This is a genomic window from Neobacillus drentensis (assembly GCF_036962765.1).
Lineage (GTDB): Bacteria > Bacillota > Bacilli > Bacillales > Cytobacillaceae > Neobacillus > Neobacillus drentensis_C.
This window is the reverse complement of sequence record NZ_JBALOS010000062.1, coordinates 835-49,376: the sequence shown is the minus strand read 5'-3', so window position 1 is coordinate 49,376 and position 48,542 is coordinate 835. Positions and strand designations below refer to the sequence as shown.

Annotated in this window: 51 protein-coding genes, 1 tRNA gene and 1 other annotated feature; of the genes, 15 read left to right on the top strand and 37 right to left on the bottom strand. The window is 37.5% G+C overall.

The annotated features are described in order from the left end of the window. Nucleotides 1–35: 35 nt before the first annotated feature. The gene (locus tag V7137_RS10015; protein ID WP_335697946.1) at nucleotides 36–1,205 is read right to left on the bottom strand and encodes a D-alanyl-D-alanine carboxypeptidase family protein; all 1,170 of its coding nucleotides are present in this window, start codon (nucleotides 1,203–1,205) and stop codon (nucleotides 36–38) included. A 142-nt stretch (nucleotides 1,206–1,347) separates the two neighbouring features. After that, a complete protein-coding gene (mprF, locus tag V7137_RS10010; RefSeq protein ID WP_335697945.1) occupies nucleotides 1,348–3,876 on the bottom strand; it encodes a bifunctional lysylphosphatidylglycerol flippase/synthetase MprF in 2,529 nt (842 codons plus the stop codon). Between the two features lie 296 nt (nucleotides 3,877–4,172). Between mprF and V7137_RS10005 the strand changes: the two genes are divergently transcribed. From V7137_RS10005 to yidC, 4 genes are all read left to right on the top strand, one after another. Continuing rightward, nucleotides 4,173–4,625 carry a cupredoxin domain-containing protein gene (locus V7137_RS10005; RefSeq protein WP_335697944.1) on the top strand — a complete coding sequence of 151 codons (453 nt, stop codon included), beginning with the start codon at nucleotides 4,173–4,175 and terminating at the stop codon, nucleotides 4,623–4,625. Nucleotides 4,626–4,937: 312 nt separating this feature from the next. Beyond that, a complete protein-coding gene (pflB, locus tag V7137_RS10000; protein WP_335697943.1) occupies nucleotides 4,938–7,163 on the top strand; it encodes a formate C-acetyltransferase in 2,226 nt (741 codons plus the stop codon). 58 nt (nucleotides 7,164–7,221) lie between these two features. Further along, on the top strand, nucleotides 7,222–7,971 hold the full coding sequence (gene pflA / locus V7137_RS09995) for a pyruvate formate-lyase-activating protein (protein ID WP_335697942.1): 750 nt from the start codon (nucleotides 7,222–7,224) through the stop codon (nucleotides 7,969–7,971). A gap of 503 nt (nucleotides 7,972–8,474) precedes the next feature. After that, nucleotides 8,475–9,281 carry a membrane protein insertase YidC gene (gene yidC / locus V7137_RS09990; protein WP_335697941.1) on the top strand — a complete coding sequence of 269 codons (807 nt, stop codon included), beginning with the start codon at nucleotides 8,475–8,477 and terminating at the stop codon, nucleotides 9,279–9,281. A gap of 35 nt (nucleotides 9,282–9,316) precedes the next feature. On the opposite strand, the gene V7137_RS09985 is transcribed toward yidC, so the two are convergent. Continuing rightward, on the bottom strand, nucleotides 9,317–9,670 hold the full coding sequence (locus V7137_RS09985; RefSeq protein ID WP_335697940.1) for a fluoride efflux transporter FluC: 354 nt from the start codon (nucleotides 9,668–9,670) through the stop codon (nucleotides 9,317–9,319). Continuing rightward, nucleotides 9,667–10,059: a fluoride efflux transporter CrcB gene (crcB, locus tag V7137_RS09980; RefSeq protein ID WP_335697939.1), complete on the bottom strand. Its 393-nt coding sequence runs from the start codon at nucleotides 10,057–10,059 to the stop codon at nucleotides 9,667–9,669. Before crcB ends, V7137_RS09985 begins: the two co-directional genes overlap by 4 nt. Nucleotides 10,060–10,190: 131 nt before the next feature. On the opposite strand from crcB, the gene V7137_RS09975 reads away from it, so the two are divergent. Continuing rightward, a complete protein-coding gene (locus V7137_RS09975) occupies nucleotides 10,191–10,766 on the top strand; it encodes a YhcN/YlaJ family sporulation lipoprotein (protein ID WP_335697938.1) in 576 nt (191 codons plus the stop codon). 45 nt (nucleotides 10,767–10,811) lie between these two features. Here the strand turns inward: V7137_RS09975 and V7137_RS09970 are convergent, their stop codons facing one another. Beyond that, nucleotides 10,812–11,402, bottom strand: coding sequence for a GNAT family N-acetyltransferase (locus tag V7137_RS09970; RefSeq protein ID WP_335697937.1), 591 nt, complete (start codon nucleotides 11,400–11,402; stop codon nucleotides 10,812–10,814). 61 nt (nucleotides 11,403–11,463) lie between these two features. After that, on the bottom strand, nucleotides 11,464–11,667 hold the full coding sequence (locus V7137_RS09965) for a DUF6501 family protein (RefSeq protein ID WP_335697949.1): 204 nt from the start codon (nucleotides 11,665–11,667) through the stop codon (nucleotides 11,464–11,466). 251 nt (nucleotides 11,668–11,918) lie between these two features. Between V7137_RS09965 and sda the strand changes: the two genes are divergently transcribed. After that, entirely contained in the window at nucleotides 11,919–12,053 is a 135-nt protein-coding gene (gene sda / locus V7137_RS09960; protein WP_088088631.1) for a sporulation histidine kinase inhibitor Sda, read from the top strand. Nucleotides 12,054–12,096: 43 nt separating this feature from the next. Here the strand turns inward: sda and mnmH are convergent, their stop codons facing one another. The 8 genes from mnmH to trpE all read right to left on the bottom strand — a co-directional run bounded on the left by mnmH (nucleotide 12,097) and on the right by trpE (nucleotide 19,884). Continuing rightward, nucleotides 12,097–13,182 carry a tRNA 2-selenouridine(34) synthase MnmH gene (gene mnmH / locus V7137_RS09955; RefSeq protein WP_335697936.1) on the bottom strand — a complete coding sequence of 362 codons (1,086 nt, stop codon included), beginning with the start codon at nucleotides 13,180–13,182 and terminating at the stop codon, nucleotides 12,097–12,099. A 305-nt stretch (nucleotides 13,183–13,487) separates the two neighbouring features. Continuing rightward, on the bottom strand, nucleotides 13,488–14,273 hold the full coding sequence (gene trpA / locus V7137_RS09950) for a tryptophan synthase subunit alpha (RefSeq protein ID WP_335697935.1): 786 nt from the start codon (nucleotides 14,271–14,273) through the stop codon (nucleotides 13,488–13,490). Nucleotides 14,274–14,276: 3 nt separating this feature from the next. Next, on the bottom strand, nucleotides 14,277–15,476 hold the full coding sequence (trpB, locus tag V7137_RS09945) for a tryptophan synthase subunit beta (protein ID WP_335697934.1): 1,200 nt from the start codon (nucleotides 15,474–15,476) through the stop codon (nucleotides 14,277–14,279). Nucleotides 15,477–15,481: 5 nt separating this feature from the next. Further along, on the bottom strand, nucleotides 15,482–16,099 hold the full coding sequence (locus V7137_RS09940; protein ID WP_335697933.1) for a phosphoribosylanthranilate isomerase: 618 nt from the start codon (nucleotides 16,097–16,099) through the stop codon (nucleotides 15,482–15,484). Continuing rightward, complete coding sequence (gene trpC, locus V7137_RS09935) at nucleotides 16,096–16,887, bottom strand: indole-3-glycerol phosphate synthase TrpC (RefSeq protein WP_335697932.1); 792 nt, start codon at nucleotides 16,885–16,887, stop codon at nucleotides 16,096–16,098. The genes V7137_RS09940 and trpC overlap by 4 nt, the downstream gene beginning before the upstream one ends. After that, complete coding sequence (gene trpD, locus V7137_RS09930; RefSeq protein ID WP_335697931.1) at nucleotides 16,888–17,916, bottom strand: anthranilate phosphoribosyltransferase; 1,029 nt, start codon at nucleotides 17,914–17,916, stop codon at nucleotides 16,888–16,890. Continuing rightward, nucleotides 17,888–18,499, bottom strand: coding sequence for an anthranilate synthase component II (locus V7137_RS09925; RefSeq protein WP_335697930.1), 612 nt, complete (start codon nucleotides 18,497–18,499; stop codon nucleotides 17,888–17,890). The genes trpD and V7137_RS09925 overlap by 29 nt, the downstream gene beginning before the upstream one ends. Continuing rightward, the gene (gene trpE / locus V7137_RS09920) at nucleotides 18,496–19,884 is read right to left on the bottom strand and encodes an anthranilate synthase component I (protein ID WP_335697929.1); all 1,389 of its coding nucleotides are present in this window, start codon (nucleotides 19,882–19,884) and stop codon (nucleotides 18,496–18,498) included. The genes V7137_RS09925 and trpE overlap by 4 nt, the downstream gene beginning before the upstream one ends. A gap of 51 nt (nucleotides 19,885–19,935) precedes the next feature. Then, nucleotides 19,936–20,185: a binding site (T-box leader), on the bottom strand. Nucleotides 20,186–20,410: 225 nt separating this feature from the next. Here trpE and V7137_RS09915 point away from each other — a divergent pair. Further along, complete coding sequence (locus V7137_RS09915; protein WP_335697928.1) at nucleotides 20,411–21,697, top strand: MFS transporter; 1,287 nt, start codon at nucleotides 20,411–20,413, stop codon at nucleotides 21,695–21,697. A 29-nt stretch (nucleotides 21,698–21,726) separates the two neighbouring features. Here V7137_RS09915 and V7137_RS09910 read toward each other — a convergent pair whose 3' ends face one another. From V7137_RS09910 to V7137_RS09900, 3 genes are read right to left on the bottom strand one after another with little or no spacing between them, the layout of a single operon-like run. Continuing rightward, nucleotides 21,727–23,589 (bottom strand): PTS fructose transporter subunit IIABC, encoded by a 1,863-nt coding sequence (locus V7137_RS09910; protein WP_335697927.1) that lies wholly within the window; start codon nucleotides 23,587–23,589, stop codon nucleotides 21,727–21,729. Nucleotides 23,590–23,602: 13 nt separating this feature from the next. After that, the gene (gene pfkB / locus V7137_RS09905) at nucleotides 23,603–24,517 is read right to left on the bottom strand and encodes a 1-phosphofructokinase (RefSeq protein WP_335697926.1); all 915 of its coding nucleotides are present in this window, start codon (nucleotides 24,515–24,517) and stop codon (nucleotides 23,603–23,605) included. Continuing rightward, nucleotides 24,514–25,266, bottom strand: coding sequence for a DeoR/GlpR family DNA-binding transcription regulator (locus V7137_RS09900; protein ID WP_335697925.1), 753 nt, complete (start codon nucleotides 25,264–25,266; stop codon nucleotides 24,514–24,516). The genes pfkB and V7137_RS09900 overlap by 4 nt, the downstream gene beginning before the upstream one ends. A 302-nt stretch (nucleotides 25,267–25,568) precedes the next feature. Here V7137_RS09900 and V7137_RS09895 point away from each other — a divergent pair. Together V7137_RS09895 and V7137_RS09890 are read left to right on the top strand one after the other, a co-directional pair. After that, nucleotides 25,569–25,660 (top strand) — tRNA-Ser (locus V7137_RS09895). Nucleotides 25,661–25,932: 272 nt separating this feature from the next. After that, complete coding sequence (locus V7137_RS09890) at nucleotides 25,933–26,229, top strand: DUF6509 family protein (RefSeq protein WP_335697948.1); 297 nt, start codon at nucleotides 25,933–25,935, stop codon at nucleotides 26,227–26,229. A gap of 38 nt (nucleotides 26,230–26,267) precedes the next feature. Here V7137_RS09890 and V7137_RS09885 read toward each other — a convergent pair whose 3' ends face one another. From V7137_RS09885 to V7137_RS09870, 4 genes are all read right to left on the bottom strand, one after another. Continuing rightward, nucleotides 26,268–26,471, bottom strand: coding sequence for a cold-shock protein (locus V7137_RS09885; RefSeq protein ID WP_218348632.1), 204 nt, complete (start codon nucleotides 26,469–26,471; stop codon nucleotides 26,268–26,270). A gap of 193 nt (nucleotides 26,472–26,664) precedes the next feature. Continuing rightward, the gene (locus tag V7137_RS09880; RefSeq protein WP_335697924.1) at nucleotides 26,665–26,865 is read right to left on the bottom strand and encodes a cold-shock protein; all 201 of its coding nucleotides are present in this window, start codon (nucleotides 26,863–26,865) and stop codon (nucleotides 26,665–26,667) included. A 299-nt stretch (nucleotides 26,866–27,164) separates the two neighbouring features. Beyond that, nucleotides 27,165–28,127, bottom strand: a complete 963-nt coding sequence (locus V7137_RS09875; RefSeq protein WP_335697923.1) for a nucleoside hydrolase — start codon at nucleotides 28,125–28,127, stop codon at nucleotides 27,165–27,167. A 108-nt stretch (nucleotides 28,128–28,235) separates the two neighbouring features. Next, a complete protein-coding gene (locus V7137_RS09870) occupies nucleotides 28,236–29,066 on the bottom strand; it encodes a Ku protein (protein ID WP_335697922.1) in 831 nt (276 codons plus the stop codon). A gap of 131 nt (nucleotides 29,067–29,197) precedes the next feature. On the opposite strand from V7137_RS09870, the gene V7137_RS09865 reads away from it, so the two are divergent. Further along, nucleotides 29,198–31,042, top strand: coding sequence for a DNA ligase D (locus V7137_RS09865; RefSeq protein WP_335697921.1), 1,845 nt, complete (start codon nucleotides 29,198–29,200; stop codon nucleotides 31,040–31,042). 8 nt (nucleotides 31,043–31,050) lie between these two features. Here the strand turns inward: V7137_RS09865 and dapF are convergent, their stop codons facing one another. From dapF to V7137_RS09850, 3 genes are all read right to left on the bottom strand, one after another. Further along, nucleotides 31,051–32,034 carry a diaminopimelate epimerase gene (gene dapF, locus V7137_RS09860; protein ID WP_335697920.1) on the bottom strand — a complete coding sequence of 328 codons (984 nt, stop codon included), beginning with the start codon at nucleotides 32,032–32,034 and terminating at the stop codon, nucleotides 31,051–31,053. 78 nt (nucleotides 32,035–32,112) lie between these two features. After that, nucleotides 32,113–32,898 carry a hypothetical protein gene (locus V7137_RS09855; protein ID WP_335697919.1) on the bottom strand — a complete coding sequence of 262 codons (786 nt, stop codon included), beginning with the start codon at nucleotides 32,896–32,898 and terminating at the stop codon, nucleotides 32,113–32,115. Nucleotides 32,899–33,009: 111 nt separating this feature from the next. Continuing rightward, complete coding sequence (locus V7137_RS09850; RefSeq protein WP_335697918.1) at nucleotides 33,010–33,864, bottom strand: patatin-like phospholipase family protein; 855 nt, start codon at nucleotides 33,862–33,864, stop codon at nucleotides 33,010–33,012. 231 nt (nucleotides 33,865–34,095) lie between these two features. Here V7137_RS09850 and V7137_RS09845 point away from each other — a divergent pair, with 231 nt between their 5' ends. Next, a complete protein-coding gene (locus V7137_RS09845) occupies nucleotides 34,096–35,223 on the top strand; it encodes an amidohydrolase (RefSeq protein WP_335697917.1) in 1,128 nt (375 codons plus the stop codon). A gap of 307 nt (nucleotides 35,224–35,530) precedes the next feature. Next, on the top strand, nucleotides 35,531–36,091 hold the full coding sequence (locus V7137_RS09840) for a GNAT family N-acetyltransferase (RefSeq protein WP_335697916.1): 561 nt from the start codon (nucleotides 35,531–35,533) through the stop codon (nucleotides 36,089–36,091). A gap of 53 nt (nucleotides 36,092–36,144) precedes the next feature. On the opposite strand, the gene V7137_RS09835 is transcribed toward V7137_RS09840, so the two are convergent. Together V7137_RS09835 and V7137_RS09830 are read right to left on the bottom strand one after the other, a co-directional pair. Further along, complete coding sequence (locus tag V7137_RS09835) at nucleotides 36,145–36,303, bottom strand: hypothetical protein (RefSeq protein ID WP_335697915.1); 159 nt, start codon at nucleotides 36,301–36,303, stop codon at nucleotides 36,145–36,147. A gap of 91 nt (nucleotides 36,304–36,394) precedes the next feature. Beyond that, nucleotides 36,395–37,165 carry an SDR family oxidoreductase gene (locus tag V7137_RS09830; RefSeq protein ID WP_335697914.1) on the bottom strand — a complete coding sequence of 257 codons (771 nt, stop codon included), beginning with the start codon at nucleotides 37,163–37,165 and terminating at the stop codon, nucleotides 36,395–36,397. A gap of 185 nt (nucleotides 37,166–37,350) precedes the next feature. On the opposite strand from V7137_RS09830, the gene V7137_RS09825 reads away from it, so the two are divergent. Further along, nucleotides 37,351–37,833, top strand: coding sequence for an Hsp20/alpha crystallin family protein (locus V7137_RS09825; protein ID WP_335697913.1), 483 nt, complete (start codon nucleotides 37,351–37,353; stop codon nucleotides 37,831–37,833). Between the two features lie 71 nt (nucleotides 37,834–37,904). On the opposite strand, the gene V7137_RS09820 is transcribed toward V7137_RS09825, so the two are convergent. Together V7137_RS09820 and V7137_RS09815 are read right to left on the bottom strand one after the other, a co-directional pair. Then, on the bottom strand, nucleotides 37,905–38,360 hold the full coding sequence (locus tag V7137_RS09820) for a FixH family protein (protein WP_335697912.1): 456 nt from the start codon (nucleotides 38,358–38,360) through the stop codon (nucleotides 37,905–37,907). 18 nt (nucleotides 38,361–38,378) lie between these two features. Then, entirely contained in the window at nucleotides 38,379–38,651 is a 273-nt protein-coding gene (locus V7137_RS09815; RefSeq protein WP_335697911.1) for a hypothetical protein, read from the bottom strand. A 99-nt stretch (nucleotides 38,652–38,750) separates the two neighbouring features. On the opposite strand from V7137_RS09815, the gene V7137_RS09810 reads away from it, so the two are divergent. After that, nucleotides 38,751–38,996: a DNA alkylation repair protein gene (locus V7137_RS09810; protein WP_218348620.1), complete on the top strand. Its 246-nt coding sequence runs from the start codon at nucleotides 38,751–38,753 to the stop codon at nucleotides 38,994–38,996. Between the two features lie 259 nt (nucleotides 38,997–39,255). Here V7137_RS09810 and V7137_RS09805 read toward each other — a convergent pair whose 3' ends face one another. The 6 genes from V7137_RS09805 to deoD form a co-directional block, all read right to left on the bottom strand. Further along, on the bottom strand, nucleotides 39,256–40,077 hold the full coding sequence (locus tag V7137_RS09805) for a hypothetical protein (RefSeq protein WP_335697910.1): 822 nt from the start codon (nucleotides 40,075–40,077) through the stop codon (nucleotides 39,256–39,258). Nucleotides 40,078–40,142: 65 nt separating this feature from the next. Beyond that, nucleotides 40,143–41,069, bottom strand: coding sequence for a CobW family GTP-binding protein (locus V7137_RS09800; protein WP_335697909.1), 927 nt, complete (start codon nucleotides 41,067–41,069; stop codon nucleotides 40,143–40,145). A gap of 80 nt (nucleotides 41,070–41,149) precedes the next feature. Next, nucleotides 41,150–42,658, bottom strand: coding sequence for a S41 family peptidase (locus V7137_RS09795; RefSeq protein WP_335697908.1), 1,509 nt, complete (start codon nucleotides 42,656–42,658; stop codon nucleotides 41,150–41,152). Nucleotides 42,659–42,886: 228 nt separating this feature from the next. Beyond that, nucleotides 42,887–43,093, bottom strand: a complete 207-nt coding sequence (copZ, locus tag V7137_RS09790) for a copper chaperone CopZ (RefSeq protein ID WP_335697907.1) — start codon at nucleotides 43,091–43,093, stop codon at nucleotides 42,887–42,889. A 22-nt stretch (nucleotides 43,094–43,115) separates the two neighbouring features. Next, on the bottom strand, nucleotides 43,116–45,305 hold the full coding sequence (locus V7137_RS09785; RefSeq protein WP_335697906.1) for a heavy metal translocating P-type ATPase: 2,190 nt from the start codon (nucleotides 45,303–45,305) through the stop codon (nucleotides 43,116–43,118). A 223-nt stretch (nucleotides 45,306–45,528) separates the two neighbouring features. Beyond that, entirely contained in the window at nucleotides 45,529–46,233 is a 705-nt protein-coding gene (deoD, locus tag V7137_RS09780; protein ID WP_335697905.1) for a purine-nucleoside phosphorylase, read from the bottom strand. Between the two features lie 154 nt (nucleotides 46,234–46,387). Here deoD and V7137_RS09775 point away from each other — a divergent pair, with 154 nt between their 5' ends. After that, nucleotides 46,388–46,516: a hypothetical protein gene (locus V7137_RS09775; protein ID WP_088088665.1), complete on the top strand. Its 129-nt coding sequence runs from the start codon at nucleotides 46,388–46,390 to the stop codon at nucleotides 46,514–46,516. Between the two features lie 66 nt (nucleotides 46,517–46,582). On the opposite strand, the gene V7137_RS09770 is transcribed toward V7137_RS09775, so the two are convergent. The 3 genes from V7137_RS09770 to V7137_RS09760 form a co-directional block, all read right to left on the bottom strand. After that, nucleotides 46,583–46,891 (bottom strand): YodL domain-containing protein, encoded by a 309-nt coding sequence (locus tag V7137_RS09770; protein WP_335697904.1) that lies wholly within the window; start codon nucleotides 46,889–46,891, stop codon nucleotides 46,583–46,585. 334 nt (nucleotides 46,892–47,225) lie between these two features. Then, nucleotides 47,226–47,996, bottom strand: a complete 771-nt coding sequence (locus tag V7137_RS09765; RefSeq protein ID WP_335697903.1) for a sporulation protein — start codon at nucleotides 47,994–47,996, stop codon at nucleotides 47,226–47,228. Between the two features lie 11 nt (nucleotides 47,997–48,007). Beyond that, nucleotides 48,008–48,542 (bottom strand): protein kinase domain-containing protein (locus V7137_RS09760; RefSeq protein WP_335697902.1); only part of this gene is annotated, 535 nt, incomplete at its 5' end.

Sequence of the window (48,542 nt, the reverse complement as noted above, 5' to 3'; positions counted from 1 at the left end):
CAAAATCAACAATAGGCTTTAACATTGCCTTGTGTTTAAAATTTTCTAATGAATTTCTTTCTAACACCAACAATAATCCCGGCTAAAGCAATAATCATGACCCCATATATGGCGTTTACATGAGTTAAATGCTTATCTTTTTCTCCCTTTTTAACAGCTGATTCACTTTTGACAAATATTTTCTCAGGTGCAGGTTCCTTGTATTTAAGTGGAACTAACTGGAGAACATGTCCATTACTATTATTTTTAATCAATAGTACTCCCTCATTATTTAACACTCTCGTACTCCCTTTTACCGATTCTGTAATTAGAGTATTCGTTGCAGGGAAGTATTCCTTATTGGCTAATTTAAAAATTTGTCCTTGCACTAAGGTTCCATGTTGAAAGTTCTTAAATCCGTAATCAAACAATCGAGCTGTATCATCGTACTTATCTCTTTGTTGGACAGAGTTTAAAACAACTGCAGTTAGCCTTATTTTAGAATTGGCAGCCGTGGTAGAAAGTGTTTGTTTCGCTTCACTGGTATACCCCGTTTTACCTCCTGTTACTCCTGGGTAGGCCAACTCCCCTTTTAGCATGCGATGGTGGGTTAGGATGGTCGTCTTCCATGATTTCCCCTTCCACTTAAGCACTTTTGTCCCAAAGATTTCAGCGAAGACAGGATTCTTGATTGCATAATTAGTTATGAGCCCCATATCCATTGCAGTTGTAAAATGATTCTTATCAAACAAACCATTGGGATTAATAAAATGGGTATGATGAACACCAATCGTTGATTTTAAATAGGCATTCAAATTGACCGAAAACTGTTCGACACTCCCGTCTATGTGTTCTGCAATGGCTACAGCTGCATCGTTACCTGAATTAACCAGCATTCCTTGAATCAATTGCTTTAAAGAAACTTTTTCTCCTTCATCCAAATAAACCCTTGTGCCATCTTGTCTTACCGCATTGGCACTTACCGTAACCATACTATTAAGATTACCCTTTTCTATTGCATATATCGCAGTAGCTATTTTGGTTAAACTGGCAGGGTACATTTTTTTATCTGCATTTTTTGCATAAAGAACTGCACCTGTATCAGAATCTAAAAGAACAGCACCTTTACTTTTTAAGTCTAGTTGTCCATTTCTAGCAGCAAAGGTAGTTAATTGGTTTGAAGAAAGCAGTAGGAAAACGATGATAACGGATACAAATTTTTTCATTATATAACACCCAACTTTTACATTATTTCCTATTTCATATTAACAGATTATATAGCAAAATAATAGTTTCAATTGGAAGTTATCCTCTAGTAACTTTATGGAATAAAAAAACCGGCAGGTATCTCTCCAGCCGGTTTTAGCTCTAGTTTCTTTTTTTCGAGATGAGTAAAGTAATTTGCGCCATAATTAACGGTAATGAAGATTTTCTTCGATAAGCCAAGTATCTAGGTTCCCAAATATTTGTATACTTTTCTTTGAATTTCCGCAAACCCTGAAATTGGTAAAAAAAATGGCCATGAAGGAATATTTGTGCTGCAATTTTTTCGCTTAAAAAAGAGAATCTTGACAGTCCCACATTAGCCAATGGGGCCATTCCCATGTTGAAACGATTATATCCATATTCTTTGGCCCAATCAAATAAACAAAGGAAAAGATAATCCACTGTACCTAATGATACTTCTGGTCTAAATCTTATTAAATCCACAGAAATAGTTTGAAAGTCATCATCCACATGCATGATATTCATAAAGCCAAGTATCTGGTTATTTTCATCTTTAACGATTGCAATGGGTGCTTTATTTAAATAATCTTCCGAAAAGAAACCTAATGAAAAACCTTTCTCTTCTCTCCCTTGAAGCCATTCATTTGATATATCTCTTAATTCTTCCAAGAGCTCACTGGAATGAGGCGGGCTGACTACCTCATAAGAATAGTTTTCATGGACAAATTTATTTCTTAATGCTCGTAACCCTTTCATTTTATTCCCTGATAAGGAGAATTTATCTAAATCCACAAACGCTTCTTCGCCTAATTTAAAAAAAGCAAAGCCATGTCCATGGAGATATGGAAGCATATTATCACTTACTTGATAAAAAACAGGTGTATAGCCATGTAAATCGGCTATTTCCTGAAATTCCTCTACTGCATTTGATAATTCTTCCTTTTCCCCAATGGGATCTCCTAGGATCACTAACTTGTCCGCATATTGTTGAAAAGAAATTAAAACATTTCTTTTGCTGTTCCAGAATATGTATTTGTCATGTAAAAATATTAAGTGTGATAACGCCTTACCTGAATACTTAGATAAATGTGCGATAATTTCATTCTCTCGGTTAATGGATCGCTCTAAAATCCAATTCTTTGGTAAGCTGATTAAATAACCAAACAAGAGAATGAATAAAGCGATAACAAGCCCAATTGCTGCACTAGTAAATAAATCGCGATAATCAACAATTACATACGGCAAAAGTTTTTGTGGTATTTCTATTTTAGAAATTGGCAAGTTCAAATAACCAATCACGAGATACATTGATGTAATTAAAAGAATAATCGTAATATCAAAGATTGTTTTTCCCCAAGTTAGCACATAACTCTCTCGATAAAATTGACCTTTTGACATCCTTAGCAACAAGGCGACGATAATTAAAAAAATCGCTTCTTCATAATCAATCCCCTTAAAAATAGAGAAGAGCGCGGCCAGAATTAGGGCGAACATCGATATCTCATAAGCCCTCTTCACGCTATATTCGATTCCTCGCGATAATCCTAATAATAAAAATCCAGTTGCCACCGATAATTGGTGCGATACGTTAATGATTGGAAACGATAAAAGTTCTTGCGCTACCTTCAACCGGGACATAATTCCAGGCACACTAGCTGATAAAAGCAGGATTAATCCAGATAGAAATACAAGCATTGTTAACATTACATGACTAAATCCTTGAAGAACGGCTTTAGGAAGATCATTCCAAGTTTGGTTCCATTTTTCCCAATAAAGTTTAACAAAGAAAACTAAGCTTATTAAAAACGGAACAAAGTAATAGCCAATCCGATAAAAAAGTAATAAAACAAGGACTTTCTCTTCCGGAATAAATAAATCTTGCATCCCCCAAATAAACACTAAATCAAAGGAACCTAACCCGCCAGGTATCATACTAATGATACCGGCACACGCAGCTACTATATAAACAGGAAAAAGCGTTTCTGCAGAAATAGAAATTCCTAAAATCCTGCATAAAATCAAAATCGCCAAAAATACTGCCAACCATTCGATTATCGATACCAAAATAAGCTTCAAAGTACTCTCGGTACTTACGAGTGACCGACTGCCTTTTTTTGAATTAAACATATGTATGATTAAAAAGAGTGGTACATATAAACCAACACCTACCACTGCAAAATAGAGCCATTTTGTATCAACAAACAAAGGAAAGCTACGGTAATGGATTGTAACAATCCATGAAAGCACTGAAATACCTGTTAAATAGAATAACGAAACAGAAGCAATTACTCCAAGAAGCTTTCGTTTGTCCTGTTCATATTTATGGAAGAAATACGTCCTTAACATCGCACCGATTATTCCACCAAAGCCAATTAGGTTTGAAAACGAATTAGCAATAAATGATTGTTCCAATAATTCTTTAGTAGGAACCTTCAATTTTAAGATCCGCACTAATATGACATCATAAAACAACATCGGTAAAACAGCGATAAAGGTAATGCTTAAAATAATGAGAAGAAGCCAAATATTAAGATGACTCAACTCTTCCTTAAGTAAGTGCATATTTAAGTTTTGCGTAAATTTTTTCATTTCGATAATAGCAAAGATTAATAGGAACAACGGGAAAACAAATTTTACAGTCTTTAATACACTTTCTTTTTTAATCCCCAACAAGCTAACCACCTAATTATTTGCTGATTCCTTAAGATACATCTAACTTCCTAAATCCTTAGATGTACTTCCTGTTTTTACTATAAACTTTTCTATAAGAAAAACAAAGAAAAATATCATCACTTTGCATGGTGTTACAAATCATTGTAGACATTTTTTTTAATGTTCAACCATTATGGAATGATTACGCTTCAAGCGATTTAATTAAAATTGATTACAATGCAGAAAAAATAGACAAGTTTACTCACCCAATCAGCATAAGAATATAGTAGGACAAATTTATGAGGGGGTAGCAAATGAAATTTTTAGTCTTTAAAAAGGAAACGCTCCTATTTTTTGTTGCTATAGGGGTTGTACTTTTTTCCCTGTCAGCATGGTTCATGTTGAAAGCCGGGGATATAACTGTCTTTAATCATCAGGGAACTGACGATATTCGCGAAATTCACATGGTTACTGCTGAATTTAGTACGAAAATGAAAAATGGAAAAGAAATGGAGGCTTACCGCTGGGATCCCGGTACAGTCATAGTAGAAAAAGGCGAAAAAGTTAGATTATTTATTAGCGGGATTAACGGTGAAAAGCATCCTTTTTATATAGAAGGAACGAAAATTAAAGGGATTGTAAAAAAAGGGCAAGAAACGGTTGTGCCACTCCAGTTTAATAAAAAGGGAACATATCGATTAATTTGCGAAGTGCATTCTGATCGAACAACCAACGGCCCAATGATCGCTTATATTGTTGTTAATTAATGCAGGAGACTTTTCTCCTGTTTTTTTATTTGAAAAGTTTTTAAAGGATTAGACAATCATGTTTTTCTTATATAACAGTTTTTATTTTTCACCATTTAATTATAGTACAGATTTCAAATTTGTTCACTATTCTGCCATAAATCAAGTTTAAGAAATCCCTTTATAAACACCTTTATTTCAACCGTCACAATATCTTAACAATTGGTTACTAATATGCGTGCCTTTTTTCACAAGGAATCTGTTATACTCAACTCGTAAACGAAACACCAAAACTGTTATATAGTTCTATAAAAAAATATGAGGTGAAATATGATGGAACAATGGAATGGATTTACAAAAGGTGCATGGTCTAAAGAAGTGAACGTTCGCGATTTTATCCTTAAAAACTATACTCCTTTTGAAGGGGATGAATCATTTTTAGCAGGCCCGACAGATGCGACTACTAAACTATGGGAACAGGTAATGGAATTAACAAAACAAGAGCGTGAAAATGGCGGCGTGTTGGATATGGACACAGAAACCGTATCTACAATCACTTCACATGGCCCCGGATACCTTAATGAAGAACTTGAAAAAATTGTTGGGGTACAAACCGATAAACCTTTTAATCGTTCTATGCAGCCATTTGGTGGAATTCGTATGGCGAAAGCGGCCTGTGAAGCCTACGGCTACCAATTAAACCCTGAAATCGAAAGGATTTTTACTGAGTTTCGTAAAACTCACAACCAAGGTGTTTTCGATGCCTATACAGATGAAATGGTGCTCGCACGTAAAGCGGCGATTATTACCGGCCTGCCTGATGCTTATGGACGCGGCCGAATTATTGGGGATTATCGTCGGGTTGCCCTATACGGTGTTGATTTCTTAATCCAAGAGAAGCAAAAAGATCAAAAGAATACAAGCAAGGTAATGACAGAAGATAATATGCGTCTACGCGAGGAGCTGGCTGAACAAATTCGAGCTTTAAAAGAACTGAAGGAAATGGCAAACAACTATGGTTTTGATATTAGCCAGCCAGCAAAAAATGCTGCTGAAGCATTCCAATTTGTGTACTTTGGCTACTTAGCTGCGATTAAGGAACAAAATGGGGCGGCAATGAGTCTTGGTCGTGTGTCAACCTTCTTAGATATTTATGTTGAAAGAGACATACAAAACGGTACATTAACGGAAGAAGAAGTACAAGAAATCGTTGACCACTTTATTATGAAGCTTCGTCTCGTTAAATTTGCTCGTACACCAGATTATAATGAGTTATTCAGTGGTGACCCTACATGGGTAACAGAATCAATTGGCGGTATTGCAAATGATGGCCGTTCACTTGTTACGAAAAACTCTTTCCGTTTCCTTCATACATTAGATAATCTCGGTGCTGCTCCAGAACCAAACTTAACCGTATTATGGTCACCGCAGCTACCAGAGAACTTTAAAAAATATTGTGCGAAAATGTCTATTAAAACTAGCTCCATTCAATATGAAAACGATGATATTATGCGTCCAGAATATGGCGATGACTATGGAATTGCCTGCTGTGTATCAGCAATGGAAATTGGTAAACAGATGCAGTTCTTTGGAGCTCGTGCAAACCTAGCTAAAGCGCTTCTTTACTCTATTAATGGCGGCGTTGATGAAAAATTAAAAATTCAAGTGGGACCACAATATCAGCCAATTACTTCTGACGTATTAAATTATGAAGAAGTGATGCGAAAATTTGATTTAATGATGGATTGGCTGGCAGGTCTTTATATTAACACCTTAAATGTAATTCACTATATGCACGATAAATATAGTTATGAAAGAATTGAAATGGCATTACATGATACGAAGATCCTTCGAACCATGGCAACTGGTATTGCTGGTCTATCCGTTGTTGCTGATTCACTTAGTGCGATTAAATACGGCGAAGTTAAGGTAGTCCGTAATGAAAATGGTCTGGCCGTTGATTTTGAAACAACTGGTGACTACCCTAAATACGGAAACAATGATGACCGCGTCGACGCCATTGCCGTTGAAGTTCTTAAAAAATTTATGAAAAAGCTTCGTAAACACCAAACATATCGGGACTCTGTACACACACTTTCAATTTTAACCATTACGTCCAATGTGGTTTATGGAAAGAAAACAGGTAATACACCTGATGGACGGCGGATGGGAGAACCATTTGCACCAGGGGCAAACCCAATGCACGGACGTGACACAAAAGGAACATTAGCTTCTCTTTCATCTGTTGCTAAGCTTCCTTACAACTATGCAATGGATGGAATTTCAAATACCTTCTCCATCGTGCCTAAAGCATTAGGTAAAGAAGAGGAGAGCCAAGTACGCAACCTAGTATCGATCTTAGATGGATATGCTATCAAATCAGGTCATCACTTAAATGTAAACGTCTTTAATCGAGAAACATTAATTGATGCAATGGAGCATCCAGAGCTTTATCCACAATTAACAATCCGTGTCTCTGGTTATGCCGTTAACTTTATTAAATTAACAAAAGAACAGCAATTAGACGTTATAAATCGTACATTCCACGAATCACTTTAATATAAACGGGGGCCCTCTCTTGCGGCGGGCCTCCTATTAACCAAGGGGGATCATCATCATGAACGGAAATATTCATTCAATCGAAACATTAGGGACTGTTGACGGACCAGGTATTCGCTATGTCATATTTACACAAGGCTGCCTATTGCGCTGCCAATTTTGCCATAATGCAGATACATGGGAAATTGGCAGCGGTAAAGAAATGACTGTTTCCGACATCATGGATGATCTTATGTCTTACCTGCCTTTCATTCAGGCCTCTGGCGGCGGCATTACAGTAAGTGGCGGCGAGCCACTCTTGCAAATTCCTTTCCTAACTGAATTGTTTAAGGAATGTAAAAAGAAAGGGATCCATACTACCATTGATTCTTCTGGCGGTTGTTTCTCCCACTCAAAACTTTTTATCGATCAACTTGAAGAACTACTCCAGTATACGAACTTGGTGCTTTTGGATTTGAAGCATATTAATCGGAAAAAGCATATTAAATTGACCGGGATGGCCAATGATCATATTCTCGAATTTGCTACGTTCCTATCTGACCATCAGGTACCAATATGGGTACGCCATGTTCTTGTCCCATCGGTAACAGATGATCCTGAAGATTTAAAACACCTTGGTGAGTTTATTGGTACCCTTAAAAACGTCCAAAAGATTGAGATTCTTCCATACCATAAACTTGGTGTTTATAAATGGGAAGCACTCGGACATGAATATCCACTCAAAGCTGTCGAGCCGCCAACTGAGGAAAATGTGGAGTTTGCTCATAAGATGATAACTGAGCACTGGAAGGCACCAATCCAACACTGATTCAATTGAATCAGTGTTTTTTAAATAAGGAAAGCAGGTCAACATTAATCATGCATTAATCTTATTTATTGGTTTAATTAGTAATGTCTTCAAATTATGCCATTATGCCAAATATAAAATTGATTCTTTACCCTATCTCCTATATACTCATATCATTGACATTTAAGTGAGGTGATAATTTTTGTTTCAATTGCTTATTGATAATTCAGATATAAATGCCCTTAATGCTCTTTACGTCAGCATCTTTTTAGGAATTACCTTAAAATTATTATGGGCATGGAGTGTGGAATATTCTTTTGTTGGCTCCTTATCTGATCCGGCAAGGACAAATATTATTCACCCATTGGTTCTATACCTCAAGAAAAGTTGTTTAAATGGAAGCTATATTCTAAAAAGAATTGTTATATATTTTCGTAGAAAAGAATATTCTCAGGATGATTCTGAAGAACCTGTTTCCTCCCTTTTTGCTTACTAAATACATTTACAACATACTAGGAGGAAATATGAAAACAAAACGATCTTCATTCATTATTGTCGCAATGCTAGCTGTAACTACGTTATTATTATCTGCCTGTTCATCTCAAGCCCAAAGTGGCAACAATACAGGTGGTAACAATACTGGATTTTTCCATACGTATTTTGTCGATCCATTTTCAACCTTTATCCATTATTTAGCGGAGCTCTTTAATGGTAACTATGGTTTGTCAATCATTCTTGTAACACTGATTATCAGGCTTGCCTTAATGCCGCTTATGTTAAGACAGTATAAAAATCAAATGGCTATGAAGCAAAAGATGGATGTCTTAAAACCTGAAATGGATGTTATTCAGGCAAAGATGAAAACTGAAAAGGATCCAAAGAAAAAGCAAGAACTTCAAGCAGAAATGATGGGGCTTTATAAGAAGCATGGGGTAAATCCATTAAATATGGGCTGTTTACCATTACTCATCCAAATGCCGATTCTAACTGGTTTTTATTATGCAATTCGTGGTTCAGAGGAAATTAAAACACACGAGTTTTTGTGGTTTAGTCTTGGAAATCCAGACATTTTTATTACAATTATTGCTGGGGTTATTTACTACTTCCAGTTCAAAGTTTCCCAGTCCAACATGCCGTCTGCGCAGCAAAACCAAATGAAATATATGGGATTACTTTCACCGTTGATGATTGTTATGTTTTCTTTTAACGCACCAGCAGCGCTTCCTCTATATTGGGTAGTTGGCGGTACGTTCCTAATTATTCAAACACTAATAAGCAAAAGCCTTTATCAAACTAATAAAACACCAAAAGTGCAAGTAAAACAAAAATAATCTCAACAAAAGAAGCGCCCGAGGGACGCTTCTTTTTATATAGCTCTTCCTAACCATAAACCAATGATAGTAAGCATGATTCCTAAAATGTAACTGCTTAGTAAGTAACTGTAATAAAGCTTTTTCTTTTCTACCTGTTTTAGTTTTACTGCTTCTAGCATTAAGGTAGAGAAAGTCGTAAATGCCCCCATAAACCCAATTCCCAACAAAGAATACAGGGTTCCCTTCACTTCCAAACCAAAGATCATTCCCAAAAGGAATGCACCCATTAAATTCACAGTCAAGGTACCGATTGGAAAACCCTCGCTATTTTGTAGCTTTTTACTAATAACAAAACGGTTAATCGCTCCAATGAACCCTCCTATTGAAATAACTACTATCTCATTCATAACACACGCCTCAATCTTTTTGCTCGTTCACTAAGTGTCATCCCAGTTCTAACTACTAATAGACCTCCAAAAAAACTAACACCTACATAAAGTAAGCCAAAGATGTATTTTCCTGTTTCAAGTAAATGGACTGTTTCTAAGCATAATGTTGAAAATGTTGTATAAGAACCAATGACACCAGTGGTAAGAGCAGTATATAAATAAGGATGAAGTTTATTAGAACCACTAAATTGGTTTGTTATAAAGCCCAGCAAAAAAGCACCTGTTAAATTTATCATAAGTGTTCCATACGGAAAGTCCTTTCCCCATATCTCAACAGCCATAACGGATAATAAATAGCGGCACAAACTGCCAGCAACCCCGCCCAATCCAACCAAGAAATAAATCAATGTTTACACCCCTAGTACAAATGTCATTACATATTTCTCTTTATTATGATCCATTATGAATGTTTAGGATAGTTTTTTTACAATTATGGAAACCTAATTTTGTAGTATTTGACAAAGGAGTGTTATTCAACATGAAAAATAGCATTTACATTATTGCCGCCCTAATTTCAATTCTTTATTTAAGTGGTTGTGCTAGGAATGAAATCAATAATGATGTAGCAACCCGCCAACGAAATGCAACTGAAATAACCCGTGTAAATGATAAGAGTCCCCAAGTTGGACCTGCGATTTCAAGCGCGGATACAAGTGATCCGGAATTAGACCGCAACAGAAATGATAACACTATTACAAATGTACGTAATAACAACCAAACCAACACAAGATTAGCTGATCGAGCAGTTGATAAGGTAATCAACTTAGCCCAAGTCGACGATGCAGTCGTAATTGTTAACGATAATAATGCTTATGTTGCGGCTAAACTGGACCGTTCATCTCGAAATGAATTGACTTCAGATATGAAAGATAAAATTACTCGAGCAGTCAAATCTGTTGATAAAGACATTGATAACGTTTTTATTTCTGTTAACCCTGATTTTTATGACCGCATGAATTCTTATTCCAGGGATATCCGAAATGGACGCCCGATTTCAGGTTTTATGGACGAGTTTTCCGATATGATCCGCAGAGTATTTCCAAATGCGAGATAGTGTAAGTATTGAAAAAAAAATGCCTGGCAAAACCAGACATTTTTTTCATTTCTGCAATTTCATTTTTAATTGAATGCTTACGTCCTTCCATTCATCACTAAGGATACTAAAAAAGACCGTATTCCTTACGTATCCATCAGAAATAATCCGATCCCTCCGTAATTCTCCTTCTTTCACTGCACCCATTCTAGCTATGGCCTGCTGTGATCTTTTATTTCGAGAATCAGTTTTTAATTGGACACGAGTAAGGTTCCAAACATCAAAAGCATGCTTTAGAAGAAGGAACTTACATTCTGTATTTACACTTGTCCGCCATACAGCCGGGTGATACCACGTCGAACCAATTTCTGCACTATTATGGCGGGGAAGAATGTCCAAGAATCGCGTGCTGCCAATTATCTTATTTTCGTTGTCGACCACTGTAAAGGTATATTCAGTACCCTTTTCTCTTGCTTTAATAGCTGCAGTTATCATATGTTCCATTTCATCTTTTGAGCGGACCTTTGTAGCCATATATGTCCAGATTTCATCCGGAATGGCCGCTTCCCACAAACCGTCTAAGTGGTCCATGCTGATTGGCAGTAACTTTACTGTTTCCCCTTGTAACGAAAATAGGTCGTTCCACAATTTAGTCATGATCCATTCTCCCTTTTCCATAAGAAAAGACTGTAGGCTATGCTCTACAGTCCTCTATTTTCTATGCATCTTGAAAATATTCTTTGTAAAAGCCGCCTACTTTTCCTGTATTATCAACAATGTAATAAAATTCTTCTGTTTCATTTTTTACATCATAAATTTTTCCAGTAGTTAAGGCATTATTGACAAGATATTTTTTTGCATCGGTATGAACGCATTTAATTTTCTTAATTGTTTCTCGATTACGCCATGATAGATGAATCATTGTTGCCACCGTTCCTTTCCTTCTTTGTCCAATTTCTAGTATAATCAATATAGGTAATGGTGCGCAACAATATCATGTCTTCTTTCAAAAGGGGATTCGTTATTTTATTTTCACCATTTCAATTATTTACATTAAGTTTATGTGAACTATTTTAAAATTTTATAAATTTTGGGTTCTCAAATGAGCTAAAAACCATTACAATTATAAAAACTGAATATTCAATCCATTTTCTTGAGGAGGCATTCAAAAGTATGAAAATTATGAGTAATGAGCAATTGGTTGTTTCGTATCGGGATGCATTAAAATCAGACAAGGAAAAAGAATGGATTAAGATTTTAAAAGATGAAATCAAACGTCGTGGCTTAAAACCATTTAAAAATCGTTAATATGAAAAAACCGCTGAAACGATTCAGCGGTTTTTTATTTTCGTCATATTTTTAATTTATTTTCTAATAACACATTCGGATTGTAGGATAATTCAGTTAGTAATGCGACAATTTTGTCTGCTGCGTCCTGTGGATGATCAGCGAAAATCTCAAAGAACTCCCCTTCATACTCTTGTTTTGCGTGGTCATAACGGGGATCATAATATTGTTCAAGTAAAATACGAATCATATCTGAATAATTTTGGTCATTTAACGTTTGGATAAGAGAATTTGTAATATCAACATCTTTAATCCGTCTTAACACCTTTTCTACTCCATCAGAAATCTTATCATAATACCATGGCTCATCCTGATAGGGAATTACATATTCAGCAACTAAATGAGCGATTCTGCGTTCAATTGGGGTATTGATGTTTATATTAATACCCTTCATTTTTTTAGTCATTAGTTCCTCTGGTTGGACTGCTTTTCCAATTCTCTTACTTTCCGCTTCAACTAGAAAGTATTGTGCACCTTTTATTTCTTGAAACCCTTTAAACAATAAGGAGTCAAATGTTTTTTGATTATGACCGTCACCCAAGCCAATCGTCCCAAAAATTGAACCGCGATGCCCCGCCATCTCTTCAAGGTCCAAAATAGGATAACCCCTTTTTTTCAAAATCTTTAAGACCTCTGTTTTCCCAACCCCAGTTAGTCCATGAAGGATGACTGCTTTGTCAGGAAGCATTGATGGTAATTGTTCAAGAATATAGTGACGGTACTCTTTATATCCTCCTACTAATCGATAAGCATAAATTCCTGCAAACTCTAAAAAGGTAACCACCGCTTTACTTCTCATCCCACCGCGCCAGCAATGGATAATAAGTTCCGAATCATTGGAGACGTAATTCTTTATCGTTTGAAGGAGAAATGGAATTTTAGGAGATACAATTTCCATCGCTTTCCATTTAGCATCTGCCGGTCCTACTTGTTTATAAATTGTACCAATCACTTTCCGTTCCTCATCTGTAAATAAGGGAACATTGATCGCTCCTGGAATTGCCCCATCATTAAATTCAATCGGTGAGCGTATATCAATGACAATTGGGTTCTTAATCGTAAATAGTTCTTCGATCGTCATTTCTTTCATATCATTTACGCTCCTTGTAAAAGTTCTCTATTTTTAAAATATACGGCTGTGTTATAGTCACGCGCTTTCCACTCAATTCACATTGCTAAAATAGCAACAATAACCATTAGCACAGCCAAAAGTTAGAATATCTATTAAAAACAAACAAAACTTCCACCAAGGGAAGTTCTAAAAATGTTAACAGATAAGGAAAATAATTTTCCTACTAAAGTATAGACATATTATACAGGATATATCCCTTGCTTTCAATAAAGCACTATATACTAAAAAAATCTACTCACAAAGTGGTGAGCAGACTTTTTTACTTATACCATTTTTGATTTTGGTTTAAATACAGACATTAACTTTTCCATCTCAACTAAGTTTCCACTGTGAAAAAGATCCACAATTTTACTTCCTACGATCACTCCATCACAGTATTTTGTTATGTCAGATATTTGTTCTTGATTTGAAATTCCGAAGCCAGCCAAGACAGGAATGGGGCTTGAGGCTTTTACATCCTGTAAAAATTGATTTAACTCTGCATCATATTCGTTTCTCGCTCCTGTAATTCCCTTAATCGTTACGGTGTACAAAAATCCCTTGCCCTTACTTGCAATAGTTTTAATACGCTCCATCGGTGTAGTGAGTGTTACAAGTCGAATCAATTCTATGCCCGCTTCCTCTAGTTGAGATATTATAATTCCCTCTTCTTCTAATGGCAAATCAGGAATAATACATCCATCTACACCAGCATTTCGAATATCATGGACAAATTCATTGATTCCATAGCAATAAATTGGATTTAAATATGTCATAAGCAGGATTGGAACATTCACTTCCATTCGCGCTTTACCAAGTTCTCTAATAATGTTCTTTAGGGTTGTTCCATTTTCAAGAGCTCTTATCCCCGCCCGTTGGATGGTAGGTCCATCAGCAACCGGGTCAGAAAAAGGCACCCCCACTTCAATTGCAGTTGCACCAAATTTTTCTAAAAGTTTTAAGCGCTCAACCAAACATTCCAACCCGCCATCCCCTGCCATTATGTAGGGAACAAACGCTTTCGTATTATTGTCTTTTATTACAGTAAACGTTTTTTCAAAACGGTTCATTTCTTACCTCTCCTCTCTCAGAAGTTTTTTCACGGTATCTACATCTTTATCACCGCGTCCTGATAAGCAAACAACAATCTTTTGTGATTTTTCCAATTCGGCGGCAAGTTTCACTGCATAAGCGATTGCATGTGCACTCTCTAGTGCGGGGATGATTCCCTCTAGTTTAGATAAAAGCTGAAAGGCATCTAATGCCTCTTTATCCGTAATCGAGTGATATTTTGCACGGCCAATGTCATGTAAATAGCTATGCTCTGGTCCAATACCTGGATAATCCAGCCCCGCCGAGATGGAATGTGCTTCTTGAATTTGACCATCCCTGTCTTGCAAAAGGTACATGAGGGCTCCATGTAACACCCCTGGACTCCCCTTTGTCAAGGATGCCGCATGATACTCAGTATCAACCCCCTGACCTGCTGCTTCCACACCATAGAGACTAACCTCTTCATCCTCGATAAATGGATAGAACATTCCGATTGCATTGCTCCCGCCGCCAATACAGGCTACCACAGCATCTGGAAGGGTCCCTTCGCTTAATTGAAATTGATGTTTTGTTTCCTTACCAATCACACTTTGGAAATCTCTAACCATTTGAGGAAATGGGTGCGGTCCCATTGCCGATCCCAGTAAATAGTGGGTATCATCTACATTTTCTACCCAGTATCTTAACGCCTCGTTTACCGCATCTTTTAATGTTGCACTCCCGGAGCTAACACTGACAACCTTTGCACCCAGCAATTCCATTCTAAAAACATTGAGTGCCTGCCTTTTGATGTCCTCTTCTCCCATAAATATGATACATTCAAGATTTAATAGGGCACAAACTGTAGCAGTTGCAACACCATGCTGACCTGCCCCTGTTTCAGCGACAATTTTCTTCTTTCCCATCCGGACGGCAAGCAGTGCCTGCCCAATTGCATTATTAATTTTATGGGCACCTGTATGGTTTAAATCTTCTCTTTTTAGAAAAATCTGCGCTCCGCCCGCATATCTTGTTAGATTTTCTGCATAGTACAGCGGTGTTTCTCTACCAACATAGTTTTTTAACAACTCTTGTATCTCAGCTTGAAAAGAAGGATCCTTTTTTGCGCTTTCATAGGCTTCATCTAGTTCAATTACTGCTTTCATCAATGTCTCAGGGACAAATCTTCCTCCGAAAATGCCGAAGTGGCCTTTCTCATTTGGTAATGTATATGTGTTCATTCCCCTTACCTCCCTACAAGTGTGCTTTTCGCATTTTCTATAAATGTTTTAATCTTTCCTACATCCTTTTTCCCATCAGTTTCTACTCCAGAGCTAACGTCGACCATAAAGGGCCTGATTATTTTTATGGCTTCTGCCACATTGTCTGCATGCAAACCGCCAGCTAAGATGATTTTTTGCTTAGTAATCAAATGCAGATTGACCTCACTCCAATTAAACACCGTTCCATTACCACCTCTGTATTTCCCTTTAGGACTGTCGAGTAAAATAAAGTCGCTTGGAAAGTCAGTCAATGCCGCTAACCTATCATTTCCTTGAAAACTGATTGATTTTATCACTGGAAAAGAAAGCGATTCGCAAAAAGATGCTGGTTCATCTCCATGTAATTGAATATGGGTAAGTCCCACAGTGGCAGCAATTTTTTCAATTTCATCTCTAGTTTCATTCACAAAAACACCGACCTTAAACACATCTTTTGGCAAATGTGTAATAATCTCTTGCGCCTTCGTAACGGATACCCTGCGTTTACTTTCTGCAAAGACAAACCCAATCGCATCGGCACCATATTGAGCTGCCGCAACCCCAGTTTCAACATCAGTGATACCACAGATTTTCACTTTCATCTGTTGACACCTTCTTTTAGAGGTAATCTAAAATCTAAAAAGGATTGTTTTACATCTGCACTTTTCATTAACGCTTCTCCCACTAATATCCCATTCGCTCCTGCATCTCTTACCCGTGCTACATCTGCTTGATGATGGATTCCACTCTCACTTATCAGATAGGCACCCGAACTTTTTACAATGGAAGCTAATGTCTCTGTTACTTCAAGTGAGACGTGAAATGTCTTTAAGTCGCGATTATTTACTCCAATCAACTTCGCACCTGTTTTAAGGGCACTTTCCAATTCATTTTGATTATGAACCTCCACTAATACCTCTAGCCCTAAATCTTTAGCATATTGAAAAAGTTCAACTAATCTATGATCGTCTAAAGCAGCTGCGATAAGTAAAATAAGATCCGCCCCATTCGAAGCAGCAAGATTTATTTGCAACTCATCAATGATAAAATCTTTACAAAGTATTGGCAGGTTCACCTTGCTTCTTACGGCTTTCAAGTCTGAGAAAGCCCCCTTAAAAAAGGTTTGATCGGTTAGAACAGAAATAGCACTGGCTCCATATTCTTCATACAATCCGGCCTGATAGGATGGTTCGATTGTGTTATTAATGATACCTTTTGAAGGCGACGCCCGCTTAAACTCTGAAATAATCGAGATTTGGTCGGCTGTTTTAAGCTTTTGAATAAAAGATCTTTTTGGACGGTTCAATACAACATCATGATGATTTCCTTCACGGAGGATAAGGACTTCTTTTTTCTTTTGGTCTATGATTTTATCTAAGATCGTTGTCACTTATATCGCCTCTTTCTGACCTGCTGCTTGAGATTTTTCAATCAGAGTGGTTAATTTTTCATAGGCAATACCAGAATCAATGATTTCTTTTGCCATGCGTATACCTTCCTCGATTGAGGATGATTTTCCAGCAGTATAGATTCCAAGTCCGGAATTAAGTAATACCGTATCTCGGTATGAACCCTTTTCCCCTTTTAATACATTGATTAATATTTCAGCATTTTCCTTGGAGTCTCCACCCTTGATACAACTATTATCATATTGTTGAAGATTAACTTCTTCTGGATAGAATGACTGATTTGTAATGAGGCCATTCTCTAAAATGGTTAAATGGTTTTCCCCCTGAAGTGATGCCTCATCCATAAAACCTGCTCCATTGATAACAATGGCCCGTTTGCGTCCTAGTTTCAAAAGTACTTCAGCAAAAACATTCAATAAATCTCTCCGATAGACACCCAATAATTGATAGTCCAAGTCAATTGGATTTGTTAGTGGTCCGATAAAGTTAAAAATAGTTGGGATTTTCAATTGTTTTCGGACGGTCATAACTTTCTTTAACTTGGGATGAACGTTTGGTGCGAATAAGAAAGATAATCCGATTTCCTGCAGAATCTCTTCGGTTCTTTCAGCAGAAAGATTTAAATTAATCCCTAAGTATTCCAGTACATCGGCACTGCCAGTTTTACTCGAAACACTTCGATTTCCATGCTTAGCAACAGGAATTCCAGCTCCAGCGATAACAAAAGCAGAAGTCGTACTCACATTAAAACTGGAAGATCCGTCTCCACCCGTCCCACAATTATCAAGGACACCTGAAAATTTCTCTTTAAATTTCAGCGTATTTGCTTTCATCGCTTTTACAATCCCTGTAATTTCATCGACCGTTTCTCCCTTTGATTTCAAGCCCATTAAAAAAGCAGCAATTTCAGATTCAGAAACCTCTTCCCCCAAAATATAACTAACGGCTTCTTTCATCTGGTTTTCCGAAAAGGATTCACGGTCAGCTAATTGGAGTAAATAATTTTTCATGGTTCTTCATCCTCTCTATCTCATTTAAAAAGTTATTTAAGATTTGTTTTCCTGAAGGAGTACCAATCGACTCTGGATGAAATTGAAGGCCAAAAACCGGAAATTGACGATGTTTTATCGCCATAATTTCCTGATCATCGTCAGAATGTGAGATACATTCAAGTTCATCTGGGATACTGCACTTTTCAATAATTAGTGAATGATACCGCATCACCTCTAATGGGCTGGGTAGATCTTGAAATAAACCAGTCCCTTGATGGGTAATTAACGACGTTTTTCCATGCTTGATTAATGCTGCTCTTTGAATCTCTCCACCGAAAGCAGCACCAATGGCCTGATGACCAAGACAAATTCCTAAAATCGGGATTTTATTAAAAAACGTTTGAATTAACTCGATGCAAATACCGGCATCCTCCGGCTTTCCTGGCCCAGGAGAAAGAATAATCGCTTTAGGATTAAGTTCTTTGATTTGCTCCATGTTTAACTGATTATTTCTAAACACGGTAATTTGTTCTCCTATTTCCCCTAAATATTGATAGAGGTTGAATGTGAACGAATCAAAATTATCAATCAGTAAAATCATTTCTCACCCTCCAAGAAAGAGTTTAGTTTGTTTATGGTCTCTTGATATTCGGACTCTGGATTCGAGTCATACACAATTCCTGCTCCTGCTTGAATATAGGCCGAACCGTCTTTTAAAATCATGGTTCGAATGGCAAGGGCAAAATCCATATTTCCGTCTGCGGAAATATAACCAACAGCACCTGAATATAAGCCTCGTTTTGATTTTTCCAAAGTGTTAATAATCTCCATCGCCCGCACCTTTGGAGCTCCTGATACAGTCCCAGCAGGAAGACAGGAAGCGAGGGCATCGATTGCTGTTTTATCAGAATTTAAAAGGCCGCTTACTTCAGAGACGAGATGCATCACATGCCTGTATTTTTCAACTGCCATATACTTATCCACCCTGACGGAACCAAATTCGCAGATTTTCCCGAGATCATTACGACCAAGATCGACAAGCATCTTATGCTCTGCTAATTCCTTCTCATCATTTTTCAATTCTTGTTCAATCAACAAATCTTCTTCATTCGTTCTCCCTCGTTTTTTTGTCCCAGCGATTGGATTTGAAATCACTGTGTGTGCTCTTGTCTTAATTAGGCTTTCAGGAGACGATCCAATAACTGTATAAGCGTCAAAATCGATATAAAACATATATGGAGTGGGATTATTAGCACGGTGCTTGCGATAAAGAGATAATGGATCTCCGTTAAATGTGGATTTCATCCTTCTAGAAAGGACCACTTGAAAAATATCGCCTGCTAAAATATGTTCCTTTGCGATTTTCACATTTTTGATAAAGGTTTCTTTCGTTGTTTCTGAATCGAAACCTGTAAAATAAAATGGCTCTTCTGTTGGATAGAAAGTAGGCTGCATTAACTCCTCAATCCTACGATTTATCCTTTTTTCGATTAAAGCGTTGTCGCTCTCCTTCGTTAAAGGACAACCACATACCAATACCTTATCTTCAAGGTGATCGAATACAATGACTTCCTCATAAAACATTAGGTGTACATCCGGCATTTCCATCCCGTTTGGATATTCTTTCCCTATTACTTCATACTGCCTAATTATGTCATACCCTACATATCCAACTGCGCCTCCAATAAACGGAAAGGGATACTCTTCATAGCCCATGGGTGGTAGAAGTTTTTTTAAGACTTCGAGAGGATTACCTTTTAAAACTTTCTTGTCACCATTCCTCTTAATAATCTCATTATGATCCCCCTTCGAAATAAGTTCGAAAGCTGGGTCTGCACCAATAAAGGAATATCGCCCAGAGTCATTGTACTTATGAGAACTTTCCAATAGGAACTTCTTTTTCCCGCTAATTTTTTGTAATATGGAGATTGGTGTAAGCGTGTCTCCTTTGATCTCGTTTATGAAATAACCAGTGTTAATTTTCATGTTCCGACTCCTTTCTAAAATAAAAAAAAATCGTCCTCTATATGCNNGCATATAGAGGACGATTTTATGGTCGTGGTGCCACCTCCGTTTGAAGCAATGGAAAAACTTGCTTCCTCTTCAGATACGGAACAAGCTGTTCGATATCCTATCCTTTTAACGGTGGAGGTCCGTGCATCCCTACTCTTACTTCAAGATGCCTCTCACAAGTCCATTCCACAAATCTTTTCTTATCGGGCTCCCACCTCCCCCGACTCTCTTTGAAGAAATAAATTAGTGTACTCCTCTTGTTCAACGAGTTAATTATTGTTGACGATGTTTGATTTATATCCTACGCAAATTTCATGGTAAAGTCAAGGGGAAGATTTCGAAAATTTCAAATAAATTTCTCGATAGGCCCGGTCAATACTATTTTGCATATTAATAAATGTTTTATGAATTCCATTTAAAGGATACCTTAACTAGGGTTTTTTGATTGAATTAAGCGAATAGTAATAATAGCAAATAATGAAGGCGGGATTGAAGATTAATGGAGCATATTGAACATTTAAGCCAAAATCCAAATGCTACGAAAAAGAAACAATCCGCATCTGGACAAAAGCGGTCCAATGAAATAGCTAATCAGAAGTGGGCAATCGCCTCACTGTCTTCCATTCCTCTAGTCATGACATTGGGAAATTCGATGTTAATACCAGTTCTACCTTCAATGGAAAAAGAACTATCGATTTCTTCATTTCAAACCAGTATGGTCATTACCGTTTACTCGATTGTTGCTATCTTCTTAATACCTGTTGCAGGATACTTATCAGACCATATTGGTCGAAAAAAGGTCATTATTCCAAGCCTTATTATAGCCGGAATTGGCGGGTTGATTTCAGGGTTTGCATCATGGAAAATGGATGATGCCTACTGGATTATTTTAGCCGGCCGAGCCCTTCAAGGGGTCGGAGCGGCAGGAGCAGCTCCAATCGTTATGCCACTGGTCGGCGATATGTTTAAAAATGATGATGATGTTAGTTGCTGTTTGGGTCTAATTGAAACTTCTAATACATTCGGGAAGGTATTAAGCCCTATTTTAGGGGCTTTTCTTGCGGGATTCATCTGGTTTTTGCCGTTTTTTTCCTTCCCTGTATTTTGTACCATTTCTGTTTTGATGATTATGTTTTTGGTTAAATGTCCTAAATCAACCGAAAAACCTATTCCTTTTAAAGATTTTTTCAGCAATGTGAAGAAAACCTTCACTGAAAAAGGCCGTTGGCTATACGCCATCTTTTTTATTGGCGGCATCTTAATGTTTGTCCTTTTTGGGATTTTATTTTACCTGTCGGAGCTTTTTGAAAAAGAATATGGAATTAAAGATCTCAAAAAGGGATTTTTTCTAGCTCTGCCACTTGGTGCTCTTTGTTTATCTTCGTTTATAAGCGGAAAGGTAATTAAGAAAAATAAAGTGTTAATGAAATGGATCACGTTTGGTGGTGTGATCGCCACAGCCTTATCAATCAGTGCTTTGTGGTTTTCTATAAGTCTTTGGTACGTGATCACCATGTTTCTGATTAGTGGAATAGGTATTGGATTAGGCCTTCCATGTCTTGACGCCTTAATTACTGAAGGTATTGAAAAAGAGGAAAGAGGCACCATTTCATCCGTTTATAGTTCGATGAGATTTATTGGAGTTGCTGCCGGACCTCCAATTATTGCTTTGTTATTAAAGCATGCAACACAATGGATTTTCATTCTCCTTGGCAGTTTAAGTTTATTAGCAGCACTAACCGCCTTAATAGCCATTAAGCCTAAAGCACACGGTCAAAAGAGCTGAGGAATATCCTCAGCTCTTCATATGTTACCTTATTTTACTGGTTTTTTAAGAAATCCAATTAATAAAGCTGAAACTAATGAACCCACTAAAATCGCAAGTGCGTAAAGGAGTGCACCATTTTCAACCAAAGGAACAACAAATATACCGCCGTGTGGGGCACGAAGTCCAATCCCGAATGCCATCGAAAGCGCACCTGCAATCGCTGACCCCACCATAACCGATGGAATAACGCGTAATGGGTCAGCTGCAGCAAATGGAATTGCCCCTTCGGTAATGAAGGATAAGCCCATGACATAACATGCTTTTCCGGCATCACGGTCTTGGTCATTAAATTTATTTCTGAAGATAGTCGTTGAAAGTGCAATCGCTAGCGGTGGCACCATACCAGCAGCCATAATTGCTGCCATTGGCTCATATACCCCGCTTGCTAATAAACCTGTTCCAAATACATAAGCAGCTTTGTTTACAGGACCACCCATATCAAAGGACATCATAAGTCCGAGTACAATCCCTAATAATACTGCATTACCCGTTCCAAGCCCTGTTAACCAATCAGCAATGGTTCCATTTAACCAGGCAACTGGTTTGTTGACAACATATAACATAATAAAGCCTGTAATTGCGATACCAAAAAGCGGATAAAGCAAGATGCTCTTAATACCTTCTAATGATCTTGGCAGTCCTGCAAATACTTTTTTAAGAAGAAGAACCGCATAACCTGCTAGAAAACCTGCGACTAACCCGCCAAGGAATCCTGCTCCACCACTTGCTGCCATCATACCGCCAACCATACCAGGAGCAAAACCTGGACGGTCAGCAATACTAAGGGCAATAAATCCAGCAAGAACTGGGACAATAAGTCCAAAGGCGTTACCGCCGCCAATCGTCATTAACGCTTCCGAAATAGGATTATAACTAGCATCATCCGGCTTAAACGAGTTATATCCAAACATAAAACATATCGCAATTAAAATCCCGCCGCCAACAACAAACGGCAGCATGTTAGAAACACCATTCATTAAATGCTTATAAAATCCTGTACGTGAACCTTTTTGATCCGATCCTTTTTCACTTTGGCTGCCATTACCTTTGAAAATAGGGGCATCCTGTTTTAGTGCTTTGTCAATTAATTGATCAGGTCGACGAATTCCTTCAGCTACCGCTGCTTGTATCACGTGTTTTCCTTGGAACCGTTCCATCTCGACATTGATATCTGCAGCAATAATGACTGCTGTCGCATTGTCAATTTCCTCTTTTGTAAGGACGTTTTTTGCACCGCCAGAGCCGTTGGTCTCAACCTTAATATCCACACCCATTTCAGCAGCTTTTGCTTTAAGGGAATCAGCCGCCATATAAGTATGGGCAATACCTGTTGGACAACCGGTAACAGCTACGATTGAATTCTTTTTACTTAATGTAACTGTTTCTTGTTTTTCCTCTTTATCATTTCGGTTAATGGTGTCAATGATTTCTTCAGGAGTGGTTGCCTTTAGAAGATCGTAACGAACTTCTGCCTTCATTAACAGACCAGAAAGACGAGCTAATGCTTCTAAATGTGTATTATTTGCACCATCTGGAGCAGCAATCATAAAAAATAAATGTGCTGGTTTTCCATCCAATGATTCATAATTAACACCTGCAGCTGATTTTCCAAAGACAATGGCTGCTTCTTTGACTACTTTTGTTTTAGCATGCGGGATGGCGATGCCATCTCCAATACCTGTTGTACTTTGCTCTTCACGCTTTAAAATGGCTGCTTTAAATTCAGCAATGTCTGATATTTTCCCCGCATTATAAAGGACATCAACAAGCTGATCAATCGCAGCTTCTTTTTGATTGCCTTCAATATTTAAAAGAATCGTATTTTTAGATAACAATTCAGTAATTTTCATGGCTTTCTCTCCCTTATCGGATCTCTTTTATATGAACTTGTGAAAGAAGTTCTTCTACTTTTTCCTTGGTACATAAACCAAGTGAAAAGGCTGTAGCACTTCCCGATGCCACACTAAAGCGAAAAGCTTCTTCAATATTACTTGTTTCCACGTAGGCTGCTAAGAAACCTGCGACCATGGAATCCCCTGCTCCTACTGAATTTTTCACTTCTCCTTTTGGAACCTCAGCCAAAAGGGTTGTTTCACTATTTATCAATACCGCTCCAGCGCCAGCTAGTGAAACGATAACATTTTTTGCACCCATCTCTACAAGCCTCTTCCCGAGTGGGATTACTTCTTCAGCGTTTGTAATGGTCGTTTCAAATAATTCTCCTAATTCAAGATGATTAGGTTTGATTAATAAGGGTTGATAAGGAAGGACTTTTTTTAACAAATCACCTTCTGCATCCACAACAAATTGTGCATTACTTTCACTGCAAATCTTGACCAGGTCCTCATATGTTGTTTTGGGTAAACTGCTTGGAATACTTCCAGCCAGAACCAATAAATCATCTGCACCTAATTGCATGATTTTTTGTTTTAACAGGGTAAAATTTTCTTCCGTGATTGTCGGTCCTTTTGCATTAATTTCGGATTCTTGACCTGTTTTGAGTTTTACATTAATCCGTGTATCTTCTTCGACCTGAACAAAATCTGAATCTATCTTTTCATTTTGAAGATATTGCTCGATGTATGCTCCAGTAAAACCACCAACAAATCCCAACGCTTTACTGCGCGTGCCAAATTGGTTTAAAACCCTTGATACATTAATTCCTTTACCACCTGGAAATTTTGCTTCATCGACTGTTCGGTTTAACTCCCCCAACTGAAAGATCTCTAGTTTAACGATATAGTCAACAGAGGGGTTTAACGTTAATGTATAAATCATGCTGTCACAACCTTTATTGTAGTCCTATTTAAGTATTGCTTCTGTGTTTCGTCCTCTAATTCATTCGTGATAATCGTTGCTTCATGAATTTCGGCAATTTTCGCAAACGAGATTTCAGCAAATTTTGTATTATCCGCTAATACATATGTCTCTCTTGAAAGAGAAATTGCCTTTTGCTTCACCATGGCTTCCTCTTGATCTGGAGTCGTAAAGCCAAATTGTGGATGAATGCCATTCACACCCATAAAACATTTATCAAAACGGTACAGGTCTAATCCTGCTAAGGCTCCCCTTCCAATGAACGCATTGGTATTAGATTTCGCCATACCACCAATTAAATAGGTGGAGATGCCTTTATCTAATAATGGTTTTAAATGCATTAAGCCGTTCGTAACAACGACTATTTCCTTAAACGGCAAGAATTCAATCATTTCAATAACAGTTGATCCAGCATCAAGGTAGATGCAATCACCTTCATCCACCAAACTAGCTGCATATTGTGCAATCAATCGTTTTTCTTGAAGGTTTTTGGACGATTTCTCAATCATACTCGGCTCTTGAAGTTTCCCCTGTAATCTTGAGGCACCTCCGTGGATTCTCTTTAAAAACTTTTGGTCCTCTAATTGCGAGAGATCTCGGCGAATTGTTGACTCAGAAGACTCAGTTAACTCCATAATTTCATTAATTTTTACTACATTTTTCTCTTTTAATAATTGCATGATAATTCGATGACGTTCTGGTGTTAACATGTCATCACCACCTAGATTTTTTATTATTAATTACATATTACTGAAAACGATTGCAAATATCAATCATTTTCTTTCAAAAACATTCACAATTTGAATGTTTTTGAACGTTTTTTTAACTCCTCGAATAACAACAAATATATCCAAGCTCATAATACAAAAAATTTTTTCTGCAAACCTGGAAATTATTATGGTATAATATGTATGGATATAAACGATGGATGCAGTTGTGGTTTAATGGTAGAATTTCAGCTTCCCAAGCTGACGGCGGGGGTTCGATTCCTCTTATCCACTCCATTAAATATGGAGAAGTACCCAAGTGGTTATAAGGGGGCGCACTCGAAATGCGTTAGGACGGGTAACCGTTGCGTGAGTTCGAATCTCATCTTCTCCTCCATACATATTCTTTCAAAAACCACGATGAATTATCTTGGTTTTCTTCATATAAAAAACGCCAGAGATTTCTGGCGTTTTTGCATGTACACTTATTGATAGGGACTTAACCATTCAGGGTATAGTAACCCTCTTTATAAATTATTCACAATTTCAAAATAGTATGAAATTAACATGAGAAAATAACAATTTTCGAGAAAAATATTAATAGCGATTCAATTTTTTCTTGTTCAATTAAAAATGTGTATAATAGTATGGATGAATACTTTGAAGAGGATGATACATTTGAACATTACTGGGCACACCGTTGAAAAATTAGAAGATCCATTCGGTTTATTATCAGGTGACCGTTATGAGTTTTTCTTAGAACTTGAGGTAGATGAAGAAGATGAGCTTTATTCAGAAAAAGGAATTGGTCTAAGAGCTATATTCGTTAGTGACGAAAAAGGCGAGAAAATTACCAACTCTTATCTTTATGAACAGGAGAATGAGAAAGTTCTAGACTTTGCTCTTGAAGAGGATGAAGAAGCCCTTATCCTAGCCTATTGTAAAGAACACGCAAAGGAATCATAAAAAGCAGGGAGTGATGATCACTCCCTGCTCCCCATTTATTACATAAAGTTCTTACTATGGTTGTGAATGACTTGTAATTCTTTTGTTGTTAAACTCATTTCGCTTTTACAAATCGGGCATAATGGTACATCCGTGCTTTTAAAATTGTCGCGTACCCAGCATTTACAAGTGTCAGAATTACAAACCCAAATTTTCGTTTCTTCTAATTTGATTTCCTCATCATTTTTTCTACCAAACGCCAAAACGATCACCCCTTATGATTAGTGCATGACTGTTTTTACTATTTTGTTTGTTAGCTAAATAATATGGAAAATATCAATATACATCATTTAGCGGTTCCCATTGACATTGAAACTAGTTCTTTATTTATTTATGAATATTATAGATAAAAAGGTGATGCTATATCCCGTGCATCACCTTTTTATTTTAATAGAATTAAACTGTTTGAACGTTAGCTGCTTGTGGTCCACGAGCGCCTTCAACGATTTCGAAAGAAACTGTTTGGCCTTCTTCTAAAGTTTTGAAGCCTTCTGTTTGAATTGCTGAAAAGTGAACAAATACATCTTGACCGCCATCTGCTTCGATAAATCCAAAACCTTTTTCTGCATTAAACCATTTAACTTTACCGTTGTTCATGAAATAACCCCCAAAATAGTTGTTCACTTTTAATTTATTTTACAATTAAGAAAAATAAAAAAGACGTACTGACACGTTTGGGTAATAGACATCACCCACAAGTTCGTGCAGTTACGACTACCAAAACCAATAATATTGAATTTACTTAAAAGCGTACCTTTATTTTAACCGATTTTTGCCAAAACGTCAATAAAATTTCAAAAACTAGGAAATGAAGAGAAAATATTTCAGTTTTTTTAATAGACTACTATACTTGTTAAAGGTTGGACAGAATAATGAAACCCTGTAAGTGAGTTTCATTATTCTTTATTAAAATTACCTTGTAAAAATATTTCCATAAAATTGACGACAAATTTCTGGATATCAGCTTCCATACCGATGTAATCAAGCGTAACTACGGGTTCTTTATCTGGTTTTGGTCGAAAATCAGCAATACTTTTTCCTTTGGCATTACCAAATTCCTCTACCCTGACCCGTCTTGGGATATATTTTACTAAATCGGGCTCCGTTAACGCCATGAGCGGGACCACGTCATGAAGTGGCGCACCATTAATACCCGGGACATTTTTCTGATATGCATTAAAGTAATAATCAAATGCGGGTTTTAATAATGGTCGAAAAGGTGTCGGGCTGTTTTTGCTAAGAAAGTCAATTATATCGGGTGTGATGATTGCTTTATTGGTTATATTTAGCGGATATAAATAAATATTATGTGCTTTTTCCATAACCATATGTGCTGCAATTGGATCAACATAAAAATTCGCTTCGGCTTCAGCGGTAATATTCCCCGGGACCAAAAAAGCTCCACCCATAATATAAAAAGCGTTTACTCCCTTTAATGCGTCATTCCCGTACAAAATAAACATTAACGCTAACTCAGTCAATCTTCCCACAGATACAATGACGATATCCCCTTCATATTGCGTAACAATTTCAATAATTTTGTTAATATCATAAACCTTTACATTCTTGATTGTATCGGGTGGCTTTATGGGTCCTAACCCTTCTTCGCCATGAATTTCTGGGTAATACAGGATTGGTTGACCAGATAAGGGACCAGCTGCACCGGCTATAATTGGAATATCGGATCTACGGGCTAATGTTAACAGATAGGCGGTGTTTTTAACTGATTTCTCTTTCGGGGTATTACCATAACCACTGACAATGCCGACGAGGTTTATTTTGGGATGTAGTAAGGCATACATGATGGCAAAAGAATCATCAATACCAGGATCAGCAATCATGAGCACATTGTAAGCCACTCTATCTCCCCCATAAGTTATATTTATAAAAACTATGCATTATTGAGGGGTGAAAGAACTATAGAAAAACCGATTCTAAAATCGAATCGGTGGCAGTAATGCTTTTTCTCATGCTTCTTTTTTGACTCGTAGTGCTGTTTTCTTCCTTGGCGCAGCCGTTTTTTGGGGTTTTGTCCGGTCAATGGATGCCTGTAAGGCTGCCATTAAGTCTGTGACATTTGAAGCTACTTCTTTCGTAGCTGCGGATACGATCTCTTGTCCATTTCGTTTCGATTCAATTAACTCAAGCAGGGCAGTTCTATAATCATCCGTATACTTTCCTGGGTCAAATGCTGTTGTCAATTGGTCAATTAACATGATGGCAGTGTCGAGTTCCCTTTTCGTCACTTTTTCCTCGGAAGGAACACTTGGTACATCGCCCGCTTTTCGTACTTCATCTGGATAATGAATGGTTTCCATGACTAAGACATTATCGTATACACGAATCACTGCTAATTGCTCTTTAGAACGAATGATAATTTTGGCAAGACCTACTTTTTGTGACTCCATTAATGCTTTTCTTAGCAATGAATAGGCTTTGCCTCCACCCTCACTAGGAGACATATAATAACTTCGATCGAAATAAATGGGATCGATTTGTTCCATTTTTACAAAATCAATTATTTCAACTGCCTTGTCTTCGTTTTCTTTTCGTAACTTTTCAAGTTCTTCGTTGTCCAGCACAACAAATTTCCCTTTTGTATACTCGTACGCTTTAACGATATCCTCTGGTTTCACTTCTTCCTCACAAACAGAACAGATTTTCTCATATTTAATCGGAGCATTACATTTGTTATGCAGGGTTCGAAGCTTGATATCTTTATCCTCTGTTGCTGTATGAAGTTTAATGGGTATATTTACAAGCCCAAAACTGATACTTCCCTTCCACATCGTATGCATTGTGTAATTCTCCATTCTTTTTACTTTTATTTTGCGGTACCGAGACATTCACATTCCTAAAAACATTTGGAAAAGAATGAATCTGAGGTTTATTAAACAAAATAAATAAAAAAGAGAGGGACAATTTATCCATGAAGCCGATGCTGCCAAGTCTTACCTTTGAACTTCCTGCTCATCCCGATTGGCTATACGAAGTAAAATATGACGGATTTCGTGCCCTTTTAGTATGGAATTCTCGAGGAATTGATCTTATTAGCAGGAACGAAAAATCTCTTCTCCCCCAATTTCCTGAGATAAAGGAATTTTTATTAAAACACGAAAAACAATTTAAACCGTTTTTACCCTTACAATTAGATGGTGAACTAGTTTCATTAGAAAACACACATAAAGCTAATTTCTCGATGATCCAGGTTCGAGGACGATTAAGATCGGAAAAAAAGATTCGCGAACAGGCGGATATATCCCCTTGTCGGCTAATGGTGTTTGACATCCTGTTGTGTTCAGGAAAACCACTTCATTCACTTGTTTTTCATAAACGTAAAAACCAACTCATTAAACTATTCGAAAAAATCGATTTCGAGTTAGAAGCTGATCCATACAATGAACAACTCGTTCAACTTGTTCAGGCAAATGACGAATTTAATCCGCTTTGGGAGAAGGTAGTTTTATCTGACGGGGAAGGTATTATTGCAAAGCATAAAAATAGTCTATGGGAAGAAGGAAAACGCTCTTTACAATGGTTAAAGTATAAAAATTGGAAATATGTAAGCTGTTTTATCAACGCCTATGATAAAACGAATGGTTATTTTTACGTAAGTGTTTATAAGGATAACAAAATCCATCCAATTGGTCAGGTCCTTTTCGGTTTTAACCCAGAGGAAAAGCAAGCACTTCAGCAAACGATTAAACAAAATATGCTCCGGGAAGAGGGGCAGCTGATAATTGTGCAACCCGCCATATGTTTAGAGGTAAAATATTTAGAGCTTTATGAAAACCAACTTCGTGAGCCTCATTTTGACCGATTTCGCTTTGATTTAGAGCCAGCATCTTGTACATATGATCGTTTTATCTTTGCACAAAAAAACCTGCCTGAAGGCTTAGATATAAGTCATCCTGAAAAACCATTATGGGAAAACCTTGCAATCCGGAAGGCAGACTATATCCTGTACTTGCGAGAAATATCACCTTACATGCTGCCATTTTTAAAAGATCGGTTATTAACCGTCATTCGCTATCCACATGGAATGTTTGGCGAAGCGTTTTATCAAAAAAACTGTCCTGATTATGCACCCGAATTTATACAAACACATCCAGACGAGGGGATTGACTATATTCTCTGCAATAATTTAAAAACGCTCGTTTGGCTTGGCAATCAATTAGCCATAGAGTTTCATATTCCCTTCCAAACCATTCATAGCAAAGAACCAAGTGAGATTGTATTTGATTTAGATCCGCCCTCCAAGGACCACTTTCAATTGGCGATTAAAGCAGCCCTGCTCATTAAAGAAGTCCTCGATCAATTAAATTTAATAGGTTTCATTAAAACTTCTGGAAACAAAGGACTTCAAATCTACCTGCCTTTACCAGAAAATGAATTTACTTATGATGATACTAGGTTATTTACAAGTTTTATCGCTGAATATTTGATTTCAAAGGATCCGGACTCCTACACAATAGAACGAATGAAGAAAAAGCGCGGAAACAGGCTATATGTTGACTATGTGCAGCATAGCGAAGGGAAAACGATTGTTGCCCCCTATTCCATGCGAGGAAATGAACATGCTGGTGTAGCCACTCCCCTATATTGGGAAGAAGTAAATGAAAATCTGGTGCTCTCATCATTTAACATGGAAAATGCTCTAAAAAGAATTCGTCAGCAAAGGGATCCCTTTTCGAATTATTTTCAAACAAAATCTATCCAACCGTTTGGTCCTGTATTGGAGGTGTTAAAAAGAGGGCCGAATAAAAAAGGATAGGGATGGCCCTATCCTTTGATTTGAGTTTCAACGTATTGTTGTGCCTCATTTTGTAACAGCTCATACGAAGACTGTTCAGACAGTTCCGTTTTCGATGTAACTGTAAATGCTTTATTCTCTAGGTCAACATTAATGGAGGCACTGTAAAGATATGTAGCATTGCCTATTAAGTCAATTGTATATTTTCTTTCATTTTCATGTACAACACATTGTACTTTTCCACCATTATTATAAACATTTACAACAATTTCAAATTTATTTAATTCCTGTAAACAAGTAACAAGTGTGGAAGCTGACATTGCTGTCCCGCAAGCATTCGTAAAACCTACACCACGCTCAAACGTTCTTACATAAATTGAACCTGGCTGCAGATACTTAACAAAGCTTACATTCACACCGTCAGGGAATAAATGATTTGGGCCATTTACTTTTTCACTTAACTGTTTTTGAAGATCGCCTTCAAGCTGATCTGCTTCAACAATGGCAATTAAATGTGGATTAGGAACAGCAAGTGCTGTAAACCTTAAATCTGCTGAAAGTTCTTCGATTTTTTCATTAAATAAGGTTGGTTTATTTAAATTTAAAGGGAGAGCTTTTAATTCAAATAAAACCGGGGAAATTTCCACCTGGTAGGTATGGATATTTGGCAGTAGGTCATTTTGTTTGCTTACCTGTAAATTTGCTTTCATCGTTTCAATCACGGCTTTATTTTGCCCAAGATGTTCACATACATATCTCGCCACGAGCCGTAGTCCATTTCCACACATAGATGCCTCTGACCCGTCAGAGTTAAAAACGCGCATTCTACCATCGGCATTGTTACTATTCATAACGAATAGGATTCCATCAGCACCTAATTCAGACTGACGATTACATAACAATTTTGCGAGTTCCGCTCGTTCATGTTCCGAAAAGACATATCCATTTGACATTTCATCAATGATTAAAAAGTCATTTCCAGAACCATGACCTTTAATTAATTTGACTTGCATCGTAATACCCCCACACCTTGATATAAGTATGTTATTTATCATATCAAACAATGTTCGTGAGGGAAACTGTCCAAGCTTCTATCTTTCGATAAAATACTCATTAACCAAGAATGATATTCGAAGGAGCTTGTCCTGTTCTGATAAAGTCTCTCTCATGGTGAGTACGGGCGTATTGGGTTCTGGAAACAAAGAACTCCAATCAATTGGCATCCAGCCGCGCCGAAGCCGTGCGTCCTGATGGTGATGTTGATTTATTAATCGCTCATCCATAAAGACTGCTGCACCTTCAACGGCACCAATAAACCTGCCGTTCGAATCTAGTAACTCCTTTTTAAGTGATCTCCAATTTTGTTTTCTTCTTTCAAAACAGCCCAGGTACTGCTTCCTTTGATTAAACACCTCAATTTTTATCACTTTTCTGCCACTAACCTTAAAATAACCGATTGCTTGGTTATCGATATTATAGAGTGCATACATCTTTGTAATGGCTAACTTTTTTAGCCCTTTGCCTCGGTACCTTTTTATCATTCCAGCCATATGCCCGTTAGGAAAATAGAAAAGTAGTTTTGAAGCGTTCGTGTTCAAATACAATACCAGTAAATGTCGTGCGTCAAATAACGACATACTGCCACCCTTGGAATTCCCCATACTTCTGGCAATTGAATTCGATTGCCTTCTTCTGAAAAGATAGAATTGAAAACTAACTAAGCTATAGATAAGAAATGGGATTGTAAAAAACATGATATCTTTTGTTTTAAAAATAGAAAGGTTACCAGCGACGATTAGGATTGCTGGAATTAATGCAGTAATACTACCATTTAAGTTCAAATTAGCTGTATCCCGGTAATATTCATTTATTTTCATCTGGAAAACTCCTTATCAATTCCTCTCTACTTAGTTTATTTAATAGCAGCAAAAAAAATGATAGGAGATTTCGATTAGATAAAAAAAGAAGAGACTAGTAGGTCCCTTCTCTTACTCGTTAATATAGGTAAGGATCGATGACATGGCTGATCTTGCATCCTCGTACCCTTGATTGTATAGTTCTTCCAGCCTTCCCGGATTCCGTTCCATTCTACCGACCTTTAAGGGCTTGGTTGGACGGATAATTAAAACATTTCCTTTTTGCTCTTCCTTATTAAGATATTCGACCGTTTCATTATAGATTTGGTATCGATTCCTAAGGGACTGTTGCAATCCTTTATATCCAGGGTATTTTCGATCGACAAGAAAATGTAACTTCGAGGGCTTTTTCATATATCCTTCGTTTCTAGTTAGAATCACGATGTTTTTGGTAAACCCATCCTGCTGGGCTTTCTTGATTGGTATGGGGTCGCTAATTCCACCATCAAGTAGTACTTTATCTTTATATCGAACTTCAGGTGCAATAAACGGTAAGGAGCTCGATGCACGTAATATGGTTAACAGGTCATTCCCATAATCTTTCTTTTTGTAATACACAGGCTCACCTGTCAGACAATCCGTGGCACCCACGACAAATTCTGTCGTACTATTGTAAAAAACATCATAATGGTAGGGAACATGTTTATTTGGAATTTCGTCAAAAATAAAATCCATCCCAAAAAATTGCCGATTCCGGAAATAATTTTTCCATGAAATGTATCTTGGGTCAGAAGCATATTCAATCGTAACGGTTTTATTTCTTCCTTTTTGCTTTGACAAATAGGAGGCAGCATTACATGCACCTGCAGAAACCCCGATTACATAAGGAAAAAATAACTGAGATTCTAAAAAGTATTCAAGGATACCGGCCGTGTAAACACCACGCATTCCTCCACCTTCTAGTACCAAACCGACTTGATTTTCCATCCTGCCCCGCCCTTTCATTGTTTATATTATTCATTTGTCATTATAGTCCTTCTCATTTTATTTACAAAATGAAACGACTTTGTGATGAATCCTGCTCTAATTATCCATACCATTTGAAAAAAGGTTTCATTATTTTTATTGAAAAAATTTATCCGGTTACACTATTCCCTAGGCACCTAAATTGTTAAAATTGATAAAATAACTATTATCAACATGAAGAAAGGTTTTTTTATGACAAAGATACTTTTAAAAAATGCCACTGTTTATCCAATTACATCTGAGCCCATCCCAAATGGGGATGTGTTAATTGAAGGAGGGAAAATCCTTAAAATTGGAAAAAATCTAAAGACTGATTTAAATGTAAAAATCATCGATTGTGGGAATTTATTTCTGTTTCCTGGCTTCATAGATGTTCATACCCATTTAGGCCTCTATGATGAAGGAACAGGCTGGGCCGGGAATGATGCTAATGAAACGGCTGAAGCGCTCACACCCCATATTCGGGCGATTGATGGAGTTTATCCGTTGGACCCGGCCTTCACTGATGCTGTTAAAAACGGGATTACGACAGCCAATGTTATGCCAGGGAGTGCCAATGTTATTGGCGGAACCACTTCTGTGATCAAAACTACCGGCAGAAATATAAAAAAAATGATTATCCGAGAGATCTCGGGCTTAAAAATTGCTTTAGGGGAAAATCCAAAAAGAATTCATAGCCACGGCAACAATGATTCCATTACACGAATGGGGATAATGGGAATGCTCAGGGAAGCTTTCTACCAGGCCATCCATGCCGATAATCCAGACGTTCCTAGGATAGCTCCGATCGTCATGGCCTTAAAAGGAGAAATTCCAGTTAGAATTCATGCCCATCGTGCTGATGATATTATTTCAGCGCTACGATTCGCGGAAGAATTTAATCTTGATTTACGAATTGAGCACTGCACAGAGGGGCATCTAATCGCCAGTGAATTATCAGGGATCGATTTAAAGGTATCTGTTGGTCCTACCTTAACGCGAAGGTCAAAAGTCGAATTGAAAAATAAAACCTGGAAAACCTATCAGGAATTGACTAATCATGGTGTCGAAGTATCGATTACCACCGATCATCCCTATACCCCAATCCAATACTTAAATATTTGTGCAAGTCTAGCGGTTCGAGAGGGATTACCGGAACAAAAAGCACTAGAGGGAATTACGATTCTGCCAGCTAAAAATTTAAAAATAGACACTCAAGTTGGAAGTATTGAGGGGGGCAAGGAAGCAGATTTAGTGCTATGGAGTCACCATCCTTTCCATTACTTGGCTAAGCCAAAATGGACGATGATCGGCGGCGAAATGGTCTATCAAGAAACATAGAATTTTGCTGAAATTTGGTAAAAAATATTATCGAAAAATCCACAAAAAACCTATTTATTTTTTATCTATTTTCTTGTATTATTTTCTAAGTGAAACCAATTAAAAACCTGAAAGTCTTTGGGGGTTTATGAGCATATTCTGGTTAACAAAAAAATGAAATAGGGAAGGCAAATGGTGCGCCACCAGTTTTACTGGTTCTAGTGGGTTCGATTCCCACCCCGAAATTTTTTAGTAAAATTATAAAAAATTTCGAGGGTGGGCCGTTTCTTTTGACATGGGATCGGAATGCCCTAATGGAGGGATATTCATGCTTAAAAAACGTGATCTTCATGACAGCCACACATTGTACGAATTAATGACGCACCCTGATGTCTTCCCTTTTGTGCGCCAAAAAGCTGATTCCTATGAAGAATTCTTATTTATGACTAAACAAACCATTGAAGCCGAAGAACGCGGTGAATTAATATCACGAACCATTCTGGATGAATGGGGTGCGCCTATTGGTACTATCAATCTTTTTGATATAGAGGATAACGCTGGGTTTTTAGGAACTTGGCTTGGCAAGCCTTTTCATGGAAAAGGATATAATAGTCCGGCTAAGGATGCCTTTTTTCAGGAACTTTTCTATGAATTAGGTATTGAAACAGTCTTTATGAGAATACGCAAGGTTAATATACGCTCAATCAAAGCAGCGGAAAAACTTCCTTATGTAATAACTGCAAATGAAACGAGAAAATCTATATATGATCAACTGAACGCAAATGGTGATGTGTATGATTTATATGAGATACCAAAAGATCAGTACACCTTCTACCTCATGCGAAATGGTGCTGCTCAATCCGACGATTCACAATTGTTAGAAGCATAAAGAAGCAATCGGCCATGTCCGATTGCTTTTTGTTTAACATTTTTTAAGAAATATTAATCCGTTATGTTCTGTTCAATCGTTACATTCACGTCATTAAGACCCATTTGGAGCAAAAATTCATCGAGTTCCTCATTTGTTAATGTTTCAAAGCGGCCATCATGAAAAAATATCTGGGTTTGATTAGGGTTAATTCTGTTCATATTAAAACTCATTTTCTTTGCTCCTTTCATAGATGATTGGTATCTATTGTCTACAAAAAGAGATATTTTCATTCATGAAAATCAAATAGCTCAAAAAATTATACTAATTCTTATTTACCTTTCCTAATACATCCATTCCCCCAGTAACAGGAATAATACTTCCTGTTATAAATTCAGACTTCTCGTCAGCTAGGAAAGCAATGACTCTGGCAATATCCTCTCCTGTTCCATGCCTGCCGATAGGGGCATTTCCCATCACACCCATTGCCTCTTCGATATTACTCTCTTTCCATTGGTTGATTATATCACCTGGGCAAACCATATTCGCAGTAATCCCATTTTCGGCTTCCTCGATCGCAATGGTCCTTGTAAGTGAGGCCAAACCAGTCTTCGCTGCAGCAAAGGCTGACCGAAATATCCAACCTGGAGCAGTTTCAACTCGATCATATCCAAATGTAATAATTCTCCCCCATTTTTGCTTTCGCATCGGAGGAATAACTAATTTTGTTAAATAAAAAACCGCACTTAAATTCCCTTGTACGATATAGTTCCATTCTTCGAAAGAATAGTCTGCCAGTTTTTTTCTTTCATGAATATATGGACCTGCATTATGTACTAAAACATCCACTGTATGGAAAGTCGAAAGTGTTTCATTAACAATGCGGATACAATCCTCTTTGGTTGCTACATCTCCTTGAACAGCAATGTTTTTGGTTCCAAAGCATTCTGTCAATTGGTTTGCTAAAGAAATTGCTTCAGTTTTGCTATTACGATAGTTAATGGCTAGATGATAACCATTCTCCGCAAGATATAAAGCCGTTTTTTTGCCAATACCAGTTGCTCCTCCCGTAATCAAAGCCGTTTTCTTTTTCACAAATCATTACCTCTCTATGTTTAGAATATCTTTCTTAACTATATGTTAACTAGAGATGTTTATACGCAATTTTTACTTTCTTGAATAAAGATTAAAAGGATAGAACGCTTGTCAGGAACTTAGGTTTTAATAACGAATGGGCAAATGTTAGCATAGGATACAAATATCTAAGTAAGGAGGAAAGGATGAGATCATTGTTCCCGTGGAACCTATTCCCATTTGATAAAAATATCAAGGATAAGATGGCAAAAATGAAGCCTGAAGAAATCAATCATTATGTTCAGGATATAATAGGTAAAATTATGCCTGGAAACATGAAAGCTGGAATCAATCCTCAGGAGATGTTCCAGGGATTCCAACCGTCGGTATCCACACCAGTTTCCTCGAACGATCGTTTACATTCAACTGCTTTCGAAACACATGATTTTGTTTATGTTAGAATTTTCATAAATAAAGAGGAGTGGGTAAAACAACTTCGGATCTATCATACCTCCAATCAACTAATTGTAGAGCATCTCCCTCAGCATGAAGATAAACATACAATAACTCTGCCTGCCATTGTGAAAAAGAAGGGCGCAACAGCTACCTTCAAAGATGGCATCCTTGAAGTCAAAATTCCTAAAAATATTGACATGCAATATTCTCAGATTGATGTTACCGAAATTTAATTACTATTCAGAAAAAGGTGTTAAGTACAAAGGACAGCAATTTGCTGTCCTTTTTGTCAATGTCAGTAATGTTATTCCTTCGTATCATCCATGTTCATGTCATCCATTGAGCTCTTTGCATTTTCATCCTCCGGTTCACTCGGACTCCCAACGACAAATTCTTCTTTAGGCATATTATGCATATCTCTTGCTGTAACGTGTGAAATGATATAATACGTTCCTTCTTGTGTGAATGATTTTTCCAACCGATAGATTCCATTTTCTGTATGTTTAATTTCAACCTTTTCATGCTTTGGATCCTTAGCACGCCATATCTCAAAAATAACCTCTGCATCGTTTACCTTATCATTTCCCTGAGTAACCTTCGCCTCAAATGTTACCGGCTTATTTACTTCACTGGGATTTGGTTTAATGGACAAGTCTACTTCAACCATTTGCGGTAGATTATCACTTTGATCTTGTTTATTACACGAGACAGCGATACTTAAACAAAGAAGCACTACTAAAAAAACGGAAAACTTTTTCAAAATTCCTCTCTCCTAACTTTATTCTTCCATCACTTCATTATGAATTTTTATTAACTGTACCTTGGCTTCATGCGAAATTGTTGAATCACTCACTCTTTTGATTGCAGAATAATATTTCTCAAATTTGCTTTTCCTGATCCTCGGGTGTGAATTTTCATCAAGGAGCTCTCTTTTTATCGCTTCTCGCAAAGTGACCTCACTGCTTTTCCCTTTGGTATCTAGTAAACGATTATTCCAAATCTTCCGATATTCTTCTAATAAATGATCAATGGAAGCCTTTTCTTTAGACAAAAAAATCCCCTCCTTTTGTCTTTACTTGCATTGTTACATATTTCCTCACCTTTTTGCAAAAAATAGAGGTTAACATATCCATGGAAGGAGTAAGCTTATATGTCTACACCTTATAAATGTCCAAATTGCAAGACGAATCGAAGCCGCTTTAATGTGATTCAACAAGTTTCTCATTCTGTTAAGCTCGACCCGCAATCAGGTGACGTCATCAAAGAGTATGCTGAAAACGAATTAGAACCCTTCCATCTCCCCTATAACGGCCCTGAATATCGGGTACAATGTGGTGCTTGCGGTTTAGTAGAGGATGAGCGTACCTTTATAAAATTTGGCGAACAACCCTTATAGCACTTTCCAAACAAAAACATCCTTTATTGGAGGTCCAATAGTGAGGATGTTTTTGTTTTTTGCTGTCTTAAATATCAGTGTTGATTTTTTATCTAAGTTGTAAGTGGATTGGAGCGGAAGGCGCGAGACTCCTGCGGGAGTACGGGACAGGGGAGACCCCGCAGGCGCGCAACTCGCCGAGGAGGCTCCCCAACCGCCCGCGGAAAGCGAAGCGCCTGGAGCGGAAATCAACTGGCAAGTTTAATATAACTTTGTTTTTTTATTGAAGTTCATTTTGCTTAAGAAAATCCTTTGAATCCACTTTCCAAGCGTCAATTGGTGAAAATCTGATCAAATGAATATTTCCCCTAAAGGTCTGTCGACCTCTATTTTTTATAAACCAGTCGATTTCTACGGGTACATCCAAACTAATTTCTTCTTTTAAATCCTCTGCTGGTAAGAGTTCCATCCGAGAAATGCTAATATTATCTACATCCTCTAAAATGGGCTTCCAGTTAATTTTTTGCAGCGAGGCTTCTGATGTAATTCTGCGATCTTGCTGTTTAAATCCTGCAATATAGGCATTTATGACTTCATACGGATTCGCTTTTCCTAAATACTGATTTAATTGCCCAGAAGCCTTCAACACCATGAGCATATGTGATAAGTCCATTGAATTGGTTCGATGGGTAGTACTTCCATAAAAATGAATACAAAAGTGTCCAGGAAAGTTATTCTGGAGTGCACCAGCACCATGAGGCATCCCATGCATGGAACCTGCTATCCACTGGTCCTTATGAATGACAATAATAGCCCGGCGTTTCCAGCTCCATTTGCCCCCATATATTCTTTTCATGATCTTTGTGTCTTTTGAGGTTAAAGGTTGAACGTCAGCATGGTGGCTCCCCGCACGTCTTTGCACTTTAAACTTTTTACCCGTTTCTACGTCCAAAACTGTAAATTTTGTGTACTTAGGGAGGATTTGATTAACGTCTTTCCAGTTTAACATCTCAATTTTATAACTAATAGTTGATGCAGCTTTAACTCCTTGACTGTATAGGAGGATATGAATACATACAAAAAAAATAACTACCCTCTTCATAGCATCCTCCTTTTAGAAATAAACTTTGCTACATTAAAAGAGTTACCTGAAGAGGAAATTATCATTCATTCAATCCGTGTATTTTTGTTATTTTCAAGATTTTCTAGTTCTATTTTGATCCCATTCCAATCAATATCCTCACCGATAAATACAATGTTTAATGGCATATTCATGTCCTCTTTCATATATAGCGGCATTCCATAAGAAAATTGAAATAAATATGGAAGGTTCGAATAGTCGAACTTTAGATAACCTTTAATACGGTAAATAGTGTCCGGCAGTTTTTTCAAAAAATCTTCAAATTCTGTTTGGCTAATGGCTGCATTAAATTGGTATACAAAGGTCGTTAAATTTAAATGGGCGGGCTGAGCAGCCTTCTCTAAAGAAACAGAAAGACTTCGCAACTGTTCAATTGCAACTTGTGAAAAATTAGTCAAAAGACATCTTGCATTCGGATTAATGGACTGAATTTCGAAAGTAATCTTTGATTGCTCATTCTCTTTTAATTCATTCATTTTATTTACAAGGATGAAGTCTGCATGTCTTACCTGTTCTAGGATTAATTGCTGAAGCTGCGGATTTAATGATTTTCGATCCATCCACCTTGTGCCGTCAACTGTTGTGATAATACCCTTTATGTTTAATTTATCTGCAAATAATGGTGATAGGATCGCATCTAAAACCTCCACAGGGTGGGCAGCACCGGTCGTTTCGATATAGATCACTTCTGGTTTTTCCACTACCAATAGACCTTGTAATTGCGCTTCCAGCTTGTCCTGTATGGAACAGCAAATACATCCGCCCAGAAGCTCTTTTAAGGTAACACCTTCATCATCTACAACATCAGAATCAATAGAGACCTTCCCTAATTCATTCATCATGACAGCTGTTTTTCTTCCCATTCGATGTTCATCCGCTAACAATCGTTTGAGTAGGCTAGTTTTCCCACTCCCTAAAAAACCAGATAAAATATAAACCTCAGCTTTTTTCATTTTTCATCTCCCTTTCTATTGATCATTGATGACGAATTCAAAAAATGAACCCAACTCCAAAGGAGTCGGGTCGGTTTTGTTTATTTCATTGTTCCCTTTAATACTTTGATCGCCTCTTGCATTTGTGTATCATTGTTTTTAATTTTATCTCTTAATAATTCCATTAGTTTCATGGTAGAATCGCCTTTTAAAATTCCAGTGGCTGGGAGCTTTTGAGCTTTTTGGAATGCTGTAACGGCTGCTTTTGTCTTTTTGTCAAAAAATCCGTCTGTACGGCCTGGGTCATATCCAACCGTTTTTAACATTTTCTGTGCTGTTTGCACTTCTGTGCCCGAACTAGATTGTTTAAGTTCTTTATCTGGATCAATGATAGTTAAGGTTGCATAGTCAGGTAAGGCCACTTCCACATCTGGATTGATACCTTTTTTATGGATCCAATTGCCATTTGGTGTTAACCATTTTGCGGTTGTAAACTTAAGATTTGAACCATCCTTAAAGTCTGAAGCAGTTTGAACGGTTCCTTTCCCAAATGACTTTTCGCCCACAAGTTTTACACCTGCTGATTCTTTTACAGCGCCAGCCAGAATTTCAGATGCACTAGCACTACCCTTATCAATTAAAACAACCAAAGGAAGATTTGGGTTTCCGTCATTTTGCGAAGGATACTCCTTGATCTTACCGTTTCGATCTTCCACTTTTAAGATCAGTTTTCCTTTTGGAACGAACATGCTTGAAATAGAGATAGCTTGATCTAAAAGACCACCTGGATTTTGGCGCAAATCTAATACAAGCCCCTTCATTCCTTTACCATTTAATTCATTAAGTTTTTCCACTAGTTCCTTTGCCGTATTGCTTGAAAAACTTGTAATTTGAACCTTAGCAATGCCGTCACCCACCATTTCACCATAGACGGTTTCAATCGGAATTTCATCACGAATAATAGGGACTGACATTGGAGCATCTGATCCAGGACGTTGTATAGACAACTGTACTTTGGTACCCTTCTTGCCTCGAATCAGGGTAACCGCTTGAGTTGAATTCATGCCCTGGAGACTCTTTCCATTCACTGACAGGATCATATCATTTGGCTTTAAGCCAGCTTTTTCAGCAGGAGAGCCCTTGATCGGAGAAACAATCACGATATGCCCGTCCTTTTCCTGAATTTCGGCTCCAATTCCTTCAAATGAAGAAGAAATACTGCCATGAAAGCTCTCAGCTTCTTCATTCGTCATATAATCTGAATAGGGGTCATCCAGCGACTCCACCATACCGTTTATAGCACCATTAATAACCTTTTTTTGATCGATTTCCTTGTAATAACCACTCTTTAAAGTATCAAACGCTTCATAGAGTTTAGTAAATTCTTGTCTTTCGGTTCCAACTGTAACTACCTTTTCATCTCCAAATGCAAGCGCAAATGTTGTAATTCCCGCAGAAAGAAACACAACCATAAACAACAGCATGATAAAATGAAACTTTTTTAATCGTATGTATCCCGTTTTGTTTTCTACTTGCTCTTGTCCATTATTGGTATCTTCCACTTTTTCTTGTCCAATTTTCTCATCTTCCAAAGCCTTCACCACTTTCATTCACCATAAAAATTAGAAATGATCTAGTTGACTGCCATTTGCAATTCCTAGGTGGTTTTTCAAATTTTCAGCAGTAATAATCAAATACTAAAAAATCAACCCTTAGTGATTAGAATAACATCTTTCACATAAAATTAACAAAGAAAAGTTAATGAAATAAATAAATATCACAGTGAATTGATTTCACAAACAAAAAGGCACCTACCAATTGGTAAGTGCCGTTTGTTTTTATTCTACATCATATCCTTGATCTTCGACGGCTTCTTTTAGTTTCTTAATTGGGGCTTTAGTTGAATCATGACCTACCTCAACCTTACCATCTTTTAATGAAACATTTACTTCGCTTACGCCTTCTACGCTGAGAATGGCATTTTTGACTGCTTTTTCGCAATGTCCGCATGTCATTCCTGTAACCTGTAATGTTGTTTTCTCCATGACGATTACCTCGCTTTTTAAATTAGATATTAACTCTCTTCAAGCGAAGGGAGTTTGACACGACTGAAACTGAACTAAATGCCATGGCTGCACCTGCAACCCAAGGGGCTAATAAGCCTAGAGCGGCAATCGGTATTCCTCCTGAATTATATACAAGCGCCCAGAAAAGGTTTTGACGTATATTTTGCATTGTTTTTTTACTTAATGTTATGGCTTTTGGAATCAAAGTTAGTTCTCCGCCAAGAATCGTAATATCGGCAGCTTCAATTGCTACGTCTGTTCCTGTACCAATGGCAATCCCGATATCAGCAACCGCAAGTGCTGGGGCATCATTTATTCCATCACCCACCATGGCCACTTTTAGACCTCTTTGTTGTAATTGTTTCACATGATTAGCCTTTTCCTCTGGCAGGACTTCTGCAATGACATGGTTAATACCTACTTGATGAGCGATTGCCTTTGCGGTCCGTTCATTATCACCTGTTAGCATAAACACTTCAATACCGAGATCGTGTAATTGCTGAACGGCCAATTTTGCTGTTTCTTTGACCGTATCAGCAACAGCAACCAGTCCGATTATATCAGAATTAATCGCAATAAACATGGCGGTTTTTCCTTCGTTTTCTAAACGAGTCAGGTCTTGTTCTCCTTTGATGCTGGAAATATTTTTTAGCTTCATCAGCTTACGGGTGCCTACGAATATTTCATCATCGCCAATTTTCGCTTCAATCCCATACCCAGGTACAGCTTTAAACCGTTTGACAGGAAGAGTACTAGTTCTTTTTTCAACCCCATATTTTACAATCGCTTCTGCAAGTGGATGTTCTGAAGACTTCTCAGCTGATACAAGATATTGAAGTACTTTTTTCTCCTCTTCGTAGGCAATAAAATCTGTGACTATTGGTTGTCCCTTTGTAATAGTGCCTGTTTTATCGAGGATAATAGCATTGATTTTATGGGCTAATTCTAAATGTTCTCCACCTTTAAACAGAATTCCCATTTCAGCGCCCTTCCCTGTCCCGACCATAATCGATGTCGGAGTTGCAAGGCCAAGTGCACAAGGGCATGCAATCACTAAAACAGCTATTGCTGTTTCTAATGCAGCAGAAAACTCACCCGGATGAACAAAGAAATACCAAAGCAAAAATGTAAACAAAGAGATGACGACCACAACCGGGACAAAGTATCCAGAAATTGTATCCGCAACACGCTGAATCGGAGCCTTGCTGCCTTGCGCTTCTTCAACAATCTTTATAATCCCGGCAAGTGCCGTGTCTTTACCAACTTTCACGGCTTTAATCGTCAAGGTTCCATTTTTATTCATCGTTGAACCAATAACTTGATCCCCAACTGATTTCTCAACAGGGATAGACTCACCCGTAATCATCGACTCATCCACAGAAGACTGGCCTAAAGTTACAACGCCATCCACGGGAATTTTTTCCCCAGGTTTGACTAGTAAGAGTTCAGCAACACTTACTTCTTCAATTGGAAGTTGAAACTCCTTCCCGTTTCTAATGACTGTTGCTTCTTTTACTTGAAGACTCAGCAGTTTTGAAATGGCGATAGTGGTTTTCCCTTTTGCCATTGTTTCAAATAATTTTCCCAAAAGAATTAAGGTAATCAGCACAGCGCTGGTTTCAAAATATAGATGCGGCATATAGGCGTGATTTCCAATTGTTTTCACCCCTTCAGCTAGGCTATAAAAATAGGCCGCTGAAGTTCCTAAGGTCACTAGTACATCCATATTCGCGCTTTTATTTTTCAATGCCTTGAAAGCACCAACATAAAACGGCCCGCCTATATAAAATTGCACCGGGGTTACCATGAGAAATTGAAACCATGGATTCATGAATAAATGGGGCATTGGCAATCCTAGATCAATTGGAATATGAGCAAGCATCGTATATAAAAGTGGAATCGTCAGAATCACTGAGAGTAGAAACTTCCTTTTTTTCTGTCTCAATTCCTCTTCTTTATATTGTTGTTTTTGTCCTACTTCATCAAATCGTACTCCATAACCAAGCTTTTCTATTCTAGTAATAATATCATTACTTGATACATGCTCCGAATCGAAAGAAATAGCTGCACTTTCCATTGCCAAATTGACATTAGCTTCTACACTGTCCATTTTATTAAGAACTTTTTCAATTCGTGTTGAACAGGCGGCACATGTCATTCCAGTAATATCCAATTTAAGCTGTTCTTTCATATTAATCACCCTCTTATTTATACTATACCCCCGGAGTGTATATTTGGTCAAACAGAGTAAAACAAAATCTTACTATATTAAATTTATGCTTATTTTAGACGTGTTTCGATGATTTTTGTCACAAAGGCATTTGATTTTTTATTAATTCTCCATGATGATGACGAGTTCCTGTTTATTAGAGAAAAATAAAAAGCCTCATCCTAGTGGAAGAGGCCTTAATTGTTTATTCTTTTATAGCTGCTTCTAACGCAACTTCAATCATATCGTTAAAAGTTAATTGTCTTTCTTCTGCAGTTGTTTCTTCACCTGTTAAGATGTGATCACTAACAGTTAGCACAGAAAGTGCTTTGCGATCAAATTTTGCAGCTAGCGTATAAAGTGCTGTAGTCTCCATTTCAATCGCGAGAATTTGGTATTTTGCCCATTTTTCCAGCTCTGCATTATCGTTATAAAACGAATCTGCTGTAAAAATATTTCCTACTTTCAGGTTAAGCCCTTTTGCCACCCCTGCATCATAAGCCTTACGGAGTAAATCAAAGTTTGCTGTAGGAGCAAAGTCCACATGACCAAAGGTAAGACGATTCATATTTGAGTCAGTAGAGCTGGTCATTGCTAAAATGACATCACGAACCTTTACATCTTTTTGAATCGCTCCACATGTCCCAACTCGAATTAGATTTTGGACATTATAACTTTGCATTAGTTCATTTATGTAAATAGAGATTGAAGGAACACCCATTCCAGTTCCCTGAACTGAAATTCGTTTTCCTTTATAGGTTCCTGTATAACCGAACATATTACGGACTTCGTTGTAACATTTAGCATCCTCTAAAAATGTTTCTGCAATATATTTTGCCCGCAGCGGGTCTCCTGGTAATAATACTGTCTCTGCTATTTCGTTTTCATTCGCACCGATATGTACACTCATATAAAAATCCTCCAATCATATACTCCGCACAGTAATGTAAACTGTATCAATGACAATATATCATAAACATTTTCCAATGAGAAACTCTGCAACAAATTAGACATGATTTTTTTTATTTGTGGGAAGCTATTTTTAGATTGGAGGGAGATCATTCATGGGTAAAAAACATCGAAGCCGTACCAATTCGCCAAAGAAAAATAATCATATCCCTGCTGAGGCCATCGTAGCTGAACACGAAGCACATGCAAAAGAGCACAATGCAACTGGCGGAAGAAAACACTAGAAAAGCAGAAATGCCCGTCTAGCAGCGTAAAAATAACCTAAGGAATGATCCTTAGGTTTTTTAGAATTAAAAGAGAATTATTCTGTTTATAGGAAACCATCCACCAGGTTTTAATTGGTAATAATGCTGACCGCCGCGGCCTTCATCAATTAAAACAATATCCCCTGTTGTGAGAAATCTCCCTTTATAGTTTACAGGTATTCTATCGGTAACATTAAAGCGGCTGAAGGCTTCCTCTAAGCACTGTTTACGGCTGGATGCTGGAATCGTCATTCGGTAAACCTCTTTATGGCCTTTACGTTCACGGTACTTTGGAGTTTGAAAGATCGTCACATCATATTGCATTCTAGCTCTTTTAGTTAATACATTGATCATCAAATGAACCTCCAATTATTAGAATTATATGCATATTCTAATAATTAGCGATGGCCGCTGTCGATTCCTTCTTAGAAATCCTTCTTTTTTTGTCGAATCGCATTTTTTTTATCCGGACAAGAATTTTCTTGTGGGAATTTAGCGAATTAAGTTTATGATTTGGTTCTTTAAACTTGGCCGTTGATTTCCGCTCCATGCGCGGGCGGTACGGTGAACCTCCCACAGGAGTCTTCGCGCCTTCCGCTCCAATCAACTTGGCTATAAAATCAAAAGTGACATTTACACAGGCAACGATTAAAAAAATAGGACCATTTTAGCCCTATTTTCAAGATCTTTACGAATATCGTTGAATAACACTTTGAATTTTTGGTTGTAAATAAGGAATATCTGCATTTGAAACTGACAAGCGGACATTGGTTTCATCTGTCCCGAGAGCTTCCGAAAACAAGCCAGATAACCCTTTTGCTCTCCGGTCTACTTGGAACATGATATCGAGGTTTCCGTTCCCGGACGGAAAGAAGACAACTTCTAATTCATCTAATTTACCTCGAAATAATCCAGAGGTTGGAACAAATTCAAATTCTTGAACAAATGGCAGCCTTCCTCGTATTCGTCTAGGTGCTTCTTCACAATCGGCCTCACGAATTCTAAAGCCTAACTGATCAATAGCAGTAAACACAGCAGACATTAAGGGGTTCGGAACAACTTTAAGATAATCTTTGTCACTTGGGTCGACACCGCCTTTGATTTCAAGACCCGTTGTTACCCAAATTTTTGATCTTCCAATTGAAAGTGGGATATCAAAAGGAAGTTGAAAGGAAAATGGAATGTCTTTTTTTTCATTGGCAAGAATGACAAAAGGAGTCGTCAATCTGAACCGGTCGATTGCGGCAGTGACGGTATACTTTCGATCGTCAGATTCTCTTAAATAGGTGGTATTTAAGGTAAGGTAAATCTCATCCACCTGCTGCACCACCTTACCGCCTTTAATTTCAACTACACCGTTCACTGTTTCACCTGGCATGTAAGTATCCTTTTCAAGCTTCGTGTCCACAGATGCAGATCCTATTCCTACACTGGCAAATACTTTGTTAAAAAAAGACATCGTTCTTCCTCCTAGATTAAGTATGAATTTATTATTTCAGCTCTTATTTGGGCACAATTCTCATATGGTGGGTCGATTTGCAAGAGCCTTCTAATTATGTGTTTAGCATGGTTCGAAATGTTGAGTTCATCTTCCCAGCTTTTTTCATGGCCTTCTTTTGTAAATGTAAAATTAGAGTAAAGTAAAAACAAAAGGAAATGGCCAAGGCCGTAAAAATCGGCTTGGAAGTTCACCTCTTTACGCAAATGCTTTTCTCTTGTTGACAACACTACCTTATCTAAATTGAAATGTCTTCCTAATCCTAAATCAATCAGCCTAATAGTTGAACCATCTGTTATGACATTGGGAATCCGAATATCTCGATGAACGATTTTAAGGTTGTGCAAATATTCTAGTGGTGTTAGTAATTTAATTACAATTTGGAATGCTTCTTTTTCTGGGATTTTTCTACCTTCTGAAAAAATAAGCTGCTCGAAATTCATGCCTTCGATAAATTCCATGGTGTAAAAGGGAATATTTTTATAGTTCCCCCCGTCAAAATACCTT

Bases quoted from the DNA above. Each gene is read 5' to 3' on its own strand.
- V7137_RS10015 (WP_335697946.1), bottom strand. From the start codon at position 1,205: ATGAAAAAATTTGTATCCGTTATCATCGTTTTCCTACTGCTTTCTTCA.
- V7137_RS10005 (WP_335697944.1), top strand. From the start codon at position 4,173: ATGAAATTTTTAGTCTTTAAAAAGGAAACGCTCCTATTTTTTGTTGCT.
- pflB (WP_335697943.1), top strand. From the start codon at position 4,938: ATGGAACAATGGAATGGATTTACAAAAGGTGCATGGTCTAAAGAAGTG.
- pflA (WP_335697942.1), top strand. From the start codon at position 7,222: ATGAACGGAAATATTCATTCAATCGAAACATTAGGGACTGTTGACGGA.
- yidC (WP_335697941.1), top strand. From the start codon at position 8,475: ATGAAAACAAAACGATCTTCATTCATTATTGTCGCAATGCTAGCTGTA.
- V7137_RS09985 (WP_335697940.1), bottom strand. From the start codon at position 9,670: ATGAATGAGATAGTAGTTATTTCAATAGGAGGGTTCATTGGAGCGATT.
- V7137_RS09975 (WP_335697938.1), top strand. From the start codon at position 10,191: ATGAAAAATAGCATTTACATTATTGCCGCCCTAATTTCAATTCTTTAT.
- V7137_RS09970 (WP_335697937.1), bottom strand. From the start codon at position 11,402: ATGACTAAATTGTGGAACGACCTATTTTCGTTACAAGGGGAAACAGTA.
- V7137_RS09965 (WP_335697949.1), bottom strand. From the start codon at position 11,667: ATGATTCATCTATCATGGCGTAATCGAGAAACAATTAAGAAAATTAAA.
- sda (WP_088088631.1), top strand. From the start codon at position 11,919: ATGAAAATTATGAGTAATGAGCAATTGGTTGTTTCGTATCGGGATGCA.
- mnmH (WP_335697936.1), bottom strand. From the start codon at position 13,182: ATGAAAGAAATGACGATCGAAGAACTATTTACGATTAAGAACCCAATT.
- trpA (WP_335697935.1), bottom strand. From the start codon at position 14,273: ATGAACCGTTTTGAAAAAACGTTTACTGTAATAAAAGACAATAATACG.
- trpB (WP_335697934.1), bottom strand. From the start codon at position 15,476: ATGAACACATATACATTACCAAATGAGAAAGGCCACTTCGGCATTTTC.
- V7137_RS09940 (WP_335697933.1), bottom strand. From the start codon at position 16,099: ATGAAAGTGAAAATCTGTGGTATCACTGATGTTGAAACTGGGGTTGCG.
- trpD (WP_335697931.1), bottom strand. From the start codon at position 17,916: ATGAAAAATTATTTACTCCAATTAGCTGACCGTGAATCCTTTTCGGAA.
- V7137_RS09925 (WP_335697930.1), bottom strand. From the start codon at position 18,499: ATGATTTTACTGATTGATAATTTTGATTCGTTCACATTCAACCTCTAT.
- trpE (WP_335697929.1), bottom strand. From the start codon at position 19,884: ATGAAAATTAACACTGGTTATTTCATAAACGAGATCAAAGGAGACACG.
- V7137_RS09915 (WP_335697928.1), top strand. From the start codon at position 20,411: ATGGAGCATATTGAACATTTAAGCCAAAATCCAAATGCTACGAAAAAG.
- V7137_RS09910 (WP_335697927.1), bottom strand. From the start codon at position 23,589: ATGAAAATTACTGAATTGTTATCTAAAAATACGATTCTTTTAAATATT.
- pfkB (WP_335697926.1), bottom strand. From the start codon at position 24,517: ATGATTTATACATTAACGTTAAACCCCTCTGTTGACTATATCGTTAAA.
- V7137_RS09900 (WP_335697925.1), bottom strand. From the start codon at position 25,266: ATGTTAACACCAGAACGTCATCGAATTATCATGCAATTATTAAAAGAG.
- V7137_RS09890 (WP_335697948.1), top strand. From the start codon at position 25,933: ATGATACATTTGAACATTACTGGGCACACCGTTGAAAAATTAGAAGAT.
- V7137_RS09880 (WP_335697924.1), bottom strand. From the start codon at position 26,865: ATGAACAACGGTAAAGTTAAATGGTTTAATGCAGAAAAAGGTTTTGGA.
- V7137_RS09870 (WP_335697922.1), bottom strand. From the start codon at position 29,066: ATGCATACGATGTGGAAGGGAAGTATCAGTTTTGGGCTTGTAAATATA.
- V7137_RS09865 (WP_335697921.1), top strand. From the start codon at position 29,198: ATGAAGCCGATGCTGCCAAGTCTTACCTTTGAACTTCCTGCTCATCCC.
- dapF (WP_335697920.1), bottom strand. From the start codon at position 32,034: ATGCAAGTCAAATTAATTAAAGGTCATGGTTCTGGAAATGACTTTTTA.
- V7137_RS09855 (WP_335697919.1), bottom strand. From the start codon at position 32,898: ATGAAAATAAATGAATATTACCGGGATACAGCTAATTTGAACTTAAAT.
- V7137_RS09850 (WP_335697918.1), bottom strand. From the start codon at position 33,864: ATGGAAAATCAAGTCGGTTTGGTACTAGAAGGTGGAGGAATGCGTGGT.
- V7137_RS09845 (WP_335697917.1), top strand. From the start codon at position 34,096: ATGACAAAGATACTTTTAAAAAATGCCACTGTTTATCCAATTACATCT.
- V7137_RS09840 (WP_335697916.1), top strand. From the start codon at position 35,531: ATGCTTAAAAAACGTGATCTTCATGACAGCCACACATTGTACGAATTA.
- V7137_RS09835 (WP_335697915.1), bottom strand. From the start codon at position 36,303: ATGAGTTTTAATATGAACAGAATTAACCCTAATCAAACCCAGATATTT.
- V7137_RS09825 (WP_335697913.1), top strand. From the start codon at position 37,351: ATGAGATCATTGTTCCCGTGGAACCTATTCCCATTTGATAAAAATATC.
- V7137_RS09810 (WP_218348620.1), top strand. From the start codon at position 38,751: ATGTCTACACCTTATAAATGTCCAAATTGCAAGACGAATCGAAGCCGC.
- V7137_RS09805 (WP_335697910.1), bottom strand. From the start codon at position 40,077: ATGAAGAGGGTAGTTATTTTTTTTGTATGTATTCATATCCTCCTATAC.
- V7137_RS09800 (WP_335697909.1), bottom strand. From the start codon at position 41,069: ATGAAAAAAGCTGAGGTTTATATTTTATCTGGTTTTTTAGGGAGTGGG.
- V7137_RS09795 (WP_335697908.1), bottom strand. From the start codon at position 42,658: ATGAAAGTGGTGAAGGCTTTGGAAGATGAGAAAATTGGACAAGAAAAA.
- copZ (WP_335697907.1), bottom strand. From the start codon at position 43,093: ATGGAGAAAACAACATTACAGGTTACAGGAATGACATGCGGACATTGC.
- V7137_RS09785 (WP_335697906.1), bottom strand. From the start codon at position 45,305: ATGAAAGAACAGCTTAAATTGGATATTACTGGAATGACATGTGCCGCC.
- deoD (WP_335697905.1), bottom strand. From the start codon at position 46,233: ATGAGTGTACATATCGGTGCGAATGAAAACGAAATAGCAGAGACAGTA.
- V7137_RS09775 (WP_088088665.1), top strand. From the start codon at position 46,388: ATGGGTAAAAAACATCGAAGCCGTACCAATTCGCCAAAGAAAAATAAT.
- V7137_RS09770 (WP_335697904.1), bottom strand. From the start codon at position 46,891: ATGATCAATGTATTAACTAAAAGAGCTAGAATGCAATATGATGTGACG.
- V7137_RS09765 (WP_335697903.1), bottom strand. From the start codon at position 47,996: ATGTCTTTTTTTAACAAAGTATTTGCCAGTGTAGGAATAGGATCTGCA.